The sequence below is a fragment of the Methylovulum psychrotolerans genome, from assembly GCF_002209385.1.
Taxonomy (GTDB): Bacteria; Pseudomonadota; Gammaproteobacteria; order Methylococcales; family Methylomonadaceae; genus Methylovulum; species Methylovulum psychrotolerans.
Map to the genome: position 1 here is coordinate 2,307,040 of NZ_CP022129.1, position 57,671 is coordinate 2,364,710.

Sequence of the window (57,671 nt, forward strand, 5' to 3'; positions counted from 1 at the left end):
ACTCTTTTTGGGATGGGGTGCGTAACATCAGTTAATAAGCGTAGCAATCTGCCGACATATCCAGTAAACTACAAAGTCCACGGGGGCGACATGGCTTCGACGTGGGTAGCGAAACCTAGAGTGCATGCCGAGGACTGTACACCTCGTAAAATCTACAGAAAAAAAGTATTCGCAAACGACGAAAACTACTCAATGGCAATCGCTGCGTAAAAACAGCTTCCATTCTTCTGACTGCCTGTGCTTATGCGGGTAGAGTCCGGTTCGCCGGACGCTCAGGAGTCATTTACATAAGCTCGCGCTGAAGTCTGTCCGGAATGGACGCGCAAAAACCTTACGGAATCGCTGATGGTTTTCTTGGCCCGACGGGTAGTCATCGGTTAAATCAAAAGTGCGGGATAAGCATGTAGACCTTGTGGCGGAGTACTTGCGGACGCGGGTTCAATTCCCGCCGCCTCCACCATAACACGTTGATTTATATATTATTTTATATAAATATTGTTCATTTGCAAAGCAAATTTGCGGTGAATTTGCGGTATATCAATTTAAAATGCCGCTAAAAACACAAAAACCCGCAAGCCATCGGCTTGGCGGGTTTTTTTTATTGTCCAATAAAGCAATCTTATGCTTAGTTTGTCCAGACAAGTATAATACCCGCAGACAAGACGCAAAAAGGGGCTAAATATGACAACCTTAGAACTCGACAACGAAACCAGCACCTTGCTGGCCGAAATGGCAAAGCAAGAACACACCACCCTGGCGCAACTGGCAAACAGGCTCTTGACCGAATGCCTTGAGGATTGGCAGGATGCACAAGCCGCCGACAAAGCTTATCAGCGTCATCTTGACAGTGGCGAGATAACCCATAACCTTGATGACATGGTGAAAGAATTTGGCTTAGACAGATCCGCAACTACAGTTCATCCCCTACCAACCGCAACCTTAGCCAACACAGCAGCAAAAGCCCCGCTATCCGCCCGTTGCGCCCTAGCCTGCAAATAATCTTCCGTTGCCAATGCGGATATTTTTTCCGCCACAACTGTGGCAATAAACTGGTTGATAGACACCCCTTCCTTTATGGCAACTGGAAAATTATATATCAGAGGGATTGGGCAGATACTTATGCCCGCAAAATCTCCGTCTTACCACTGGCGCACTTTCTGCGGCACTACCAACCGGTCTGTCCAGTTTTTTCCGCAAAACATGGAAGGGGGGCGGGTGTCGCCGCGTGGCAGATCAGCCTGGTTTAGGTGAATGTCCGACAACTCCACAGGTTTTCTTGCCACAACAATCTGCTTATCCGGCTTGATATGTTGTAGGCCTATCAGTGTTTCGGTGCCATTATCCATTGTCCAAACCACCTGAGCTTTGCCTTTAAGCTTGGCATGGGGAAATTTAAACGTCACAGCCATGCCTTCTTCGAAACCAAAGGCAATAGGCAAGCGGATCATCAAGCCATCAACCGACATGTTGACCGTCATAAAATCCAAACAATAACCGTCTAAAAACAACTGCCCAGGAATGGCTATTTCGGCACGATAATTTTTACGGTTAAAACAAGGCTCGTCTGATGAATGGTTCAGGTCTTGAAACGCCATCGCAAAAGCTACTTGACCTTGTTGATTAACCGCTACCCGGACTATTTTGCCAACACCGGATAATTGCAACGGGGACAAGAAAAAATCAAGCCGTTTAGATAAGGACAAACTTTTCAAGGTTTGCTGATGATCATCGTTAAAGCGTAAAACCTCAGGGGTTAATATAGCCAATGCCCCTGATATGGAAAGGTTTTTAACGGTAATCTCACGCATTTTGCCGCCAAAATAGACCCAACCCTCTATGTTGGTAGTTTTACGGTAGGCGCGTTGTTTTAGCTTGGTATCCATACATCCTCATATATTTTAATGCTTCTTAAATAATTTCTTTTGTTTTTGCTGATTTAACGGTTTTCCACCCATTCATAATAGTGAGCGAAATAACGCTACAGGTACACTCTCTACTGCAAAAATCAGCACTGGCAATAAGGCAACGCATAGTATTGATTTATAAATAAAAATAAAACTTCTCGGCTTCGCCATCAACATTAAAATAGTGTAGCAATTTAAAAAAAACAATTCTATGAACTATTACCATTTTCATAAAAAATATGAAAAATAATCCGTTCACCCCAAGGCAACAACGGCATAGTAGATTTTTTGGCGAATTGCTTTTGGATTAGGGGCGTTCCCCTGATAATGCTGGTTGACTTGCTATTTGCCAGATGTAGGTAAGTGGAGTGCTTGATTTAGCCGAGAGGAACAAACAAAAAGGGGCTTGCAGTCAGCCTGCCAGCCTAAAGGATTACCGCCACCATAAGAGATTGGCCATGCCCGCAAACAGCCAGGATAAAAAACGGGCGTAAGGCCGTCCGTAGGCATACCCCTTTTAGGTGCTGTCTACTTTGATGGGTTTTATGAAAAACTTGAACATCGGACAATAGTGCTTATGCACAATAAGCAAAGCGGGGTAATTTGCTATCGCGCATTCCGGGCAAGGTTGGCCGGGCTGCACGATAGCTTGCATAGTGGAAGCAGTGATAATAACAAAATAACAACAATTTCAGATAGTTATTCTACGGCCTTTCATCCGCAATTTTGCCTGTATTGGCTAATAGTCCCTAAAATGCGCATCGCCCAAACCTAAGCAACCGACAGCTCAGGCATCTAACTGCCCCTCAACCCAGCCGAAAACCCCCTGCAAAGCCCCTGCCAAGGCCGCTGGGTTATTGCCGCCTGCCATCGCCATATCAGGCCGTCCGCCGCCTTTGCCGCCGACTTGGGTAGCGACAAAGTTAACTAAATCCCCGGCTTTAATCTGCGCCATTTTGTCTTTCGTAACCCCCGCCGCCAAGCTGACCTTGTCGCCTTCGACCACCGCCAACACCACTGCTGCACTGCCGAGTTTGTTCTTCAGTTGGTCAACCATATCGCGTAGGGATTTAGAATCGACGTTATCCAGTTTGACCGCCAAGACTTTCATGCCTGCGACATCGACCGCTTGGTTGCCCAATTCATCCCCTGCGGAGCTGGCGAGTTTGGCGTTGAGGCGTTCCAGTTGTTTTTCCAGATTACGGGCTTTTTCCAGCAATTGTTCGACTTTTTCCGCCGCTTTATCCGGCGCACTTTTCAGCAGTCCGGCAATGCTGTTCAACACTTGTTCGCGCTCGGCCAACCACGCCAAACAACCCGCACCCGTGACGGCTTCGATACGGCGGACTCCGGCGGCTACGCCGGTTTCGCTGATGATTTTAAAACAGCCGATATCCCCTGCCCGTTCAACGTGAGTACCGCCGCACAGTTCGGTAGAGAAATCGCCGATTTTTAACACCCGTACTTCTGCGCCGTATTTTTCGCCAAATAAGGCCATTGCCCCCGCTTTTACCGCCTCATCTTTCGCCATGACTTGCGCGGTGACGGGTTGGTTAAGGCGGATTTGCGCGTTAACCAATTGCTCCAGGGTGGCGATTTGTTCAGGCGTGACCGGCTCAAAATGTGAGAAGTCGAAACGCAGCCGCTCAGGATTCACCAACGAGCCTTTTTGCGCGACATGGTCGCCCAAGGTTTGCCGCAACGCCGCGTGCAGCAAATGCGTGGCCGAGTGGTTCAGTTCGGTGGCTTGGCGCTGTTCGGCACTGACTTTGGCGGCGCATAACTGGCCGACGGTCAACGTACCTGACACGACTTTGCCTTTATGCAGGAATAAGGTGCCGCCTTGTTTTTGGGTATCGGCAACCGCAAACACCGCATCCCCTACCAACAATTGCCCGCAATCGCCGACTTGACCGCCGGACTCGGCATAGAATGGGGTTTTATCCAACACCACCACACCTTCAACCCCTGCGCCTAAGCTTTCGACTGGCTGGCCTTGTTGGTACAGGGCGACGATATGCACTTCGTCATCAAGCTGCCCATAGCCCGTAAATTCGGTTTGGCTATCGAGCTTAATGTCTTGGTCATAATCGGCACCAAAGCTGCTGGCGGAGCGGGCGCGGTCGCGCTGTGCCGCCATGGCGGTGTCAAAGCCGTCATAATCGACTGTCAGTTGATGCTCGCGGGCAAAGTCGGCGGTCAGATCGACCGGGAAGCCGTAAGTGTCATAGAGTTGGAACACGGTATCACCAGGAATAACTGTACCGTCCAGTTTAGCGACACAGGCTTCGAGAATTTTCATGCCCTGCCCTAAGGTTTCGGCAAAACGCTCTTCTTCTTTTTTCAACACCCGCTCAACTTGGGCTTGGGCATTTTGCAATTCGGGATAAGCCGCGCCCATTTCTGCTACCAAGGGTGCAACCAGTTTGTAGAAGAACACATCCAAAATGCCTAAGCGGTAGCCGTGGCGGATGGCGCGGCGGATAATACGGCGCAACACATAACCCCGGCCTTCGTTAGACGGCATCACACCATCGGTAATCAAGAACGCGCAAGAGCGGATATGGTCGGCAATCACGCGCAAAGAGCTGTTCGCCAAATCATCGGTTTTCGCCAACGCGGCGGCGGCGTTGAGCAATTTTTGGAACAGGTCGATTTCGTAATTGCTATGTACGCCTTGCAACACGGCGGCGATACGCTCCAAGCCCATGCCCGTGTCAACCGACGGTTTCGGTAACGGGGTCAATGTGCCGTCCGCCGAGCGGTCATACTGCATGAACACCAAGTTCCAGATTTCGATATAACGGTCACCATCTTCATCAGGGCTACCCGGAGGGCCACCAGCAATATGCTCGCCGTGGTCGTAAAAGATTTCCGTACATGGGCCGCAAGGGCCAACATCGCCCATAGACCAGAAATTGTCTTTCGTGGCGATGCGGGAGAAGCGCTCAGGATTAATGCCGACATCTTCCAGCCAAATCGCTTCGGCTTCGTGGTCTTCGGCGTACACCGTCACCCACAGCTTTTCGGTGGGGATAGCCATTGCTTTGGTCAAAAATTCCCACGCATAATGAATGGCTTCTTTTTTGAAATAATCACCAAAACTGAAATTGCCGAGCATTTCAAAAAACGTGTGATGCCGTGCGGTATAGCCGACGTTTTCCAAGTCGTTATGCTTGCCGCCTGCGCGTACACAGCGTTGGCTGGTTGCGGCGGTGCTAAAGTCGCGGTGTTCGCGGCCTAAAAACACGTCTTTAAACTGCACCATACCCGCATTAGTAAATAATAGGGTCGGGTCGTTGCCGGGCACTAAGGAGCTGGATGGCTCGATGGTATGGCCACGTTGACGGAAAAACTCCAGAAAGGCGGCGCGTAATTCTGCGCTAGTCATTTTGTTCATGATAGTAGATAGGGTTGTGAGACTAATTCTTAACTGATATTACGCAGTCATTTTCGATACTGGAAAATGTAGCGATGAGTCGCTGTCGCGACGGTTTTTTTTAATCGGGTTCTCGCACCCGAAGGCGAGATACTTTCTTTTGCTCCGCCAAAAGAAAGTATCCAAAGAAAAGGCGGCCCGATTGCCGCTTCTTCCTGCGCTTCTCGGTTTTGTCGGGGGTCGGTAAAATGGGCTTCCTGCCCATTTACCGACGCGCGGCATCCTTGCCGCGCCCCTTTGGGCTGATCCCGACAAACCCTGCGATGCTCGGCGCGGCAAACGGGGGTAAAGCACGTTACTGCGTAACGTCAGTTTTTAAAGAAAACGGATTGCCAAGTGCTTCGGTAAGGCGTTGACCAAGTCAGCGGGAAAGCCCCGCTGGATCAGAAAACGGCTACGTTTCGCCCATTCCTGGCGGCTTAACGGTTGATCGCCGGAAAATTTTTTATGGTACACCTGCACCAAGGTGTCCAGCCAACTGTCCTCATCCGGTTGCAGTGCGTCCGCCTCCATAGCAACGCCTTTTTGCTGTAAGGCATAACGCACCGCCAAAGGGCCGTAACCTTTTTGGATACGCGCCCTGGCATAACTTTCGGCGTAGCGGGCATCATCTTGCCAGCCTTGCTCGGCCAATTCGGCCAGTATCGGCACAATGTCGTTTTTAGGAAAGCCTTTCAGCAGACATTTGTTGCCCAGTTCTTGGCGGCTGTGCTCGCGTTGCGCCAGTAAACGCAAGCAATACGCGCGGATGGCTTTCGCCGTGTCCAGTTCAGCCGCCATTACGGTTATTCTTCGTCAATAAAAGGTTCTTCTTCGGTCTCTACTGAATTATCGGGCGGCAGTATCTTAGAAAACGCTTCCGCGCGGATTTTTTGTTCAATATCCAAGGCTTTTTCAGGATGTTCTTTGAGGAACTGGCGGGCGTTTTCTTTGCCTTGGCCAATTTTCTCGCTGCCATAACTGTACCAAGAGCCGGACTTTTGGACAAAACCGTATTTAACGCCTAAATCTACCAGTTCGCCGACAAAAGAAATGCCTTCGCCGTACAAAATATCGAATTCGGCTTCTTTAAAAGGCGGGGCGACTTTGTTCTTGACGACCTTGACGCGGGTTTCGTTGCCGACAAACTCCTCGCCTTTTTTAATCGAGCCGATGCGGCGGATATCCAAACGCACCGACGCATAAAATTTCAGGGCATTGCCGCCGGTGGTGGTTTCCGGGCTACCGAACATCACACCGATTTTCATGCGGATTTGGTTAATGAAGATGACTAAGGTATTGGAGCGTTTAATATTCGCCGTCAGCTTTCTTAAGGCTTGCGACATCAGCCGCGCCTGTAAGCCCATGTGCGAGTCGCCCATATCGCCTTCAATTTCCGCTTTCGGGGTCAGGGCCGCAACCGAGTCAATCACCACCACATCCACCGCGCCGGAACGCACCAACATATCGGTAATTTCTAAAGCCTGCTCACCTGTATCCGGTTGCGAAACCAACAGCTCGCTGACATTGACACCGATTTTTTCCGCATAGCTGGGATCCAGCGCGTGTTCGGCATCGACAAACGCTGCCGTACCGCCCAGTTTTTGCATTTCGGCAATAACTTGTAGGGTCAGCGTGGTTTTACCGGACGATTCCGGCCCATAAATTTCAACTACGCGGCCGCGTGGCAGACCACCGCAACCCAAAGCAATATCCAGCCCTAAAGACCCAGTAGAGACCACATCTATGTCACGCGCTGCCGCGACATCACCCATGCGCATCACCGAACCTTTGCCGAATTGCTTTTCAATTTGCATCAGTGCCGCGCCAAGCGCTTTCTTTTTGTTCTCATCCATTATTCATGCCCTTATGTGCGTTGACCCCGCCAAAAACGGGGATTGTGAAAGCTTAGCAGAAAGAAATACCGCAAAATCAAAGCCCTTTATTATTACATAGGCGCATGGCTTCGGGTAGTGTTGATTTGTGCCAAAAGACCGGATGGCTGGCCTGTGCGGCGTTGGGGACATTTCTTAAATGCCGATAATCGGGTACTATAAAAGCCAAGCTCCCACCTGTTGCCGACAAGATGCCCAAGCTATGCCTACAGTCACCCAATTAGGACAACTAGACCCAAACCTAAGCTACAGCTATGCCGACTACCTAAGCTGGCAAATAACTGAAACCGTTGAGCTGATTAAAGGCAAAATTATGCCGATGTCACCCGCACCGACCTTGCAGCACCAACGGATTTCGGCGGATATTACCGGCCTGTTATACAACTTCTTTCGGCACAAGTCCTGCCAGTTTTTTGCCGCCCCGTTTGATGTCAGGCTTTATGAACGCAACCAATCGCTATTAGCCAACCAAGACATCCATACCGTCGTCCAATCCGATTTGTGCGTCGTCTGCAATACGGCCCTATTAGACGCACAAGGCTGTAACGGCGCACCGGATTGGATTATTGAAATTTTGTCGAAAAGCACCGCCAAACGCGATATGCAGATAAAATATGAGCTCTACCAAGAAAATGGCGTAGCGGAATACTGGTTAGTTTATCCCCATGAACAGGTTATCCAGCAATTTGTCTTAGACACAGGCCAGTACCGCTTGCACGGCCTCTACACCGACGATGACATTGCCACGCCGCTGTTATTTCTTGATTTGGCGATTAGCTTAACAGACGTGTTTGCATAGCGGCAATAATCTTTAGATACCCCAAACAATCGGACAGACCTCCCATGACCCACTACCCTATCGCCATTTTTGGTGAAGTGCTGTTTGACCAATTCCCTGACGGACCAGCCATCCTCGGCGGCGCACCGTTTAACGTTGCGTGGCATTTACAGGCCTTCGGCCAACGCCCCGGCTTTATCAGCCGCGTCGGCGACGATGCCTTAGGGGTAAGCATCCGCACCGCCATGCAAGACTGGGGCATGGCGGACGCTAACCTGCAAACCGACCCCGAACACCCTACCGGAACCGTGCAAGTCACCTTCCCTAACGGCGAACCCGCTTACCAGATTCTCGACCAGCAGGCTTATGATTATATAGCGGAACCCACCGCCATCACCGCGCCCCTGCTCTATCATGGCACTTTAGCTTTACGCTACGCCACTTCGGCGCAAGCCTTGCAAGCGTTGGCGGCGCGTTTAGACTGCACCGTGTTTATTGATGTTAATTTACGCGCCCCGTGGTGGCAAGCAGAGCAGGTCAAAACCTGGCTGGCGGCAGCCGATTGGGTCAAGCTGAATGAAGACGAACTATACCAACTGACCCGCCAACAAGCCACCCTTAAAGAAACCTTACAGGCTTTTTTGCAGGAATTGCAACTGACCGCGCTGATTGTCACACGCGGTAGCCTAGGCGCGGTGGCGTTAACCGCTGGCGGTGAATTTATTGAAGTCGTCCCCAGCAGCCAAGCGGCCATTACCGACACTGTCGGCGCAGGCGACGCGTTTGCCAGTGTGTTGTTATTAGGCCTGCAAAAAGCTTGGCCGCTGGCGTTGGCGATGACCAGGGCGCAAGAATTCGCCTCGGCTTTAGTTATGCACAAAGGCGCGACGGTACAGGATAAGGGGTTTTATCAGCGGTTTATAGCGGGCTGGGGGTTGTAAAGGCCAATACCCTACCTTAAAAAAGTGCGCGGATAATAGTTAATAACACTTATAGTCCATAATGATTAAGCCTTAAAGTTTTCGGTGTTATTATATCGGCCTAGCCATCAACCAGCCGATGCCCGCTTTAGGAAACGTTACAATGCCCCAACATAACCACAATGATGTCGCCACATCAGCAGCGGCAAAACCAGTGCCTTACTGCAACTTCGCGACGAATTGCAGCCCGTAACATCCAATAGGGATATTATGCCTGTCTGGTTTGAGGCTTGGCGTTACCAAAACGAAGCTTTGCCAACCAACAGCTTAGCGAATTGCTAGAAGAAGCGATTGACAAAGCTCTGGGAAAAAAGGCCGGAAATTAGTGATTTTCATTGACGATCTGGATCGCTGTATGTCGGAGACTGCCTTAAAATTATTAGAAGGCATTAAGTTGAGCTGCACAACCGTCACAGACCTGTCACCGCTGGCCGGGTTAACCCAGTTGGCCGAACTTAACTTGGAAGGCACAGCCGTCACCGCTGGCTGAATTAAGTCAGCTACACATTACTCACAATTAAGCAACTCAATCCAGCAACCCCACCAAAGCCCCCCTAAGCTCCCCCAGCCGCCCAGCCAACTGCTCCGGCGTATAAGCCACAGCGGCAAACTTCCCCCACACGGGCGCGGGCCAAGCCTTATCGGTTTGGTAGCGGACAATATGGTGGATATGCAGTTGTGGCACCATATTGCCAATGGCGGCAATGTTCATCTTATCGGCCTGATATAAACCCGCCAACTGCTGAGCCAAATAACACGATTCTTCGGTAAACTGCTGGCGCTGTTCTGGGCTTAGCTCGTAAAGCTCGCGTAGCCCCGGCACTTGCGGCACGAGGATACACCAAGGATATTGGCTATCATTCATTAACAATAACTGGCACAGCGGGAAAGCGCCGACCAGGATACAGTCTTCCTGTAGGCGCGGATGCAATTGGAAAGCGTCGGTCATGGTCGGGATCTAGGGTTACAGTTGTTTAAAGATCGCCGCCGCTTTGGCGATGGTGCTGTCGATGTCGGCATCGGTATGGGCAATAGAGACAAAGCCAGCTTCAAACGCCGACGGGGCCAGATACACGCCCTCCGCCAACATGGCATGGAAAAAGCGTTTAAAGCGTTCCTGATCGCAGCGCATCACTTCGGCGAAGCGGGTGATGTTGGCGGTTTCGCTAAAAAACAGCCCGAACATGCCGCCGATGTTATGGGTACTCAAAGGAATGCCCGCTTGTTGCGCCGCCGCTTTTAAGCCCGTCACCAAACGCTCGGTTTTCGCGCTGAGAGTGTCGTAAAAACCCGATTGGCTAATCAGCTCTAAAGTTTTCAAACCCGCCGCCATCGCCACCGGATTACCCGACAAAGTACCCGCCTGATACACCGGCCCTAACGGGGCCAGTTTTTCCATAATCTTCCGGCAACCGCCAAATGCCCCCACAGGCATCCCGCCGCCGATAACTTTGCCCAAGGTAGTCAAATCTGGGGTGATACCATAAAGGCCTTGCGCCCCTTGCAAGCCGACCCGGAACCCGGTCATCACTTCATCAAAAATCAACACGCTGCCGTGTTCGTCGCAGACTTGCCGTAAAGTTTCCAAAAAGCCAGGCACGGGTGGGATGCAGTTCATATTACCCGCCACCGGCTCGACGATAATGGCGGCAATTTGCCCGCCGCATTCGGCGAACAATTGCGCTACTGCCGCGCTGTCGTTATAGGTCAGGGTAATGGTGTGTTCCGCCAGCGCGGCGGGTACGCCGGGCGAACTGGGTACACCAAACGTCAACGCGCCCGATCCGGCTTTAACTAGCAAGGAATCGGAATGGCCGTGGTAGCAACCTTCAAACTTAACAATCTTATCGCGTCCGGTATAGCCCCGCGCCAACCGTATCGCGCTCATGGTCGCTTCGGTACCCGAACTGACCATGCGCACCAAATCCATAGACGGCAACAAGCGGCAGACGGTTTGCGCCATAAGGGTCTCCAGCTCAGTGGGCGCACCAAAGCTTAAGCCTTTTGCAGCGGTGGCCTGTACCGCCGCGATGACCTCAGGATGGGCATGGCCTAAAATCATCGGCCCCCATGAGCCGACATAGTCAATATAGGCCTTGCCATCGGCATCATAAATAAACGCGCCGCTGGCATGGTCAACAAACACAGGCGTGCCGCCCACCCCGCTAAACGAACGCACAGGGGAATTTACGCCACCAGGGATAACTTGCTTAGCATCGGAAAATAATAAAGTCGCATCAGTCATAATCAATAACCAGGAAAAAAGAAGGGCTGAAAAAAAGGGGTTACCCGATGATCAAGTTTTTAATATTAAAATCAACAGTTCAGATTTTAGGCGAGCCAGAAAAACCCATAAACCCGCCAATAGTGCGATTGCCTGCCACTTATGATGTAGGGGTATGTCATTGTACTTCACCGGACAATAAAAAACCCGCTAAGCCTTACGGCTTGCGGGTTTCGGTACTTCTTTGCACCCCGGCGGATGCTTGTTTGGCGGAGAAAGAGGGATTCGAACCCTCGATACGTTACCGTATACACACTTTCCAGGCGTGCGCCTTCGACCGCTCGGCCATCTCTCCTGATACTTTCTGTAGAGCTACAGATAGCCCGATAGGATAAGGCAAATCGGGCTGTTTTGCAAGCGGTTTTGGTATTTTTACGCTTCGTTGGCGGCTTCCAGATCGTTCCAGCGTTGGTAGGTCTGCTCCAATTGGGTTTCCAGTTTCTTTAAGTCATCCAACGTTTTATTGACTTTATCCGGCGCGTTTTTATAAAAGCCGGGGTCGCCGATTTGTTGGGTTAAGGCGGCTTGCTGGGTTTCCAGTTGGTCTATCAGCTCCGGCAGTTGCTTAAGCTCTTGTTGTTCTTTATAGCTGAGCTTTTTCTTTTTCGCACCGCTGCTGGGTTCCGGTGTTGGTGCTGCTTGGGCGGACGGATTTTTTTTCGCGGGTGCGGGGCTGGCGGGTTTGCTTTGGCAATAGTCTAGCCAGTCGGTATAGCCACCGATAAATTCCTGCACTTTACTGGAGCCGTCCAGCACGAAGACGCTGGTGACGACGTTATCGAGGAAAGCACGGTCATGGCTGACCAGCAATAAGGTGCCTTCGTAGTTAATCAGTTTTTCTTCCAGCAATTCTAGGGTTTCTAAGTCCAAATCGTTGGTCGGTTCGTCCATGACGATGAGGTTGGCGGGCTTGGTGAACAGCCGTGCCAATAATAGGCGGTTTTTTTCGCCCCCTGACAAGCTTTTGACGGGCGAGCGGGCACGCGCGGGGGCGAACAGGAAATCGCCCAGGTAGGACATGACGTGGCGTTTATTGCCTGCTATTTCGACGTAGTCGCTGCCATTGGCGACGGTTTCGGCGACGGTGGCTTCGGGGTCGAGTTGGTCGCGCAATTGATCGAAGTAGGCAATTTCTAGCCGTGTGCCCTGCTCTATGCTGCCCGTGCTGGGTTCCAATTGTTTGAGCAGCAGTTTTAATAACGTGGACTTGCCCGCGCCGTTTGCGCCGATCAGGCCGATTTTGTCGCCGCGCTGAATCAGGGCGGAAAAGTTGTTAATGAGCATTTTTTCGCCATAGCCAAAACAAATGTCTTTAACTTCGATGACTTTTTTGCCTGAGGCATCGGCTTTTTCCATTGCTAAGCGGGCGGTGCCTTGGGTATTGCGGCGTTCGGCGCGTTCGGCGCGTAATTTTTCCAGGGCGCGGACGCGGCCTTCGTTGCGGGTGCGCCGCGCTTTTACGCCTTGGCGTATCCACACTTCTTCATCGGCGAGTTTTTTGTCAAATTCGGCGTTTTGGTTGGCCTCGTCTTCCAAGGCGGCGGCTTTGCGGCGCAGATAGTCGTCGTAAGTGCCTTGCCAAGACACGAGGTTGCCGCGATCCAGGTCGACAATACGGGTGGCCAGACGTTGCAGAAAGGAACGGTCATGGGTGACGAACAAGACCGCGCCTTGAAAGGCGAGGATTTGTTCTTCCAGCCAAGTGATGCTTTCAAAGTCGAGGTGGTTGGTCGGCTCGTCCAGCAGCAGGACTTCGGGGTCTATGACTAAGGCACGGGCCAGGGCGACCCGGCGTTTCCAGCCGCCGGACAGGCTGTTAACGTCTTTTTCGCCGGGTAAGCCGAGTTTGCTAAGGGTGGTTTCGACCCGTTGTTGAAAGTGCCAACCATTATGGGCTTCGAGCTTGTGCTGCAAATCGCCCAGTTCATCCAGAGCCTTAGGGTCTTCGTAGTCCATCGTCATGGACAGGGCATGGTAGCGGGTCAGCCAATGCCCCAGTTCGCCCAGGCCGTCGGCCACGGCATCGTAAATGGTCGCGCCGTCCGGCAGTTCCGGGGCTTGTTCCAGCCATGCCAGACGCAGTTCGGGTTGCCGCCAGATGTCGCCGTGGTCGGCGTAGATGTTGCCCGCAATAATCTTCATTAAGGTCGATTTGCCTTCACCGTTGCGTCCGAGCAAGCCGACACGCTCCCCTGCATCCAGTTGAAAATCGGCGTTTTTGAGTAAGGCGTGGGTACCAAATGCGATGGAGGTGTTGGTTAAACGTAATAAAGGCATGAATGAATGTCTACAGAAGCTAAGAGAGAGGATAAAGCCGTCTATTATATAGAGTCAGCGGCTTTGGGCGCGGTTTTTTAGTGCCGTTGTTTTGTTAGAGGCCGTACAGGCGGTTATCGCTTGATTTTTGGATGGGTGCAGCCTATGCAGATGTTACCTAGGCCTTTCAGGTTTCTTGCGCCCTTGCGGGGATGAAAATCTGAAAGGCCTAAGCCCATTACTGTTAAACCCTTCTAAGTGCTTTCTTTTAAAGGCTCGTCTTCTTCATAACCGTAAACTTGCGCGGTGAAGAATTTTTTAAACTGCGGCATAAAGCTGGCGGTAATGGGGATGGAGTAAAAGCAGTAAATCGCCCCCGCTTCGCCGGTGTCCACGCCAAACAGCCATTGCGGTACATACAGGGTAAAAATCGCCATGACGAAATGGTAAGTGGCGATACGCTGATTGTTTTTCCAGACAAAGCCGCTCAGCGCTAAAGCGAACAATGAGCCGTACATAATCACTTCACCATAAGCGCTGGCAATCCTATAGGCAATATGGTATTTGCCCATTTGCATACAGGCGATGATATTGCCTATAAACGTGCCGGGCTCATTGGTAAGCTGTAAGGTGGTCGGCAGCGTACTACAGACCAAAAAAATGGCGCTCAGCCCTCCCCCTAATAGGGCGGCTTTTTTTAGCGCAGTAGGGTCGGATGAGTAGGTCGCCAAGGCGGGCATGATGGCAAAGGCTTGTAAACAGATATGGTAAGTCGACAGCTCGCTTAAGAATAAATTCGAGCCATAGCCGCACTGGTCAGCGACCGGATAGGCAAAATATTGGATCAGTTCCATTAAGGAGAAGTGGAAGATGGCATACGCCCTAGCGGAGCGTACCCACAAAGGTTCTTGTTTATCGAAAAAGGTTACGGCGGAGGCGGCAAAACCGACCACACCTAGGCCGAGCGACATATTTGCACTGAAACACATAAGTAAACCTATACTTTTAAGGTTGATGAAAAAAGGGGTAACCTCAAGTCGTATGACTAACCGTAGAGTATAATCGGGGCAATTGTGAGTTGTCGATAGCTAATAGCACCTAATTTACAAGGTTATTGGTTACTGCCCTTTAGATTATGGGTTTTTTATTGCGGATAGAGTGGGATAGATGGCGCTGAATGCCCCCATAAGCTGGCTTAGCTTTGACTGCGGGCGGCGATAGCATAGATCGCCGCCCGCAGTTTTGGGCATTTTGCCCTACTAACGAGGGCGGATAAGCTTCTAGGTTAGTTGGCGCTTATCGGTCAGGCGTGTCCAAAATACGGTTAATCATGGGGGTTTGTTGCGAGACCCTATCATCTAAGGTTAAGTCAAGCATGGTTTTAAGTTCGGCAAAACGTTTTTCAGCTTCTTTTAGTTGCTCTGTTGCTTTCGGCAAGTCACCCTCTTTTACGGCTCCCCGGGCTTTTTTCAAAGAATCATTGGCACGGTTCCGGTTCCGGTCAACTTTATCGTTGGCATTGATTTCTTTGCTTAACTTTAAAGCTTCTTTGATATTTTCGATAATCGCATCAGCCCCGGCATTATCATTGATGGATTTCAACGCTTGTGTAATTTCCCCCATAGTCGCGTCAATCCCTTCGACAGGAGTCATTCTGTTGTACATGCAGGCCATGCCTAAACACACATCGGCGTTCGCCGAAAACGATCCTAAAGAAAGAGCCAATGTAGCCGCTAGCGCAGTGCTTGTTAATAATTTCATTAATAAACCTCGTTTGTTGTTATTATTCTTTTGGGTCTGCAACTGCTTAGATATAAAGCGCATTTAATTAGCCACATGACGATGCGGACTTTAGCATAATTTTTATGAAGATTAAACGAATTAACGCGGTTTTTGCCATTCAAAACATCAAAAACCGTATTATTAATAGGGATTTAAGTGTGCCAAGCGTGTTGTCGCTCCCTTATCCGATAGCTGGATGGGGTCGGGTAAGTGCTATGGCGTTGGCGTTTCTCAAGCCGGAAATACGGTAGTGGGTACGGTAGGGCGGGACAGGCAATAGGCTAGTGGTGTTGGTTGCTGCTGCTGGCAAAGTGCCTAAGGAGAAGAGGAAGTTGCGACATATCGTCAAACGGCACTCCGCTTCGGCAGGGTAAAGCGTCACCGTTGGGCATATATTGGAATGCAGCCATTCCTGCCGCCTCGGCTGCTTCAATCCCCACATCGCTATCCTCTACAACCACGCATTGGCTGGGCATAAAGCCCATCGCGTTTGCTGCGTGTTGGAACAAGCCCGGTTCGGGCTTCCAAGAGCCTACTTCATAGGAACTGAAGATGTTGTCCCCAAAGTAAGGTGCGAGGCCGCTAATTTGCAGTGCCTGACGGATTTTTAAAAGCGGCCCGCTTGAAGCAATGCACTTAGGAAAGCTGATGTGTTCGAGCATTTCAAGCACACCCGGCATAGGTTTCAGCTCATGTGAAAACAGTTCCGCGACACGCTGGCGATAACGGGCTTCAAACGCGCTTGGCAGCGTCTGGCAAAGCCGATGCTCAATATCTGTAAGAATTAAGGCTAATTTTTTGCCGCGATACCGCGCCGTCAATGACGCAACCGTATCATTTAGCTGTGGCAGCAGATCAAGAAAGGCTTGATTGCAAATTCCCTCGCTGTCAATCAGTGTGCCGTCCAAATCAAAAATCACACAGATAGTGGTCATGGCTTTATTGGGTTTTGGAAGCTGATAATGCCGTCTTATTTAAAGGCTTTTGGGCAGGCTAAGGATTTTTTCAATGGGAATGCGATTTTTTTGTACACTGATAGCAGTGTATATGATAAAACGATTTTTAGTTTGGATTTGCAACAGGGCTGTTGCATAAGATAAAGGTGGGTGGGTAAAGCATGGGTTATAAACTTAACTATTATTCTTAACCATAAAGATTAATAGCTTACATAATTAAATGGCGGAGAGGCAGGGATTCGAACCCTGGGAGGGGATCAACCCTCAACGGTTTTCAAGACCGCCGCATTCGGCCGCTCTGCCACCTCTCCAACAGCCGTACATGATATACAGTACAGGTTGTCTTGTCAAGCTTTGGTTTTATTTATTGCCGGATAATCCGACAAAGGCTTATCAAAAAACGGGTGCGGACACCCGTTTTTGCTTCGGATGACCTTGCAGATTTTTAGTCGTGGTAAGCGGATTCGCCATGCTCGGACACGTCAAGACCGATCCGTTCGACTTCTTCGCTGACGCGCAGGCCAATAACCATATCGACCAACTTGTAGGCGACAAAAGACACGGCACCTGACCAGACGATGGCTACGCCGACACCCCAAGCTTGGTTGATTAACTGGGTCATGATGCTGTAGTCAGGGGCGACAGCATTAGTGACATAATCCCAAACGCCAGTACCGCCTAACGCAGGGCTGGCGACCACCGCCGTACCCAACGCACCGATGATACCGCCGACACCGTGAACGCCAAAAGCGTCTAAGGAATCGTCATAGCCGAATATGTTTTTCATGCTGGAGACCGACCAGAAGCAGACCGCGCCAACAAACAGGCCTAAGAAAATGGAACCCATAGGGCCTGCCCAGCCGCAAGCGGGAGTGATGGCAACTAAGCCGGCGATAGCGCCTGACGCGCCGCCTAACATGCTGGGTTTGCCGCGCATCAGCCATTCTGCCGCAACCCAAGACAAGGTCGCCGCTGCGGTGGCTAATAAGGTGTTAATAAAAACCAATGCAGCAAGGCCGTTAGCTTCCAAGTTTGAGCCGACGTTAAAGCCAAACCAACCCACCCATAACAAGGAGGCACCGACCATGGTGAAGGTAACGCTGTGTGGGGCGAGGGATTCTTTTTTATAGCCCAAGCGTTTGCCGACCATAATACAGCCGACCAAGCCGGCAATCCCAGCGTTAATATGCACAACTGTGCCGCCTGCAAAATCCAAAGCGCCTTTTTGAAACAGGAAGCCGGCGGTTGCGCCTGCCGTTTCTGCCGCTGCCGCATCGGTATACGCGTCAGGGCCAGTCCAGTACCAAACCATGTGGGCGATGGGTAAGTAAGCGAAGGTAAACCACAACAGGATGAAGACCAAGATGGCTGAAAATTTGACCCGTTCGGCAAACGCACCGACAATCAAAGCAGGAGTGATGCCTGCAAACGTCAGCTGGAAGGCAACATAAGCAAATTCCGGGATGGCAACGCCTTTAGAGAAGGTTGCCGCCATAGAGTCGGGCGTAATGCCTGCCAAAAACATTTTGCTAAGGCCGCCGAAGAAAGCGTTACCTTCGGTAAAGGCGATACTGTAACCGTAAATGGCCCAAAGGATAGCCGTCATTGCAAAAATGACAAAAACCTGCATAAGGATTGACAGCATGTTTTTGGCACGCACCATACCGCCGTAGAACAGCGCAAGACCCGGCACGATCATGAGGATGACTAAGACGGTCGAAACCATAACCCAAGCGGTATCGCCTTTGTTGACGGTCGGAGGCGGGGGGGCATCGGCGAAACCGAATTGACTAAACCCTAACAAGGCGAATGCTAGCAGTGTAGTGATGAGTGATTTATGTTGTTTCATGTTTTCTCCTTAACTACAGTGCTTCATCGCCAGTTTCGCCGGTACGGATCCGAACAACCTGCTCTAAATTAGTTACAAATATTTTGCCGTCGCCAATTTTGCCGGTGTTGGCGGCTTTAGTGATCGCTTCAACAGCGGCATCGACCAAGGCTTCGCCCACAGCGACTTCAATTTTGGCTTTTGGTAAAAAATCAACAACATATTCTGCACCACGATACAGCTCAGTATGACCTTTTTGGCGACCAAAGCCTTTGACTTCGGTAACGGTGACACCCGAAACTCCTATGTCTGAAAGAGCCTCGCGGACATCATCCAGCTTAAATGGTTTAACAATAGCGGTTATTAGTTTCATTTCATCCTCTTTGCGTATAGTAACGATTCAGAATTAGCTAAAGCATGGAGTGTGCCAATTGTTCAGGGTAATCAATAGGCTTGTTATCTGGCTACCTTCTTTGATACCTTGCCAATAGCGCACTAAAATAGAGCGGTTTGTAGGATTAAGGTGCAAAAAGGGGCGGACGGGTATTTAATTTCGAGTCGATACCATGTATCATTCCCTGCCAGAGGGGCTTGCCGCCCCTCTCCCCAATGCTGTTAGCCCAGCCCCATTCCGCCAAAGCGGCTTTATCGCAGAATTTGCCGAAGGCGAATTAAAATCTGCCAGCGGATCTGCCATCCGCTGGCGGATTAGGCCAACAGGATTGTTACCACCCTACCCTATTAAAAAAATCATATTATGGAAAAATATATGGCTCACCACACCTTCTCCGCCTGTCGGCATCTGTTACCCTTACTAGGGCTTATCCTGTGTCTGTCGGGCTTTTCTTCGGTAAGTTTTGCCATGCCGCAGGTGGCGCAGCCGCCGGAGATAAAGGACTGTCGGTATCTTCAGGACGTTGTCGGCAATTCGGGTTATGGTAAAAATAATGGCTGGCAGAAGCTGGCTAAATACGCGGTATTTAGCCAAGCCGAGCGGATAGCGGCAACCCATCTGGTGTGGGTGCGCTTTGATGTGGTGGGCGCTTTTAACGGGGTTGCAGTGGCAAAAGCTTACCGCTGCGGATCTTAAATCAAGGGGTGGCGGCTAATAAGGCCCGCTAATTGGCGGGCCTTATGCCAAAGCGGCGTGGTTAGAACGTTACTGTCACGTCGGTAGAGAAGGTGATTTGATCAGTAACATTGTTGCCGGGGGTGGTGGCGAAGCTGTTGCCACGGATAACAAACGGCGAGTAGCCATGTGAATCGCCAACGATGTCATAACGGACGTTTGGACGCAATCTCAGCCATTCTTTAGGCTTCCAAGTAACACCAGCAGTAAATTCATAATAAGTGGCTGGGGCGCAGCTTGACAGATATTGTCCGGCGGCGGCATAGCTGACGCCTTGGTTATCGGTAGCGGCGCCAATTCTGCCGGGCGAGCACACTCTCAGGCCATTTTGGTCGCGGAACCATTCGGCACGGATACCGGCGACCACTTTGTCGCTGATGTCATAGTACAGATGGGAGTTAACGCCATACCATTCGGCATCCACTGAGTTGGGTGTGCTTGTGGCATAGTTATAGGTATTGTCGGCAAAGCCGTGGTCATGTTGCAAAACCAAATGGGTTTTTTCGTTAATGTTATGCTTTAAGACTATGCTATACAATGCCCAAGTGGCTTTGCTGGTTTCGGACGTGTCGCCATAAGTACCCGCGATGTTCAAAGAAGTCGCTTTGTCATCGGTGGTGTAGGTGGCGCCCATAATGCCGGACCAATTGCCCAACTGGCGATCCCAGCCGCCATCCCAGCCGCCTGTTGCACTGCCGGTCAACAGGCCGCCCATCAGCGCCCAGTTGCTGTCGACGTTGTAATTGCCCAAGATGCCGGTGTGCGTGAAAGGCTCGCCGTATTGCATGGTGTAAGCATGGGTGTAGAAGAAATTATCAGGTGCAGGAACGGTTTCATAACCAATCGGCGTGTAAAAGTGACCTACTTTCAGGTTTAAACCCGTTCCGACTGGCACATAACTTTCTAGGTATGCTTGTGGCAAGGCGATATCATAGAAGCGGTTGCTGTTGCTGCCCAGCATGCTCAAGTCCCAGTCGCTACGTTGCAACGCCGCAGCGCTGTTAACATCAAAGGACGGTACGCCATAAGCTTGGGTAAAGATGGAGTCGGTGCCGTACATAAAGTCGAAGCGGCCGCCTAGGTCAAATTTGCTGCCTTCAGTCGCTACAGCGCGTTGTAGGTACACGTTCAATTGGTTGACTTGGAACTCGGCAGCACGGTCGCCGAACGTTACCGGGCCATTAAAGTTATTTTGGGGTTCGTTGCCGTTGTAGGTGACGCCGGCATTCGCCCAAGCGCCGACGACGAAACCGGAGTGGTCTAACGCGCTTTCAATTTCCTTATAGGCGCCACTAGCGTTTGCGTCTGTCATGCTGGCTGTTGATAATATGCCGCTGATCGCCGCAAACAATATCTGATTTTTGCGTTTTAAAATAATTTTCATTTTTGAAGCCCCCTTAAAATAAGGTCTGAATAATAAGATTTGTTGTTTTTTGGCAACAGTTTCAGTATTTCAGAAAAACACTGAATAAAGTTTAGCAAGGGTTATGCCATATATAAATTTACTTTAAAAACAAATTGTTAATGTATTTTTAATTGTGATGGATTACCTATAATGCACTGTAATGGTGCATTATGATTATTTAACGCCTTTTTTGTGCGCAATTAAGTTGCAGTACAGCCACAATAGCAACAACTGTAGCTTTCTGTTAACTTATTTGCTATCGGCAGTGATTTTTTATACATTTCAATAAAATGCCTAAATCAAGAGGGGGATGCCAACAAAAATGCGTCCCTAAACGCTCTCCCGCACAGTGCATTTTTTATTGGCTAAGCCAGCAAAAAAAATGTTATCGTTATGAGTGTTCAGCAGTAAAAATGCTGGCTTCATTATAATAACCATAAATAGGAGACAACGATGTCTGTAGAAAATGTACTTAAGATGATTCAAGAAAACGACGTGAAATTCGTCGATTTCCGGTTTTGTGATACCCGCGGTAAAGAACAGCATGTTACCTTCCCTGCTCATACGATTGATGAAGATACCTTTGAAGAAGGCAATATGTTTGACGGCTCTTCTATCGCGGGCTGGAAGCACATCAACGAATCCGACATGATTCTGATGCCTGATCCGTCAACCGCTGTTATGGACCCTTTTTATGACGACAACACGCTGATTATCCGTTGCGATATTATCGAGCCTAAAAACATGCAAGGTTATGAGCGTGACCCCCGTTCATTAGCCAAACGCGCCGAAGCTTATTTGAAATCAACCGGCATTGCCGACACGGCATTCTTTGGCCCAGAAAACGAATTCTTTATTTTTGACGATATTCGCTGGGGCACTGACATGAGCGGCTCTTTTTATAAGATAGATTCGCAAGAAGCGGGTTGGAACTCAGAAAAAGTCTATGAAGACGGCAACATCGGCCACCGCCCAGGCGTTAAAGGCGGTTACTTCCCCGTTCCGCCAGTCGATTCGTTCCAAGACATGCGCTCTGCCATGTGCTTGACTTTAGAGCAATTCGGCATGATGACCGAAGTCCACCACCACGAAGTGGCGACAGCTGGCCAATGCGAAATCGGCGTTAGATTCAATACCTTAGTTAAAAAGGCCGACGAAGTGTTGGGCCTGAAATATGTGGTCGCCAATATCGCCCACGCTTACGGCAAAACCGCTACTTTCATGCCTAAGCCTATGGTCGGCGACAACGGCAGCGGTATGCACGTCCACCAATCTTTGGCTAAAGACGGCGTTAACCTGTTCTCAGGCGATTTGTACGGTGGCCTGTCCGAAACGGCCCTGTATTACATCGGCGGCATCATTAAGCACGCTAAAGCCTTAAACGCGTTCACCAATGCCTCAACCAACAGCTACAAGCGTCTGGTTCCTGGCTTTGAAGCCCCTGTTATGCTGGCTTATTCAGCGCGTAACCGTTCCGCCTCTATCCGCATCCCTTTCGTCAGCAACCCTAGAGGCCGCCGTATCGAAGTGCGCTTCCCTGACTCCACCGCCAACCCTTATTTGGCGTTCGCTGCAATGTTGATGGCCGGCTTGGACGGCATCCAAAACAAGATCCACCCAGGCGAAGCGATGGACAAAGACTTGTACGACTTGCCGCCTGAAGAAGAAAAAGCTATCCCACAAGTATGCCACGCTTTCGACCAAGCATTGGACGCGCTGGACAAAGACCGTGAGTTCTTGACTCGTGGCGGCGTTTTCACGGATGACGTAATCGATGGTTATATCGAACTGAAAATGCAGGAAGTGACTCGTTTGCGCATGAGCACACACCCTGTCGAGTTTGACATGTACTACAGCCTGTAACGTTTGCGCCTGTTCCATACAGGCTCACGCTTTATACAATGACCCCGCAAGCCCTTTGGCTTAGCGGGGTTTTTTATGCCATGATTACCCTTGTGCTAAAGCATTAAATCCGCTATTTTTGCCCCCCTGCCCCATCCGTTTCCTGTAGAATTATCGGCAATATCAAAAAATAGGGGGTAAAAATGGCGCTGACCGATACGGAAATCAGAAAATTAAAAGCGATCGGCAAGGACTACCAAAAAGCCGATGCTAAGGGGCTGGTGCTAGTGATACGGGCAGCGGGGGGGAAGTTTTGGCGCGGTGAATTACGGCTTAACGGTAAAAAATTCCGGTACGGATACGGCAATTACCCAGAAATGACCTTGGACAATGCGCGTAAGATTCATGCGGTGGCCAGGCAGCTTGTCGAATTTGGCAAGCACCCGGCAACGCTGCTCGACCATCCGCAAGCCAAACGGATGGTCATTGACGGCTGCGGCATTAAAGAACTGGAAATTCAGGCCATCGCCCACCAAAAAGCCGAAGCCATCCAAGCCATGATGACTTTTGGCGAAGCCGCTGGCAAGTATAAAGCGGAGTGGGTGGATAAAAAGTGGAAAGCCCCTGATAAAGGCTGGGCGCCGGTCAGATTGCACTTATTGCCAAAACTAGCAGATACCCCGCTGGAATTAATCGATGTGGCCTTGCTGAGAGAGTTAATTTATGACTTGAGAGAGCATAAAGGCGTGGTGACCGCCCTTTCCTGCCATGGTTGGGCGAACCGGATATTCGGCTATGCCGTTGAGCATGACTATTGCACGCACAACCCGGCAGTATTGATTAAGGCCGCTAGAGTCGGCAACCGCACCAAGCGCACCCGCTGGCTATCGACACCGGAAATCAGGCGTTACCTAACCGGACTGTACCAAGCGGATTGTTATCGGGGCTACAAACTGGCTCTGCACCTGCTCTTAATGTTGACGTTACGCAAAAGCGAATTATGCGGCGCGGCGTGGTGTGAAATAGATTTCGACAAAGGCGAAATGCTGATACCCGCAGCGCGTATGAAAACGAAAAAAGACCACTTGGTCATGCTGCCTGCTCAGGCGGCAGAAATGCTGCAAGAACTGCAACGCCTTGGCGGCGGCAGCCCATGGGTTCTGCCCATGCCCACCAACCCAAACCGAGCCATGCACAGCAATAATCTTGACGGCGCTCATAACGCGGCCTTGGCAGCGGGTGAGATTGCCGATTACAACATCCACGACCATCGCCACACCGCATCGACACATCTTAGGGAGCAAGGCCACTCCCCCGAAGTGGTGGAAACGGCCTTAAGCCACGCCATCCCCGGCATGGCAGGTACCTATTCTCATGCCCAATATAAAAACCAGCGGCTAGAGATGCTGCAATCATGGGCCAATTTTCTTGATACTGTGATGACCGAGCGGACGGTGATACAGGCGACCTTTAGAAAAGCCTTGTGATCACCGCAAACACTGCTTTCGGGTAAGTTTCTGCGCAAAATGACCGCCCCGCACAAAAGCCCCTCATTTAGCCCCCTGTTTTCATTTATTGCCCCTATAGGCCTTGATAAAAATAGTGCCATGTACTATCTACCCTAGTACATGGCACTATGTCGTGCCAAGATCCCGATAGCATCCCTTTCGCTCGGATTTTTTGGAGGGGGACTGTAAAAACCGATACCCCACAGCACAGCACAGCACAGCACAGCACAGAAAATGTGGTGGTGGACGGAGGGCTCGTTTTCCCTGCCCCATTAAGCCAAGCAACATCCATTTAGTTATTATTGCCGTATTTTCTTAAAAATGCCCCGAATGGGGGCGTTTTTTATTTATCACTTTTTATAATCCTATCCGCACTATTTTAGCCAAGCTAAAACGCACCACTATGGCGCATTTTTTGCCTCATAGGTTATACTTGTGCGGCTAAAAGCCTTCTGATTCGCCTAAGGTGCAACTGCAATAACCCTTACACGCACCGTAGACAATTGGTCTAATAATTGCTATACCCTAGCGTAACTTAAAATGGACTTACCCACATCATGTATAAACGCATTCTTGACCACCTTAACACCGCCATTTTGCTATTTAATAGGGATTTAGTCCTTACCTATATCAATACGGCTGGGGAAATTTTGCTGGCGGACAGCTTCCATCACTTGGTCGATCAAAATGCTGGCGATTTGTTTAAGTCGTCTGACTCAGCTTTGCTGTTAAATCTAAAACAATGCTTGACCATGGGCGAGCCCTTGGTTGAGCGGTCATTAACGCTCAACCGGATGAGCCAGAATATCACCGTTAACCTCAGCGCCACGCCGCTGTTAAATAAAGATGAAATTATCGAAATTCTGCTTGAGCTTCAGCAAGTGGATTCACATTTGCGCATTTCTAAAGAAGAGCGCCTGCTGACCCAGCAAAATACCGCCAGATTATTGGTCAGGGGCTTGGCGCATGAAATCAAAAACCCTTTGGGCGGTTTGCGGGGGGCTGCGCAATTGTTGGACTTGGAATTGCACGACCCTGAACTGAAAGAATACACGCAAATTATCATTGCCGAATCTGACCGCCTCCAAGGTCTGATGGATAAAATGCTTGGCCCTAATAAGCTCCCCAATAAAAAATCCCTGAATATCCATGAAGTATTGGAGCGCGTCAGGCAATTGGTGCAGGTCGAATCCAGCGGCAATCTCATGGTAAAACATGATTACGACCCAAGTATTCCAAATATACTCGGTGATAAGGATTTGCTGATCCAAGCAATTTTAAATATCACCCGTAATGCAGTCCAAGCCACCGAAGGCAAAGGGCATATTATTATCAAAACCCGTATCCATAGGCACATGACGATAGGCCGCAAACATTACAAGCTGGCGGCAAAAGTGGACATTATTGACGACGGCCCAGGCATAGATGCGGATATGCTGAACCAAATTTTTTATCCCATGGTAACAGGCCGGGCCGAAGGCACGGGTTTGGGGCTGTCAATTGCCCAATCCCTGATTAACCAGCATAACGGCATTATTGAATGCAACAGCGAACCTGGCAATACCGTATTTTCAATCTATTTACCCGTGGAGACCGGCAATGAATAACTCCGAAACCGTCTGGATTGTTGATGACGATAAATCTATCCGTTGGGTGGTGGAAAAGGCTTTACAAAAAGCCGCCATCAACACCCGCAGCTTTTCGGGCGCGAAAGAGTTGCTGGTTGCCTTAGAGCATGATATCCCCGACGCGTTAATTACCGACATCAGAATGCCGGGCATGGATGGATTGGAGTTATTGAAAAGAATTCAAGACAACCATCCTAAGCTGCCCGTCATTGTCATGACGGCGCATTCTGACTTGGAAAGTGCGGTGTCGGCTTTTCATGGCGGGGCTTTTGAATATCTGCCGAAGCCTTTTGACATTAAAGAAGTGGTGGATTTGGCGCACCGTGCCTGTATCCACGGGCGGCAACAGCATTCTGTTACCGAGGAACATGCCACGCTGGAAGCGACACCGGAGATTATTGGCGCGGCCCCGGCGATGCAGGAGGTGTTTCGGGCCATTGGCCGCTTGGCAAAGTCCCATATCACCGTGCTGATTAACGGCGAATCCGGCACGGGCAAGGAATTGGTCGCCAAGGCTTTGCATCGGCACAGCCCACGCGCCAAAAATCCGTTCATTGCCCTGAATATGGCGGCGATTCCTAAAGATTTGATGGAATCGGAATTATTCGGCCACGAAAAAGGCGCGTTTACTGGCGCGGCGGCGCGGCGGGCCGGGCGTTTTGAGCAAGCCAACGGCGGCACTTTATTCCTTGACGAAATAGGCGACATGCCCGCCGAGTTGCAGACCCGTTTGTTAAGGGTCTTGGCCGATGGCGAATTTTATCCGGTCGGCGGCCATGCTTCGGTAAAAGTCGATGTGCGTATCATTGCCGCCACCCACCAAAATCTGGAGGTGCTGGTACAGCAAGGCCGTTTCCGTGAAGATTTGTTCCATCGCCTGAATGTCATCCGCATCCACATCCCGCCCTTACGCGACCGTAAGCAGGACATCCCGTTATTATTACGGCATTTTTTAAACCAAGCCGGACAAGAGCTAAATACCGAGATAAAGACGTTAAAAGCCGAAGCGGAAGGTTTTTTAAGCACGTTGGAATGGCCGGGTAACGTCAGGCAATTAGAGAACATTTGCCGTTGGCTAACCGTGATGGCATCAGGGCGGGAAATCCATCTGCATGATCTGCCCCCGGAATTGCTTAATACCCCGGCGGAAAAAATCACCGCCGGTTCCGATTGGGAATCGTTACTGAGGGTTTGGGTCGACCAGCAATTGTTTAATAAAGAAAACGAAGTCGCCAAACAGACGATCCCGACGGTGGAAGCCATCTTAATTAAGTCGGCACTGAACTTTACCCATGGCAAACGCCACGAAGCGGCCATTTTACTGGGTTACGGGCGCAACACCCTGACGCGTAAGATAAAGGAATTGGGGATAGAGGATTAGTGCTTAGCGGGTTGGCAGGATACTGCTGACCCGCCAGTCCATGCCATCCCTAAGCCCCGTTTATCGTTAACCAGCCACAAAAGCCCTTTCTCTAGGCGCATCGACCGACCATAATTTTTCCAATTGGTAAAACTCACGGGTTTGGGCGGTCATGGCGTGGACAATCACATCACCCAAATCCAATAAAATCCAATCGGAACCCAAATCACCTTCCATACCCAGCGGCGTTAAGCCCTGTTCTTTCACGGTCGAGGCGACATGCTCGCACATGGATTTTAAGTGGCGGTCGGAGGTGCCGGTCACTAATACCATATAATCGGTAAAACTGGTCTTTTCTTTGACATCTATCGTCGTGATGTGTTGACCTTTGCGGTCATCCAAAACGGTTTGGACGATTTTCAATAATTCTTCTGTTTGCATTCAATTTCCTGACGTTAAAAGTGTGCGCCCGAAGCTTATTCGGGCACTTGATAAAGTTGGTGTTGCCTGATGTAGGCGATAACCGCATCAGGCAATAAAAAACTGGGGTCTTGCTGTCTGGCGATACAGTTTCTGATGGCTGTCGCAGAAATGTCCAAGGCGGTGACGGCCTGAAAAAACAGCTTTCCCGCTAAGACACCGCATAAGTCTTGGCTATTGCGCGTACAGCGACCCCGTAAGAACCCCTCTACGCGCTTGGCCGTACTGCCGGGTCTGGTCATCACGACAATATGCGCGTAATCGAACAACTGTTGCCAACGGTGCCAGCCGCCCAGATGGTTAAAGGCATCGTTGCCGATAAACAGCAGCAAAGGCTGATCGGGAAAATCGCCGCGCAACGAGGCCAATGTATCGACCATAAAGGAAGGCTGTGGGCGTTGTAACTCACGGCGGTCACAGATTAAGCCAGTATGGCCGACCAACGCCAAGTCCAGCATGTCAGCACGCCTTTCGGGGCTGACTTGCGGCGCTTGCCGGTGCGGCGGCTGGGCGTTGGGTATTAGCCGCACTTGCGCCAAACCGAATAAGTCCCTGACTTCGATGGCACAGCGCAAGTGCGCATAATGGATGGGATTAAACGTCCCGCCTAACACACCTATCATTATTGCCGGATATGCCCGTCACCTAACACGATGAACTTTAATGAGGTTAAGCCTTTTAGGCCGACAGGGCCGCGGGCGTGCAACTTGTCGGTGCTGATGCCGATTTCCGCGCCCAAGCCGTATTCAAAGCCATCGGCAAAACGGGTGGAGGCATTAACCATAACTGAGCTGGAATCGACTTCACGCAGAAAACGCCGCGCTAAGGTATAGTTTTCGGTGACGATGGCTTCGGTATGCTGCGAACTGTAGTGGCTGATATGCTCCATCGCTTGGTCTATGCCATCGACAATACGGATAGACAAAATCGGCGCGAGGTATTCGGTATGCCAGTCCTGTTCGGTGGCGCGGCTACATTCGGGAATTAGTGAGCAGGTTTTTAGGCAGCCCCGCAATTCGACCCCTTTTGCCAAAAAAATGTCCGCCAATAACGGTAACACCCGATGGGCGATGCTTTCGGCGACCAACAGGGTCTCCATGGCATTGCACACGCCATAACGGTGGGTTTTGGCATTATCGGCAATCGCCACCGCCTTAGCAATATCGGCTTGGTCGTCGATATAAACATGGCAAATGCCGTCCAAATGCTTAATGACCGGAATGGTCGCTTCTTGGCTGATACGCTCAATCAGGTTTTTGCCCCCGCGCGGCACAATAATGTCGACATAGGCGTTCATGGTGATCAGTTCGCCGACGGCGGCCCGGTCGGCGGTGGCGACAATCTGCACGGCGGTGTCGGGCAATTCTGCCGCTTGTAAGCCTTGGCTAATGCAGGCGGCAATCGCTTGGTTGGAATGCAGGGATTCGGAACCGCCGCGCAAGATGCAGGCGTTACCGGATTTTAGGCACAACGCCGCCGCATCCACCGTCACATTCGGACGGGATTCGTAAATGATACCGATAACGCCTAAAGGCACGCGCATTTGCCCGACTTGGATGCCGCTGGGACGGTAACTTAAATCGGTGATTTCGCCGACCGGATCCGGTAGGGCGGCAACTTGCTTTAAGCCTTCGATCATCGCATCAATGGCTTTGGGCGTTAAGGCCAGCCTATCCAGCGCGGCGGCGGGCAGGCCATTGGCCAAGCCTGCCGCCAAATCTTTTTGGTTTTCGCTCGCCAAGACACTGCGGCTGTGGTCAATCGCGTCGGCGATAGCCAGTAAGGCGCGGTTTTTTTGGCCTGATTCGGTGCGGCTGAGTACCCGCCCTGCGTGCTTGGCATTACTGCCCAGCGTTTGCATATAGTCTTTAATGTCCATTTTTCACCAACAGGTTGGAGGTTAACGGATGATTATAACGGCTAATGCTTAGCATTAACAGCCTCTCTATCGGTTAAGTCACTGATTTTGCATTTTTAATGTGACGAAGGCTTAAATGGCGGCAAACGGTAGAGGTTATTTACTAATGTTACGCAGTCACTTTTGCGATATTGAAAAATGTAGCGATGAGTCGCTATCGCGATGGTTTTTTTAATCGGGTTCTCGCACCCGAAGGCGAGATACTTTCTTTTGCTCCGCCAAAAGAAAGTATCCAAAGAAAAGGCGGCCCGATTGCCGCTTGATCCTGCGCTTCTCGGTTTTGTCGGGGGTCGGCAGAAGGGGCTCCTGCCCCTCTGCCGACGCGCGGCATCCTTGCCGCGCCCCTTTATGCCCTATGGGTATTCGGGCTGATCCCGACAAAACCTGCGATGCTCGGCGCGGCAAACGGGGGTAAAGCACGTTACTTCGTAACGTCAGTTATTTATCAATCCCTGTTTATTTGTAATAGAATAAAAGGGTTTTGCTGGATGCCGGACTGTTTGGCAGGCCTTAAAGACGCTAAAATGGGTAGCCGGGCTTTTCGGGTTGACACAACCGGACAAGCCTAGGGCAAAACGAATTTTATACCCGTTTAAGAAAAGGATAGTACCGTTATTGCAGCCCACACCCTTTGGAGGTTGTGTGAACTGGCGGTATGTACATAATAATAAATAAAGAGGTTAAGTTTTATGTGTTGGAGTGGAGAAGCGTCAGGCGTTTTGGCCGCCGCAGGTCTGAGTACCGCTGTCTATGTTGCTATGAAGGGCGAATCCAAAGAGTTATGGATTCCGCTGACTTATTTCGCCCTAATGGAATTGTTACAGGCATTTACCTATGTCTATATTGATTTGTGTGACAATCCGAATAATCAGATACTCACCTTGTTTGGCTATCTGCACGTCGCCTTCCAGCCGTTTTTTGTCAATATGGTGGCGATGTATTTTATTCCCGAAGCGGTAAAGCTGAAAATACGCACCGCTGTGTACACAATTTGTGCCGTAGGCTCTTTGGCGATGCTGGTAAAAATGTACCCGTTCGTCTGGGCGGGGACATGCAATGTCGGCATTGAAGGCTTTTGCGGCCCGGAAGTGTGTTCTACCCACGGTGCATGGCATATCGCCTGGCACATGCCGTTAAATGGCCTGTTATCCGATCCGATTACCTGGTTGTTTGATTTTCGATGGGGCTTACATGCCCTCACCTATATCCTTGTCGCTTTCTGTTTGCCGGTCATTTACGGCTCTTGGCGGTTCGTCGCGTTCCATTATGTGATTGGCCCTTGGATATCCGATGTCACCACCAATGACCCGAATGAGTATGCGGCGGTGTGGTGTCTGTTTTCAATCGCCTTGTGCGTATCGGTCATTAAAACGCCGATTCGGAAACATCTGCATGTAAAAAGCTGGCCGTTTTATAACAAAGCCGCCAGCGACAGCATAGAAACAGGTGTACCATCTGTCCTCAAGCCATTAGACTGATTAAGCATCAGGCGGTTTTTTTCATTGATAAGCCGCCATTAATCTTTTATGCTCAGGGCTGAAGGTTTGACTATTTTCATAAACCTTTGGCCTTGGTTAAACATAACTCACAGGAGACTGTATGAAGATCGGTATACCTAAAGAAATTCACCGGGGCGAGAAGCGGGTCGCTACGACCCCGGAAGCCGCCGCCCAGATTATCCAGCTTGGCTTTAGCGTCATGATAGAAAGTGGGGCGGGGCTAGCCGCCAACATTTCCGATGAAGCTTATCAAGCGGCAGGTGTGGCCGTGGTTGACCAGAAAACCTTATGGCAGGATGCCGATATTGTCATGAAAGTCCGTGCCCCTGAACGCCGTCCGCGCTTAGGAATAGATGAACTGACGGCCTTGCATGAAGGCCAGACGCTGATCAGCTTTATCTGGCCTGCCCAAAACGCCGAGTTGATGCAAACCTTAGCGGATAAAAACGCCACTGTGCTGGCAATGGACAGCGTACCGCGCATGTCCCGCGCCCAAAAAATGGACGCGCTCAGCTCTATGGCCAATATTGCCGGCTACCGGGCGATTATCGAAGCCGCCCAGCATTTTGGCCGCTTTTTTACCGGGCAAATTACCGCAGCGGGTAAAGTCCCCCCCGCTAAGGTCTTAGTTATTGGTGCCGGGGTCGCCGGTTTGGCGGCAATCGGTACGGCGAAAAGCATGGGGGCGATTGTTAGGGCCTTTGATACCCGTCCCGAAGTGAAAGAGCAAATCGAAAGCATGGATGCGGAATTTTTAATGCTCGATTTTAAGGAAGAAGGCGCGGGGGTTGGCGGTTATGCCAAAACCATGTCACCGGAATTTATCGCCGCCGAAATGGCCTTATTTGCCGAACAGGCCAAAGAAGTCGATATTATCGTCACTACGGCGTTGATCCCCGGTAAACCCGCCCCTAAACTGATTACCGCCGAGATGGTGCAATCCATGAGAGCGGGTAGCGTCATTGTCGATTTGGCGGCAGAACAGGGCGGCAACTGCGAATTGACCGAGAAAGACAAAGTGACGGTAGCCCATGATGTTACTATTATTGGCTACACCAATTTGCCCAGCCGCTTAGCCAACCAATCCAGCCAACTGTACGCCACCAATTTGCGGCACTTATTGACCGAGCTGTGCCCGGGCAAGAATGGCGTTATTAACGTCAATATGGAGGATGAGGTCATCCGGGGTGCAACCGTCATTAAAGAAGGTAAAATCACTTGGCCACCGCCCCCCCCGACTCTCTCCGTCGCGGCGGCAAAACCTGCGGCGGTAGCCGAAGCGGTTATTAAAGCCCCGCCCGCTCCACCTTCTGTGCTGAAGCAACTGTTACCGTTACTCATCGGCGGCTTGGCCTTGTTCGGTATCGGGGCGGTCGCGCCCGAATCGTTCATGACCCATTTTACGGTGTTTGTTTTGGCCTGTTTTGTCGGCTATCAAGTTATCTGGAATGTTTCGCCCTCCCTACATACGCCTTTAATGAGCGTCACCAATGCCATCAGCGGCATTATCGTCATTGGCGCGATTGTCCAAGTATCGTCACCCGCAGTCGGCTTACTGGCGGGTTTGGCGATCTTGATTGCCTCCATCAACATCGGTGGGGGCTTTTTGGTCACGCGCCGCATGTTAGACATGTTCAGAAAATAAGCGGAGAAGCGAAATGTCCCATAGTTTAGTTACAATGTCTTACATTATTGCCGCCATTCTGTTCATTCTGAGCTTAAGCGGTTTAAGCAACCAAGAAACCGCCCGACGCGGCAATTATTACGGCATGGCAGGTATGGCGATTGCCATTATCGCCACCGCCTTAAGCGGGGCGGTGAGCATTTCGGCTTATCCTATCTTAATCATTGCGATATTAATCGGCGGCACAATCGGCTCTATGTTGGCCGCTAAAGTCGCCATGACACAAATGCCTGAGCTGGTCGCCATCATGCACAGCTTAGTCGGCATGGCGGCGGTACTGGTCGGTTTCGCCAACTTTATGGACAGCGCCAGCGGCTTGGAAGGGGTTGAAAAAACCATCCATGAAATCGAAATTTATATCGGCATCCTCATTGGTGCCGTCACCTTTTCGGGTTCAGTGATCGCCTTTTGCAAGCTGAGCGAAAAAATCAGCGGCAAACCGCTGTTACTGCCTGGCCGCCACTGGTTTAACCTGCTGTTGTTGGTTGCCGTGTTCATACTCGGCGCCCAATTCCTGGGACAAACCGAAGAGGGCGGCGGCAGCTTGCCGATGCAGTTCCTTAACCATAACGGCGCGTTGCCCTTGTTGATCATGACCGTCATTGCCTTGGTTTTTGGGGTACACATGGTTATGGCAATAGGCGGGGCCGATATGCCAGTGGTCGTGTCCATGCTCAACAGCTATTCCGGCTGGGCGGCGGCGGCGACCGGCTTTATGTTAAGCAATGATTTGCTGATCGTCACTGGCGCGCTAGTCGGCAGCAGCGGGGCAATCCTGAGCTATATCATGTGCCATGCCATGAACCGTAACTTCCTCAGCGTTATCGCGGGTGGCTTTGGTACCGCCTCAGGCGGTGCAGCGGCGGTGATCGAAGGCGACGTGCAGCCGATTGATGCCGACGAAACCGCACAACTGTTGCTGGATGCTAAAAATATCATGATCATCCCCGGTTACGGCATGGCCGTCGCCCAAGCCCAGCACACCGTCTACGAAATCACCAAACTGTTGCGTGAGAAAGGCAAAAAAGTCCGCTTCGGTATCCATCCGGTCGCCGGACGTATGCCCGGCCACATGAACGTACTCTTGGCAGAAGCCAAAGTACCTTATGACATCGTGTTTGAAATGGAAGAGATTAACGACGATTTTGCCAATGTCGATGTCTCCATCGTCATCGGTGCCAACGACATCGTTAACCCCTCGGCCCTAGACGACCCAAACAGCCCGATAGCCGGAATGCCCGTATTGGAATGCTGGAAAGGCAAAACCACCATCGTCCTCAAACGCAGCATGGCCTCCGGTTATGCCGGCGTAGGCAACCCGCTGTTTGTCTTAGAAAACACCCGCATGTTGTTTGGCGATGCCAATGCGACCATGCAGGCGGTTTTGAAGGCGTTGAGGGGTTAAACCACACCTCCCTGGCGGCATAGGCCGTCAGGGTTCCTTGCCCATGCCATTGGGTGGGAGCCTTTCCCCGCTACGAAGCCCTTTATCAAAACGGTATATCTGCTAGTTATTGCTTTAGCGATAATCCTTGCGCAACACATCTAAGCGAGCAGACGATGAATAGTAACCCTTATAAAATACTGCTGGTTAACCCACCCCATACAGCGATAGGCAGCCGTATCCCCAAAGAGCAGTTGCCGCCCCTGGGTTTACTGAGTGTTGGCGGGCCACTGCTAGATGCGGGCTTTAATGTCACATTGTTAGATGCCGAATTCGGCCCGCTGCCATTAGCGGCGATTACCGGACAGATTAAAGCCGTGCAACCGGATTTGCTGCTGATGGGGCATTCGGGTTCCACGTCAGCACATGAGACCATCATGCAGATTGCGGCCTTGGCTAAAGCCGCCCTGCCCGCCATCCAAATAATTTACGGTGGCGTGTTTCCGACTTACCATTGGCAAGATGTGCTGGACGGTAACCCGCAAATCGATTACATCGTGCGCGGCGAAGGTGAACGCACAACCGTTTTATTAGTTCAGGCATTACTGGCAAAAACCGATCTGGAAACCGTGAAAGGCATTGCCTTTAGGAAAGCGGGTAAAACTGTCGGCACGCCGCCTGCGGAAATGCTCAAAGATTTGGATGCGTTCCGTGTGGGCTGGGAGCTGATTGACCATAGCCGCTATTCGTATTGGGGCCACCGACGGGCGGTGGTAGTGCAATTTTCGCGGGGTTGCCCTTATTTATGCAGTTATTGCGGCCAGCGCGGCTTTTGGACACAATGGCGGCATCGGGATCCGGTAAAATTCGCCAAAGAACTGGCCAGACTGCATCGGGAACAGGGTGTTCAGCTGATTAACTTTGCTGATGAGTTGCCGACCGGCTCGAAAAAAGCATGGCGGACTTTTCTTGAGGCGTTGATTGCCGAAGATGTCAACTTAACGCTGGTAGGCTCGACCCGCGCGGGCGATATTGTCAGGGACGCGGACATTTTACATTTATACAAAAAAGCTGGGGTCATCCGTTTTTTGCTGGGCATTGAAGGCTATGATGCAGAAACCTTGCAAACCATCAAAAAAGGCACGACTATAACCGAGGACAAGGAGGCTATCCGCTTGCTCCGTCAGCACGGCATCATTTCTATGGCGACTTACGTTATCGGTTTCGAAGAAGAGACCGACCGCAATTATTGGCGCTCATTACAATTTTTGTTGGCCTACGATCCTGACCAAATCCAATTGGTTTATGTGACCCCGCACCGTTGGACACCCTATTTTCCCACGGTCGCCAGCCGAAAAGTCATCCAAACCGATACGCGTAAATGGGATTACAAGCACCAAGTCTTAGCCACCACACAAGTGCCGGCATGGCGGGTGTTTTTATGGGCAAAAACGATTGAACTGGTCATGCAGGCCCGTCCTAAAGCTATCTTGCGGCTTATTTTTGGTTATGATGCAGAATTCCGCCATGCCATGCGCTGGTATACCCGCATGGGCAGACGGGTATGGTTACATGAAATTAAAGCCTTTCTGTGCCGGATTAAGCCCTTAGCAGACGGGCCAACCTTAGAGGAATTCTGGGGGACATCGCTGCATAAGCAAGAACAAGCGTTGGCTAAGGGACATAAAAAAGTGGCTGCCCAAACCAATATCTCCCTTTAGCTTACAGTTTCTGCAAAGCTACCGACAATTCCGAGCAAAACTGCCCCAATACTTGGCTGAGCGCGTGTACGCTAGCCGGATACGAGGTGTCGATCAACGCATGGCTAATTTTACTACGGCCATTATCAATGATTTTGTGGTTACTTTCATCCATAATTGCCCACGTCGCTTCAAAATTAACCGCAATGCCCGGACGGGTATCAAAGCGGGTGATGTCCACCAGCACCCGATAATTGACCGTGCCGTAAGCGCTCCACGGATAGGGCCTAATAAAATTTTCCGGTTGTAATTGGGTCAGGTTTTGGGTCAGCACATCTAAGACATTATCTTTTAGCGGGGCGGCCCATTGATGGAATTCCGCCACGTCAATTCCGTTCATCAGAGTGCGGGTGACTATTTGTTTACGGTCTAATAGGGGCGGCAGGGTAATGGGGCCGACACCGATCAGGCGTTTTTTCATATCCTTAACGGTGGGTGCGGCAGGTTGGCTAACCGCTTCCAAGACATAAAAATGCGTCGCCGGGGTCGAAGCGCACCCGGCCAGTAGCATAGCCAATAACGCTAGAGATTTTTTTATCATGATCAATCGGCCTTTTTCCCGCGAATTAAGGTGTCTGGATGTTGTTGCAAATAGTCGGCTAACTGTTTGACCGAACTGGCGGTTTGGGAAAACTCTTGCAATAGCCTATCTAATTCATAATGGGTTGTAGAGCCCGGCTCCAATGAATTTAATAACTGGTGCGCGGCAGCGATAGTCTTATCGGCATTGACCAATGTCTCTTTAACACCGGACAACGTATCTTTAGCGCCGACCAAGGTATCGGTGGCCGCTTTTGACGTCGTTTGCAAGGTCTGCATCGTTTTCGTCGTTTCTTCGGTCAATTCTTCCAAAGGCAATTTAGCGATTTTATCCATAATGGTTTGGGCAGAATGGGTAAATTGGTCTAAAGAACTGGGTATGGTCGGAAACTCAGGATAGATACTGGAATTGTTGCTGGTCAGGCTAATTTTATTTTTGGGGTGAAAATCCAAATCAATCAGCAGTTGTCCGGTTAATAAACTGCCGGTTTGCAATTGGGCGCGTAAGCCTTTTTTAACCAATTCTTCCATAATGTCTTTATGGCTGATGTCCGGCAAATTATTGACCGTCTCAATACGGTTAGGTTGCAGCTCTACAGTAACCGGAATGCGGATTTCGGCAGTTTTTTCATCCAGTTCCAGTTTGATATGGGACACTTTGCCGATAGGGATACCGCGCAACTGTACGGGCGCACCTTCGGTCAGGCCGCGCACGGAACCGTTAAAGTACATGACGTATTTTAGGGTGTCGCCGGAAAAGACTTCTTCGGACTGCTCATAATTGTCGTATAGAGTAAATTCGCTGTTCTCCGGTTGCACATCGCCGGCCTTATCATAAACAGACGTGCGGAAAGCAATGCCGCCGCTCAATAAGGAAATCAGCGGGCCCGTGCGGACTTTAAAGCCGTCGGCACTGGCGGACAAATCCACGCCGCTATCCATCCAAAAGCGGGTGTTTTTTCTGACAAACTGATCGTAAGGTTTATTGATGAACACTTTTAGCTTAATGGCATCGGCGGCAGTGGACAATTCATGACTAAGCACTTCACCGACACTGATGCCATGAAAACTGATCGGCGTCCCCGCATGTAAGGAACCCAGGTTATTGGTTTCCAAAACAAATTGCCGCCCTTCGGCATTGGTTTTCAGTAATGGCGGGGCAACTAGGCCGACAAAGTGTGTTTGGTCGCCGCCATCGCCGGGCTTCACTTCAATATAAGGCCCTGATAACAATGTACCCAAACCCGACACGCCCCCTAAGCCGACTTGCGGCCTGACCACCCAAAAACTGGTCTGTTCTTTCAGATAACGCTCCGCCTCACTGTGCATTTGGGCGCTCACTTGGATAGTTTGCAGATCGTCGCTGATGGTAATATCGGTCACTTTGCCGACTTCGACATTCAGGAATTTGATTTTGGTTTTGTCCACTTCCAAGCCGTCGGCATTAGGAAAGCTGATGGTGATTGTCGGGCCTTTGGCGGCGACCGATTTATAAATCAGCCAACCGCTGATAAGCAGGGCAATCAGCGGTAACAACCACACCAAAGGGAAACGGAGTTTTTTATCAATGACAGGCTCTTCGGCCTGATACGCATCGGGGTCAATAAAATCGTTCATAGCTTATGCTGCTTATCCCAGATCAGACGCGGGTCAAAGCTTTTTGCCGCCAGCATGGTCAACACCACTACCGCCGCAAAAGCCGTTGCCGCCGAACCTGCGATCACTTGTGAAACGCCGCCGCTTAAATCGACCACGGCAACCAGAATGGAAATCATAAAAATATCTAACATAGACCAACGCCCAACAAACACAATCAGGCGATAAATGCGCATCCATAAATGTGGCCGGGCTTGCCAACGTAGTTGGACATTGAGCAGTAATAAGCTCAGCCCGATTAATTTTAACAGCGGTACGACGATGCTGGCTATGAAAACCAGCACCGCAATAGGTGCCATGTCTTTTTCCACCAAGGCGATAATGCCACCGATAATGGTGTGCCGTTCGGTCATACCGAGTTGGGTGACGGTCATAATCGGGAAAATGTTGGCGGGGATGTACAGCACATAGCTACTGAGCAATAAGGCCCAGGTTTGTTGCAGGCTATGTGGCCTGCGGACATGCAACGGCTCCCCGCAGAGCGGGCATAAACGGGCGTGGCGGCGGTTGAGCAGTTTGCACAGATGGCCGCAAATAGGGCAACGTAGCAAATGTTGGGCTAAGGCGGTTTGCTCAGGGGTTTTCATGGGTTTTCATGGGTTTTTTTGTCTAAGTCGGCGATGCTTTGCCAAAACAAATAACTGTCTAAGCTGGTTGCTAACATGACATTGACCAGCAACAAGGCGATAAAAGCATATAGGCCAAAACCAAACTGCACATCGGCGGTGTCCGAAAGTTTAACGCAAGCGACGATAATGCCCAGCATATACACTTCCAGCATCGCCCATTCCTCCAAATGTTGCCACCAGCGCAACCAATGTGCGAGATGGGGATGCGGGCGTTTCAGGTAAAGGTGCAGGCTGACCAGAAAGGCCAAGGTAATGTTCAGCAACGGTACAAAGATGCTTGCCAGAAACACTAATAGGGCCACCAACCATAGACCTTCGGCAAATAGTCCGACCGTACCCGCCCAGAGGGTGCTTTCGTTGCTGTTGCCCATAAAACGGATGCCGATCAGCGGCAAAAGATTGGCGGGGAGCACCAAAATCAAACCGGCGACGGATAGGGCCAAAACTCGCTCAATACTTTGGGGGCGCGGCCTATGCAGTAAATAACCGCAACGCGGACAATCGACTTTTGTCCCGATGGCCGACTGCACAGGCTTTAGCAGCAAATCACATTCAGGGCAGACATCTAGCGGCTTGCTCATAGGGGGGTGACGGTACATCTGATATTGGGTTTTAATAAGAGGGGCCGTGTTAGCGCACACAGCCCGTCTTGCTTACCACTTCATCCAACGTAAGCGGTTGGCATTGGTGACAACGGTCAATGACGACATAGCCATTGCCGCCCCTGCAATCATAGGATTTAACAGAATGCCGAAAACAGGATACAACAATCCGGCGGCGACGGGAATACTGAGGACATTGTAAAAAAACGCCCCCACTAAGTTTTGCCGGATGTTGGCGACGGTGGCTTTCGATAAGGCGATGGTTTCCGGCACTTTCAACAAGGAGCCTTGTAAGATCACCACATCGGCGCTTTCTATCGCGACATCGGTACCTGTACCTATCGCTAAGCCGACATCGGCCTGTGCTAAGGCGGGCGCATCGTTAATCCCATCCCCAACCATGCCGACAATTTCGCCGCGCTCTTGCAAGGCCTTAATTAAAGCCGCCTTATCCTGCGGCAACACTTGCGCATTGACTTCGGCAATGCCCGCCTGTTTGGCAATGGCATGGGCGGTGATCTGGTTATCGCCAGTCACCATAATAATGCGGATACCCAAGCTTTTCAATTGCGTGACCGCAGCTTGGGAGTCTTTTTTCAGCGCGTCGGCGACGGCGATCATGCCGACAATCTTATCATCTACCGCCAATAACATCGGGGTTTGCCCTAATGCCGACAATTTTTCCAATTTGTTATTATAGCGGGTAAATTTAACGCCTTCCTTATCCATTAACGCCTTATTGCCGAACAACAGGCGTTGGCCTTCACAGATTGCGCTGACACCTAAACCTGTAATGGCGGCAAAATCGCTGACGGTTTTAAGGGGCAACTGTTTTTGTTTGGCAGCAGCCAAGATGCTTGCCGCTAAAGGATGCTCGGAAGCCGCTTCAATACTCGCCGCCAATTGCAGCACGGCGTTTGCGTCCAAGTCGGCCATCGGTTCAATCACGGCGACGGTCGGCTTGCCTTCCGTCACTGTGCCGGTCTTATCGACCACCAGACAGGTCAGTTTGCCCGCCATTTGCAATGCGTCGCCGTTACGGATCAAGATGCCCGCTTGCGCCGCCCGCCCGACCGCCACCATGACCGAAATCGGTGTCGCCAAACCTAAGGCGCAAGGACAAGCAATGACCAACACCGTCATTGAGGTGACAAACGCATAGCCTAATGACGGGGCTGGCCCGAACGACCACCAGACCAGAAAAGTCAGCACAGCGATACCGATAACGACCGGCACGAAAACACCGGATATTTTATCCGCCAAACGGGCAATATCGGGTTTGCTGTTTTGCGCTTGGCGGACGCTTTTAATGATTTGCGCTAAAGCCGTGTCTCGGCCTATGTGGGTGGCGGTAAACAAAAAGCTACCGGATTGGTTAACCGTGCCGGCCACCACTTTAGAGGCGACGGCTTTTTCCACAGGTAGTGGCTCGCCCGTCAACATAGATTCGTCAACCGTCGAGTGGCCTGAGAGCAACAGCCCGTCCACGGGGATTTTCTCACCTGGCCGAACCCGTACCGTTTCGCCCAAACCGACCAGCTCTATGGCAATGTCAATTTCCGCGCCGTCCCGCAGCACTCGTGCGGTGCGCGGCTGCAAACCGATTAACTGGCGGATTGCCCCAGAGGTTTTGCCTCTAGCGCGGGTTTCCAAGGCCGTACCCAAATTAATGAAGGCTAAAATAACCACCGCCGCTTCAAAATAGGCGTACTTTGCCAGTGACGGCAACACCGCATGGTAATCAATGACCACACAGGAATACAGCCAAGCCGACCCCGTACCTAAGGCAATCAGGGTGTCCATATTGGCTTGCCCCAACTGCAAAGACTTAACCGCCCCGCTATAAAAATGCCAACCGGAATAGGCCATAATGCCTAAGCTGATTAAGGCCAGTTCCGGCCACAACCATAAGCCCGCCGATGAGCCTATGGCGGGTAACCATTGCCAATGGTCGCCCAACATTAATAACAGCCCAAAACCGCCCGCCACCATGGCTTTGTTCAGCAACTGCCGATAACGGACAGCCTCTTGCTGCTCTTGGGCGCTCAAGTCTTCAAGCCCCTCCATCACGGCGGCATCGTAACCCGCCTGCCTGACCGCTTCAGTCAATAACCCAGCATCCGCTGAACCGCTGACCGAAGCCGAATGGTCAGCAAAATTAACGCTGACCGCCGTAACGCCAGGCACTACCGCTAAAGCGCCTTCCACGGCACTGACACAGCCCGCACAACGCATACCCGCAATAGACAGGCGCATAGCATCGTTATGTTCTTCAGTATTCATGGGTCACCTAATGCCGGACTTAAAGGGAGACAACGGTATAACCCGCATTGGTAATGGCATCTTTAATCGCGGCAAGCGTGGTTTTTTCAGCATTAAAATCAACTTGCACTTGTTGCTCTTGGCTGGAAGCCTTAATGTAGACCACGCCATCAATATCATTCAGCTTATGGGTCACATTGGCTTCACAGCCGCCACATTTCATGCCAGTTACTTTTAATATGACCGATTCACGCATGATTTCTTTCTCCAATGATGATTTATTGTTATTTTTATGGACAATTGCCAACTGTAAGCTATAAAGTTCTTAGCATGGCCTATATTACGCCCTTTATCCGCTAAACTAAATTGAACAGCGGCGTTTATTCTTGATACGATAGCAACCCTCCCCAACCATAGCAATAACTATGCAATTACAAACCATCACCCACCAGACTATCGCGCTAGCCGGAGTCGCCCAAGCCGCCGCTTTGGTGCAGCAGCTAGCCACCACCGGAACCGCCGATGCCACCGCTATGGAGGCGAGTATAGGCAGTGTGTTAAAAATAGATACCGATACGGTGCTTGACGTTTATGGTAGCTTGGCGGGGCTTCATTTGGGGCTAGTGCAACTACAACAGCAAATGACCAACTATAAAATCGCCAATGCCGAACAGGCGCGTTATTCCGCGTCATTAGTGTTTTTGGAAAACCAATTGTCCAAACAACCCAAATCGCTCAGAATTATCACGACAGGCGTTGAAAAAGCCCAGATACAAGCCGGCCATTTCGGTTTGCTGCATGAAAATGTCATTGCCAACCTTGCCGATATTTACAGCAACACTATCAGCAAATTGCAACCCAGAATCATGGTCAACGGCGATAGCCATTATTTGACCAATACCCATACTGCCGATAAAATCCGCGCGTGCTTGTTGGCGGGCATCCGCTCCGTTATCTTATGGCGGCAATGCGGCGGTACCCGTTGGAAATTTTTGTTTTACCGGAAAAAAATCCAAGCCGAATTAGAGAAATTGTTAACTCAGGTATAAGCCCCATGACCTTATTGATAGAGGCCGAACATCTTTACCGTTATTACGGCAAACAGTGTGCTGTTAAAGATGTGAGTTTTACCCTTAAACGCGGCGAAGTGCTGGGCTTTTTAGGCCCTAACGGTGCGGGCAAGACCACGACCATGCAAATGCTCTGCGGCTTACTGACCCCCAGTTCCGGCAGCATTAAAATCAATGGTGTTGATTTGTCGGCAAATGCAAAAACCGCCAAACAAAGCCTGGGTTATTTGCCCGATACCCCGCCACTCTACAAAGACCTGACTGTACAGGAATATTTACACTATTGCGGACAACTGCACGGCCTCAGCAAAACCGCGTTATTGCCCGCCATTAGCCAAGCCCAAGAACGCTGCGGCCTTCTGGAAGTCAAACGGCGGCTGATCGGGCAATTGTCTAAAGGTTTCCAACAGCGCTTAGGCATCGCCCAAGCCATTTTGCATAACCCTGACGTGATTATTCTCGACGAGCCTACCGTCGGTTTAGACCCCTTACAAATCCGCGAAATCCGCGCCTTAATCCGTGAGTTGGGGCAAAGCCACGGGGTTATCCTCTCGACACATATCCTCAGTGAAGTACAGGACTCCTGTACCCATGTGCAAATCATCCACCAAGGGCAACTTATCCTGCATGAAAGCATTGCCGGACTGGCACAATTTATGGACACGGGCATTTTGCAAGTGGCCACCCGGCTTGCCCCCGATACCGACAGCTTAGCCACCATCCCTGGCGTACTGCGCATTGAAGCCTTAACCGCCACGCATTTGCACATCCATTATCGGCTCAGCGCCAACCCCAGCCAAGCCCTGACTGCGGCCATTATCGCCGCCGGGTGGGAATTACAGGAACTCACCCCCTTGAAAAAATCGATGGAAGATATTTTTATCAGCCTGACCGAGGATAAACGGCCATGATCTTGACCATCGCCACACGCGAATTTAAGACCCTGTTCATCTCCCCGATTGCGTGGAGCATTTTGGCGGTATTGCAGCTAATATTGGGCTATTTGTTCCTAAAACAAGTGGAGACTTTCATGGTGTTGCAGCCTAAATTGTCGGCCATCCCCAGCGGTCCCGGCCTGACCGATATTGTGGTGCCGCCGCTGTTCGGCAATGCCGCCATTATTTTGTTACTGGTCGTACCGCTGCTGACTATGCGCTTAGTTGCCGAAGAACGCCGCAACAAAACCTTGCCGCTGTTGTTGTCGGCGCCGCTTGCCAATAGTGAGATTATCATCGGCAAATTTTTAGGCTGTTTTGGGCTATTGGCGGTGGTGGTCTTATTAATCACTATTATGCCCTTATCGCTATTATTAGGCGGCGAATTGGATATGGGCAAACTGTTTTCCAATGTTTTGGCCTTACTGTTGCTGGTAGCTGCCCTGACCGCCGCCGGACTGTATTTATCCTGCCTCGCCCAGCACCCGATTGTTGCGGGTATCGGCAGCTTTGGCCTGCTATTGCTGTTATGGCTAGTTGACACGGGGACGCAGATGCGCGACACGCGCAGCGCTTGGCTGGACTATGTGTCTTTGTTACGGCATTTCCAAAACCTGCAAAGCGGTTTGCTTAGCTCTGTTGATGTCGGCTATTTTCTGCTGTTCATCGGCGGCTTCCTCTTGCTCAGTGTCCGCAGCTTGGCTAACCTTCGCTACCAAAAATGAACTTATTCCTAACCCGCTACCCGCGTTTAAAAAACCGTTTGTTAACTTTGGCGATACTGGGCTTATTGGCCTTAGCCGGTTGGTTAAGCACCTTGTATCCGCTACGTTGGGATATGACCGCCCATGCCGGCAACACCTTGTCGGTCGCCTCGCAAAAATTATTGGCGGCCATGCCGGACGACGTTAAAATTACGGCCTATCTGAAAAAAGGCCAGCCGGTACGCTTACAGATTGCCCAATTGCTGGAACGCTACAGCCGCCACAAAGCGAATTTTTCGCTCAGTTTTATCGATCCTGACAGCCAGCCGGAAAAAACCCGTGAATTGGAAATCGGCCCGGAAGGCATGGTGCTGGTCGAGTATCGCGGACATACGGAAAAACTGAAGTTTGTTGACGAATCGACCCTGAGCAATGCGTTGCTGCAACTGAGCCACGCCGAGCGGCGCTGGGTGAGCTTTTTGACCGGACACGGCGAACGCGCACCCGACGGTGTCGCTAATTTTGCCTGGGGGCAATTCGGCAAAGAATTGGCCTTGCGCAACATCACCGCCTTACCGCTGAATCTGGCGAATGTCACCACCATTCCCGACAATTCCGGTGCCTTAGTGATTGCCGACCCCAGTGTGCCGCTGTTGCCGGGCGAACTGGCGATGCTCCGTCAGTATATCGATAAGGGCGGCAATCTGTTGCTGCTGGCCGAACCGGGCAACCAGCATCTGGCGGCTTTGCAAAAAAACCTGGGCTTGCAGCAAGCGCCCACGGCGATTATCGACACCAGCACCCGTCTATATGGCATAGACGACCCTAGCTTTGTGATTGCCAGCGCTTACCCCGACCACCCGATCACCCGTGGCTTGCAATTGATTAGCGTTTATCCGGCGGCGGTGGCCTTAAGTGCCGATAAAAGCAGTTCCTTCCAGGCCAAGCCGTTGTTGGAAAGTGCCGGGCAAGTCTCGGCGACGGCCGCCAACCCTAGCCAAGTGTTTGCCTATACCCTGACGCGTAATGTTGATAAAAAACAGCAACGGATAGTGGCTATCGGCGACAGTGATTTTCTGGCTAACGCTTATCTGGGCAATGTCGGCAATTTGGATGTCGGGATGCGCATCATTAACTGGTTACTGCAAAATGACGAATTTATTGATATTCCCATCCAAACGGCGACCGACAAAAGCTTAAACTTGCCGTCTCTTGCCGTTGCCGTCATCGGCTTCGGTTTTCTGCTCGGCCTGCCGCTGGTCTTGGTGGTGACAGGCTTTGTCATTTGGTATCGGCGTAAAAGCCAGTAGAGAGCAATGGTGGAGCGCGGGCATCTTGCCCGCCCTTGCGGGCAAGATGCCCGCGCTCCACCATCCTACATTCTTTAGCGTTTGACTGACTTATTTCCTAGCCATGCCTTAACGCAGTCCGTTACGGCAACTTGCCTTTAGGCCCTATTAAAACAAATATCTGACCGCGTCCCGCTCTTCTTTCAATTCCGCTTCCGACACGCGCAAGCGTTGCAAGCTAAACTCGTTAATATCCAAGCCTTTAACAATGCTGACTTCGCCGTTAAGCACAGTGACCGGATACGAGAAGACCAGCCCGGCTTCTATGCCGTAGCAGCCGTCAGACAAAATCCCCATGCTGACCCAATCGCTGGTATCGGTGCCAAATATCCACGTCCGCATCTGGTCGATGGCGGCATTGGCGGCGGACGCGGCGCTGGACTGCCCTCTGGCTGTCAGCACTTCCGTGCCGCGTTGCTGGACGGTGGGGATAAAATCCTCAATAAACCATTTTTTCGGCACCAACGATAAGGCATCTTGGCCTTTGACTTTGGCATGGTGCAGATCCGGGTATTGGGTGCAGGAATGGTTGCCCCAGACGGTCATATTTTTAATGTCGGTGGCCAGCACCCCGCATTTTTCCGCCAGGTGGCTGATGGCGCGGTTATGATCTAAGCGGCTCATGCAGGAAAAGTTTTCCGGCTTTAAGCCAGGGGCGTTTTTAATGGCAATCAGCGCATTGGTATTGGCAGGGTTGCCCGTCACCAACACTTTGACACCCCGGCTGGCCACGGCATCTAAGGCCCTGCCCTGCACGGCAAAAATTTCCGCATTGACTTCCAGTAAATCTTTGCGCAGCATACCCGGCCCGCGCGGCCGCGCACCGACCAAAAACGCGTAATCGACATTTTTAAACGCCACCAGTGGGTCGTCTGTCACGACAATACGGTGCAATAAGGGACTGGCGCAATCTTGCAGTTCCATGACCACGCCTTTTAAGATGGGCATTGCCGGGGCAATTTCCAGCAAATGCAAGACAATGGGTTGATCCGGGCCTAACAGCAAACCTGCCGCCAAACGGAATAACAAAGAATAACTGATTTGTCCGGCGGCTCCGGTCACTGCGATATGGATAGGGGTTTTCATCTATGTTCCTGTGCTTTTATTGTTATCATTATTAACTGCTACCTTTCTGACCAAAACTAATCGCTACAATTCCTGCAATCGTATCACTCATAGCTGAATAAAATCACGCATTATCCATTTTAAATCCTAACTGGCTTCAGCCTAGCAGGGTTACAATATCGCGTATAATACCGAACCCCACCTTTTTTCACACAGACTTATCAGGTTAATCATGAAAAAGTTGTTATTTCAGTTCGATACCGATCTGCACCCGGCCGTTTTTGATACGGTGGTCGGCTATGACGGCGGTGCCGATCACGTTATCGGTTACGGCGGACTGACTCCAGAAACTGTCAAACCCTTGGTGGAAGGCGCCATTTTTACCCGCGCCCCCAAAGACAAAAAAAATACCGCCATTTTTATTGGCGGCAGCGATATGATTGCGGGGCAAACCTTATTGGTCGCCGTGCAAAGCCATTTTTTCCCTGGTTTTCAAGTGTCGGTCATGCTGGACAGCAATGGCAGCAACACCACGGCGGCGGCGGCGGTCGCCAAACTGGCGGTTAGCGGTACGTTGGCAGGCAAAAAAGCCGTAGTCTTAGCGGGTACTGGCCCGGTCGGGCAACGGGCGGCAGTCATGCTCGCCCAAGAAGGTGCCAGCGTGTCCTTAACGGCGCGGACCTTAGCGCGTGCCGAACAAGCCTGTGACACGATGCGGGCGCGGTTCGGGGTGGAGTTGACCCCTGTGGAAGCGTTCGGCCATGAAGACCGCGCCGCCGCCATTGCCGATGCCCAGATTGTGTTGGCGACCGGAGCGGCCGGGGTTGAATTGCTGAAACCCGAACATTGGCAGGATAACCCACACCTGGAAATGCTGGCTGATGCCAATGCCACACCGCCGTTAGGGATAGGCGGCATGGATATGATGGACAAAGGCATTATGCGGCACGGTAAAATTATGTGGGGAGCAATTGGCTTCGGGGCATTAAAGCTAGCCTTGCACCGCGCCTGTATCGCCCGATTATTTACTGATAACAAACAGGTGCTGGATGCCGAAAATATCTTCGCCTTAGCCAAAGAAATGGCTTAATAGCTGATGCCCTTAACCGCGCAATTAAGGCAACACGCCCAAGCTATTTTTCAGGCGGGTGTTGCCGCCGCCGATCCTTACCAAGCCGTTAAACGCTGTTTGACGGCTAACGGCACCTTGCTGGACATCCGTCTGAATGACGGCAACACGCACACCCGCCGCTGGACAAAAATCCATCTTATTGCCTTCGGCAAAGCGGCCTGTGCGATGGCAAGCGCCGCACACGACAGCATTCCCCCCTATTTGCTGGATGCTCACCCGATTGCCGTGACCAATTATGAAAACGTCACCGATTTGGCGGCCATTAAAGTTGTCGGGGCAAGCCACCCTTTGCCTGATGCCGAAGGCTTTTATGCCGCCCAGTGCATTGCCGAGATAGCCAGTGATGCCCAGCAAGGCGAACTGCTGTTAGTTTTAGTCAGTGGCGGCGGCTCCGCCTTAATCCCCTACCCTGTACCCGGCATCAGTCTGGCGGAAAAAGTCGCCACCACCGATGTGTTGCTGGCGAGCGGCGCGACCATTAATGAAATTAACTGTGTCCGCAAACATTTGTCGCAATTAAAAGGTGGTGGCTTGGCAAAACTGGCTTATCCCGCCGATGTCCATGCCTTGATTTTATCGGATGTGTTGGGTGACGACCTCAGCGCCATTGCCAGCGGCCCTACAGTCGCCGACCCGACGACGTATAGCGATGCGGTTGCCATTTTAAAAACCAGACAGGCTTGGGACAAAATCCCCGCCGCCGTGCAACAGCATTTGCACCAAGGGGTACAGGGTGCTATCGCCGAAACCCCCAAAGCGAATGGCACGATTTTTTCGCGTAACAACCAAACCTTAGTTGGCAGCAATGCCCTCAGCGTCAATGCCATGCTTCAGACGGCACGGCGACTAGGCTATCCTAGCCAGTTGTACAGCGGCCATTTATGCGGCGAAGCCCGCACAGTTGCCAAGGATTGGGTGACGTACGCCAAAACCCTACAGCAGCCTGTGGCGTTAGTGGCGGGCGGCGAAACCACCGTCACCTTACAAGGCAACGGGCGTGGCGGGCGTAACCAAGAAATGGCCTTAGCATTTGCCCTGGCCGCACAACAACAAGGTTTAGGTGGCCAATGGGCTTTCCTAAGCGGCGGCACTGATGGCCGCGACGGCCCGACCGACGCGGCCGGGGGCTTGGTTGACGCAGGCACAATAAGCCGTATGATAAGCCCAGACTCGGCAGCGGCCCACTTGGCAAATAACGATTCCTACCCAGCTTTACAACGCGCCGGCGACTTGTTGGTCACTGGCGCGACAGGCACTAATGTCGCCGACCTGCAAGTCCTATTACTGATACCCGCCGCTGTTTAGGAAGGTGCATGAAATAAAATCGAAAGTACAGCAACCCCCTCCCAGCCTCCCCCTTGTCAGGGGGAGGGGCTTTTTCCCTAATTTTTGCTTGTACGACGGGGAAGCCATAAGCTCCCTCCCCTGCCAAGGGGAGGGCTGGGGTGGGGTTTAACACGCTGAGGCGTAATAGAACGCCGACTTTATTTCATGTACGTTTCTTAGCGTTATGCCCCTTACCGAACAACCCACAATCAGGAGATACCATGTTTAATAAATCCATGTCCATCCAAGGCTTTGACGATGACTTATTTAACGCTATGGAAGAAGAGCGCCAGCGCCAAGAAGACCATATTGAGCTGATCGCTTCAGAAAACTATGCCAGCCCACGGGTGATGGAAGCGTTAGGGTCACAACTGACCAATAAATACGCCGAAGGTTATCCTGGCAAACGTTATTACGGCGGCTGCGAATTTGTCGATAAAGCCGAACAGCTCGCTATTGACCGCGCCAAGGCGTTATTTGGCGCAGACTATGCCAACGTTCAAGCCCATTCTGGCTCACAAGCCAATATGGCCGTATTTATGGCGATGATGCAGCCGGGCGATACCCTTCTCGGTTTAAGCCTAGCCAGTGGCGGCCATTTAACCCATGGGGCAAAACCGAATTTTTCCGGCAAACTCTACAACGCGGTGCAATATGGGCTTGATGCCGACACTGGCGAGATTGATTATGAGCAAGTCGAAGCTTTAGCCTTGGAGCATAAGCCGAAAGTATTGGTTGCGGGCTTTTCCGCCTATTCCAGAATTTGGGATTGGCAACGCTTCCGCGATATTGCCGATAAAGTCGGGGCTTATTTTGTCGTCGATATGGCACATGTCGCAGGTCTGGTCGCGGCGGGTTTATACCCCAACCCCGTGCCTTTTGCCGATGCCGTCACCAGCACCACGCACAAATCCTTACGCGGCCCACGCGGCGGCTTGATTGTTTGCCGTAGTAACCCGGATCTGGAGAAAAAAATCGACTCGAACATTTTCCCCGGCATCCAAGGCGGCCCCTCCATGCACGTCATCGCCGCCAAAGCCGTGGCCTTTAAGGAAGCGATGGAACCGGAATTTAAAGCCTACCAACAACAAGTCATCACCAATGCCCAAGCCATGGCGGCGGTGTTTATGGAACGCGGCTTTGATGTGGTGTCCGGCGGTACTGATAACCATCTGATGCTGGTGTCCTTGGTTTCTAAAGGCATTACCGGCAAAGCTGCCGATGCCGCTTTAGGCCGAGCCCATATCACCGTCAACAAAAATGCCGTACCCAATGACCCGCAATCGCCTTTCGTCACCAGCGGCATCCGCGTCGGCACCCCCGCCCCCACCACCCGTGGCTTTAAAGAAGCCGAAGTGACCGAAATTGCCCACATGATGTGTGATGTGATGGAAAACCTGGACGATGAAACGGTGATTGCCTCTGTACAGAGCCGGGTCGCCGAGCTTTGCGCTAGGTTTCCGGTTTATGGCTAATCAATGGTTGTGCCTAATGCAACCTATAGCACCTAAACCTATGACTTAAAGATCATTCATCACGAAGAGGACACGACGTTTTCAGTTAGCCTCTTCGTGTCCTTCGTGGCGGATTATGTTTAACCGTTTTCAGCTTGGTTAGGATTTAACAAACACTAAGTCCGCAATAAAATAGCTTAATCTATGCCCTACCCTACCGAAGCCTCTGCCACCCTAACCGTCTCCCAACTCAACCGTGCCGCCGGGCAATTGCTGAGTGAGCATTTTTGCTCGGTATGGGTGGCTGGGGAGATTTCTAATTTAAGCACGCCTTCTTCTGGGCATTGGTATTTTTCGTTAAAAGATGCCCAAGCGCAGGTGCGCTGTGCGATGTTTAAAAATTCCCAGCGCGGCGTAAAGGTCAGGCCGGAAAACGGTAAGCAGGTACGCGTAAAAGCGCAAGTCAGTTTGTATGAGCCGCGTGGCGATTATCAATTGATTGTCGAAAGTCTGGAGCCAGCCGGTGAAGGCGAACTCCAACAGGCGTTTGCCGCGCTTAAACGCAAATTGGCGGACGAAGGCTTGTTTGATGCCCGCCATAAACAGGCTTTACCTGCCTTACCCAGCACTGTTGGGGTGATAACATCGCCTAGCGGCGCGGCGGTCAGGGATATTCTGAGCGTGTTGAAGCGGCGCTTTCCGGCGGTGGCGGTGCTTATTTATCCCGTTTCGGTACAGGGCGACAATGCCCAATACGAGCTTGCCCAAGCCTTGGCGACCGCTAATGCCGACGGGCGCTGTGATGTGCTGATCGTCGGGCGCGGCGGCGGTTCTTTGGAAGATTTATGGGCGTTTAATGAAGAGCGGGTGGCGCGGGCGATTTTTGCCAGCCGTCTGCCGGTGATTTCGGCGGTCGGCCATGAGACTGATTTTACCATTGCCGATTTTGTCGCCGATCTCCGTGCGCCGACCCCTTCGGCCGCCGCCGAACACGTTGTGCCGGACGGGCAAGTCTGGTTGGCGCAGTTTGCCGATACCGAACAACGCTTGCAGCAACTGATGCGCCGCAAAATTGGCCAGCAGCAGCAACGCTTGGCTTGGCTGGCACAACGCCTGCAACAGCAACAGCCGGGGCAACGGCTGGCGCGTAATGCCCAGCGCTTGGATGAATTGGATATGCGCCTAAACCAAGTCATGGCGGCAACGTTGCGTGGGCATCGGCATTGGCTGGAAGCGAAACAAGCCCGGTTATGGCAACACCATCCGGCGGCAAAAATCCGCCAATTAGGCCAACGCCAGCAGTATTTGCAACAACGGTTGGCTCAGGCTATGGCGCATAAACTGACGGGCTTTAGGCAACGCTTGGCGGCGACCAGCCAAACCTTACATGCGGTCAGCCCGTTGGCAACCTTAAGCAGGGGCTACGCCCTGGTCAGTGCCGCCGAATCCGGCGAGATTATCCGCTCCAGCCAACAGCTTAAGGTCGGCGATAAACTGGCTGTGCGCTTAGGGCAAGGTAGGGTGTCCAGTGCAGTGCTATCGGTTGAGGAATGATGCGAGGCGGCCAATAGCGGATAAACCTGCATTTACCTCAAATAATAGGGCTTATTTACGCCAAAACTCCGGCACAAACAGGATGACGATGGAGAAAATCTGTACTCGCCCCAAAAGCATGGCGAAGGTGCAGACGCTGGTTTGGAAATCGCTGAGACTAGCGTAATTACCGGCAGGGCCGACTTGGTTAAGGCCGGGGCCGGCATTGTTAAAGCAGGAAATAATGGCGCTGAACGCGCTAATAAAATCCATGCCGCTAAATAATAAGGTGAACACCAGTATGACAATACTGATGAAATATAAGAAGATAAAACCCATCACCGAGGTGACGATGTTGTGGTTAATGACGGTATCACCGATCCGTAATGACCGTATCGCCGCCGGATGAATAAACTTGAACAACTCCATCCGCGCCTGTTTCATTAAAATAATAGTCCTGATCATTCTGATACCGCCACCCGTCGAACCGGATGATGCGGACAAACAGCTTAAAAACAACATCCACATCGGCACAAAGATAGGCCATTGGTTAAAATCTTGGGAAGCAAAGCCGCAATCGGTGGCGATGGTCACCAGATTAAATGTCGCATGGCGTAAGGCAGTCAGAAAATCAGGATAAGTGCCGCTACGCCATAAGACCGAAGCGGTTAGGACACAACTGCTCAGTACCAGCAATAAAAACGCTTTAGCCTCCATATCATAAATATACGGCTTGAAAGACCGCTTTCTTAGGGCGATAAAATGGGAGGCAAAATTAATGGCGGCAATCAACTGGAATACAGTTAGGACGATTTCAATCGGCAAGGAATTAAAATACCCGACACTGCTGTCATGGGTTGAAAATCCCCCTAAACTCATTGCTGCAAAAGCATGGCAAATGGCATCAAACCAATTCATGCCCGCCAGTTTTAAGGCCAGAATACAAACCAGCGAAATGCCCGCATACACCATCCATAAGGCTTTGGCAGTTTGGGCGATACGCGGCGGTAAATCCGATTCTTTAACCGAGCCCGGTGTTTCGGCGATATAAAGCTGCATCCCGCCTATGCCCAAAATCGGCAAAATGGCGACCGCGAAAATAATAATGCCCATGCCGGCAATCCAATTCAATTCATGCCGCCACAAGTTGATTGACATGGGCAAGTTATCAATGCCGCTCAAAACCGTCGCTCCCGTGGTGGTCAACCCTGAAACGACCTCAAAATACGCATCGACAAAACTGAGTTGCGGCATATAAAACAGCAGCGGCAGCGTACAAAAAACCGGGATTAACGACCACGTCATCGACACCAATAAAAAACCCGCTTGCCGCGACACTTTTTTGGGCGTTTTTAAGGTCGGAAGAAACATGGCCATGCCCGCTAATAACGTAATGGGCGCAGACATCAGAAAGGCATTGACGGCGGGATCGGCAGCAAACAATGCCGTTATTAAACAGGTTAGCATAAGACCGCTAAAGCCCATTGTCACTAAGCCGAAAATATGGATGATAGTAAAAATGACATTCATGGCAATGGTAGGATGAAATATGCCTAGCGGCTAATGGGGTGGGAGCTGTAGTAAGCTACGCGGTTAAATCGGCTGAAAGGTTTTTTCAATACTGGAGACCAGCTTTTTATCAATGGCGAACATGACTACATGGTCATTTTCTTCAAATAAGGTATCGTGATGGACGGGAATAACCTGTTGGTTGCGGATTAAAGCACCCAAAACAATGCCTTCAGGCAGGTTGATACTGTGGACAGGCCGCCCGACCACAGAATTAAGGCCTTTGCTCTTATGGGCAATCGCCTCGATGGCCTCGGCAGTACCGCCGCATAAGGAACTGACTTGCGCCACATCACCACGGCGGACATGCTTAAGGATACTGCCCAATGTTTCTTGATTGGGCAGCACGGCGACATCAATGCCCGTCCCCGGCAATAGCTTGCTGTAGGAAACATGGTTAAGTAAGCAAATGGCCTTACGCGCCCCTAAACTTTTTGCCAATGATGCGGAAATGATATTAACGCCATCATTGTTGGTAATGGCGCAAAACAAATCGGTGCTTTCAATGGATTCATCGATCAATAGTGTTTCATCGGCACAATCGCCGAGTAAGATGGTGGTGTTGTGCAGATCATCGGCTATTTTCTTAGCGCGGCGGCTGTCTTTTTCAATAATTTTGACCTGATGGTCTTTTTCCAAAGCCAATGCCAAGCGTTTGCCGATATGCCCGCCACCCGCAATAATAATGCGTTTTAAGGGGGCTTCCAATTTGTTCAGCTCTTTTAAAACCCGCCGCACTTCTTTACGCGGGGCGACAAAAAACACTTCATCGTCGGTTTCTATGGTGGCCTCGCCGTTAACGACCAACGGCTGCCCCTGCCGGAAAATGGCGGCGATACGGATTTTGCCGTTCGAGAATTTTTCTTTTAAGGCCTTAATTTTTTTACCCGTCAGAAAGCCGTCGGCAACCACTTTGACGGAGAACAGCCGCACTAAGCCGCCGGCAAAATCGGAAATATGCAAGACACCCGGAAATTCAATCAGATTGCGGATGGATTCCATAACGATCTGCTCAGGGCTGATGACAAAATCGACGGGGATGCCTTTGGGGCTAAACAAGTGGGGATGGGTCAGGTAATCGATGGCCCGGACACGGGCAATGGTTTTGGGGCGTTTATAGAGCGTGTTAATGATAAGGCAGGCGAGCATATTGGTTTCATCCCGGTCTGTGACCGCAATGACAATGTCGGCGATACCAACCCCCGCCTGTTCAAGGACGCTAGGATGGGCGGCGTTACCCGTGACCGTGGCAATATCGACCCGTTCTTTTAGGGCCTCTAACAGCTCCGGTTTAAAGTCGATGACAACAATATCGTTTTCTTCGCTTGCCAACGCTTCGGCAACCGAGGATCCTGTAACGCCTGCGCCTAAAATCACTATTTTCAATGTGCTTATCCCTTTTGTAAACCGTCAGATTTTGAGAATGCCGTCACAAAAATTTAATAATTATAGCGGTAATAGGGCTTTTTTTCAATTTCCATCTGAACTATCTGCGCTTATTTGAGTCTTTGCTAACCCTTCCCATTGCTTAAAACCTTGCAGGACAGCAGATTGGGTTTGCTATAGCCCTAAGAAAGTACAGCGTCTTCTTCACTTAAGGGAGGGTGTTTTCTTAATGCACTCATAGCGCCCGCTCCTGCCTACACTAAATAAGCTCCAGCCAAGCCGATAAAAACCGCCATGCCAAACCAGTTATTGTTTAAGAACGCTTGGAAACATTGGGCTTTTTGGCGCTGAAAAATCAGCTTTTGCTGGTAGGCCGACAGGCCTGCGGCAACCAGCACCCCCAGATAATACGGCCAAGCCAGGTGCTGCCACTGCCCTACAGTCAGTAACAGGCCGATAATAATAACTTGTAACAGGCCGATAATCTGGCGGTCATAAGCGCCAAACAAAATGGCCGTCGATTTAACGCCAATTTTCAGGTCGTCGTCCTTATCGACCATGGCGTACATGGTGTCATAAACTAAGGCCCAGAGCATTACCGCCAAATATAACACCCAAGCCACTGCCGGAATCGTATTGGTTTGGGCGGCAAACGCCATAGGTACCGCCCAACCGAACGCCATGCCTAAATAGGCTTGGGGCAATTGGGTGTAGCGTTTCATAAACGGATAACTGGCGGCCAAAAACGCCCCCGCAAAAGACAGCAAAATGGTGTAGGTATTCATCAACAAGACCAGTGCGAACGCGGTCAGGCATAATACAGCGAACACCACCAAGGCTTCTTTGGGGCTGACCTTCCCGGCGGCAATAGGCCGTTGTTTGGTACGTTCCACATGCGGGTCAAAATCGCGGTCGGCATAGTCATTAATGACACAGCCCGCCGCCCGCATCAGCACGACCCCCAACGCAAAGACGCTAAAAACCAGTGTATCAGGTTTTCCGTCGCTGGCTACCCATAAGGCCCATAAGGTCGGCCATAATAAAATTAGGATGCCTATGGGGCGGTCAAAACGGGCCAGTACTGCGTATTGTTTGAGCCTTTCGATTATCATTGCCAAACCTGCTGATACTTTTTCAGCGTATGAGTTGAAGTAAAAATGCTATTATAGCCTTTGTTTCGCTAAGCGTGTGCTTGGCCTATCTGCCGCTCTTTCCGTTGCCGCAACCATCACCCATGCGCATAACCCTGTTCTGACCATTAAGAGGCTGTTCTATGACTACAAAAATCCTGATCCTCTATTTTTCCCGTCATGGCACGACAGCCACTATGGCTAACCATATCGCACGCGGGGTGGAGTCGGTACAGGGTGCAGAAGCCATATTGCGGACAGTACCGGATGTCTCGGCGGTTTGTGAAAAACTCGCCGACACCATCCCTGAACATGGTGCCTTGTATGCCACATTGGACGATTTGCACAACTGCGACGGTTTGGCACTCGGTAGCCCTACGCATTTCGGCAATATGGCCGCACCGCTGAAATATTTCCTTGATGGCACCACCGCGCTGTGGTTTACCGGGGCGTTGGTCGGCAAACCGGCCGGGGTATTCACCTCTACAGGCAGCCTGCACGGTGGCCAAGAAAGCACCTTATTAAGCATGATGTTGCCCTTATTGCATCATGGCATGTTACTGATGGGTCTGCCTTACACGGAGGCCGCCCTGCGCGAGACCGCTTCCGGCGGCACACCCTATGGCCCTAGCCATTTGGCTTCGGAAGGTGCGGGGCTGACCGACCACGAAAAAATCTTGTGCCAAGCCCTAGGCGCACGCTTGGCAAAAACCGCCCTGTCTTTAAAATCTGTTTAACATTGCCGCTACCTACCCCATGAAACTGAACGCCCAGTATTTTTACATTGCCGCCCTGATTGGCTTTTTTGGGCTGTTTGCCTTATTAATGCTTTGGCACACTGTTCTTGCCCCTTCCGGCCAACTCCCGGTAGCTTTAATGTTATTGCTGAGTGTCACGCCCTTACTGTTGCCCATGCGCGGCTTGTTAAACCGCCATCGGAAAAGCTGCACTTGGGCGGCCTATATTAGCTTGTTCTATTTCATCCACGGCACCATGGAAGCTTACAGCAATGCCGATGAGCGGCTGTACGCTTCTTTAGAAGCCTTACTGAGCTTTATGCTGTTTCTCGGCACTACCCTGTATTTGCGTTTTTCACCCCCTGCCCCCTGATTATGGCCGAACAACTCCCCGTTAATTTTGAATTTAGAGCCAATCAGACCTTTAACGATTTTTTTCCTGGCGGTAATCAAGAAATTATTGACCATCTGAAAAAATGCCTGGACGGTACCGGCGAACAGCAAGTGTTCATCTGGGGTGATAAGGGCTTAGGCAAAAGCCACTTATTGCAAGCCTGTTGCCATCAGGCACACCAATATAACCTGGATGCGTTTTATTTTTCCTTGCCTGCACAAGCCGCCCTGCCAGACCCGGCAATACTGGCGGATTTGGACGAATTTGATCTGGTTTGTGTCGATAATATCGGCCATATTGCCCATGACACGGCTTGGGAACAAGCTTTTTTCAATTTTTTCAACCGCCACCGTAGCTATGAGCATAAGCTGATACTCTCCGCTAATGCCGCGCCGCAAACGCTGGACATTCAACTCCCTGACTTAAAAACCCGCCTAAATTGGGGCCTGACGCTCAAGCTAAAGCCCCTGACCGAAAATGACAGCATCAATGCTTTGATATTTAAGGCCAACCAAATGGG

Annotated in this window: 49 protein-coding genes, 2 tRNA genes, 1 other RNA gene and 1 pseudogene (1 of these 53 running past the window's edge); 25 read left to right on the top strand and 28 right to left on the bottom strand. The window is 51.0% G+C overall.

Annotated elements, in window-relative coordinates; genetic code table 11:
- The first annotated feature begins 81 nt into the window (after positions 1–81).
- Positions 82–460, top strand: a transfer-messenger RNA (tmRNA) gene (gene ssrA / locus CEK71_RS10505).
- 221 nt (positions 461–681) lie between these two features.
- Positions 682–999: a DUF6290 family protein gene (locus CEK71_RS10510; protein ID WP_088619341.1), complete on the top strand. Its 318-nt coding sequence runs from the start codon at positions 682–684 to the stop codon at positions 997–999.
- A 140-nt stretch (positions 1,000–1,139) separates the two neighbouring features.
- Here CEK71_RS10510 and CEK71_RS10520 read toward each other — a convergent pair whose 3' ends face one another.
- From CEK71_RS10520 to recA, 4 genes are all read right to left on the bottom strand, one after another.
- On the bottom strand, positions 1,140–1,883 hold the full coding sequence (locus tag CEK71_RS10520; protein WP_088619343.1) for a PilZ domain-containing protein: 744 nt from the start codon (positions 1,881–1,883) through the stop codon (positions 1,140–1,142).
- An 808-nt stretch (positions 1,884–2,691) separates the two neighbouring features.
- Positions 2,692–5,304 (bottom strand): alanine--tRNA ligase, encoded by a 2,613-nt coding sequence (gene alaS, locus CEK71_RS10525; protein ID WP_198328554.1) that lies wholly within the window; start codon positions 5,302–5,304, stop codon positions 2,692–2,694.
- Between the two features lie 354 nt (positions 5,305–5,658).
- Positions 5,659–6,123, bottom strand: a complete 465-nt coding sequence (locus CEK71_RS10535) for a regulatory protein RecX (RefSeq protein ID WP_088619344.1) — start codon at positions 6,121–6,123, stop codon at positions 5,659–5,661.
- A 5-nt stretch (positions 6,124–6,128) separates the two neighbouring features.
- Entirely contained in the window at positions 6,129–7,178 is a 1,050-nt protein-coding gene (gene recA, locus CEK71_RS10540; protein WP_088619345.1) for a recombinase RecA, read from the bottom strand.
- Positions 7,179–7,419: 241 nt separating this feature from the next.
- Here recA and CEK71_RS10545 point away from each other — a divergent pair, with 241 nt between their 5' ends.
- From CEK71_RS10545 to CEK71_RS23160, 3 genes and pseudogenes are all read left to right on the top strand, one after another.
- On the top strand, positions 7,420–8,016 hold the full coding sequence (locus CEK71_RS10545) for a Uma2 family endonuclease (protein ID WP_088619346.1): 597 nt from the start codon (positions 7,420–7,422) through the stop codon (positions 8,014–8,016).
- Between the two features lie 44 nt (positions 8,017–8,060).
- Entirely contained in the window at positions 8,061–8,936 is an 876-nt protein-coding gene (locus CEK71_RS10550; protein WP_088619347.1) for a PfkB family carbohydrate kinase, read from the top strand.
- Positions 8,937–9,297: 361 nt separating this feature from the next.
- A pseudogene (locus CEK71_RS23160) lies at positions 9,298–9,465 on the top strand (P-loop NTPase fold protein); the annotation flags it as partial.
- Between the two features lie 36 nt (positions 9,466–9,501).
- On the opposite strand, the gene CEK71_RS10555 reads toward CEK71_RS23160, so the two are convergent.
- The 10 genes from CEK71_RS10555 to CEK71_RS10600 all read right to left on the bottom strand — a co-directional run bounded on the left by CEK71_RS10555 (position 9,502) and on the right by CEK71_RS10600 (position 18,454).
- Complete coding sequence (locus CEK71_RS10555) at positions 9,502–9,924, bottom strand: HIT domain-containing protein (protein WP_088619348.1); 423 nt, start codon at positions 9,922–9,924, stop codon at positions 9,502–9,504.
- A gap of 15 nt (positions 9,925–9,939) precedes the next feature.
- Positions 9,940–11,220, bottom strand: a complete 1,281-nt coding sequence (gene hemL, locus CEK71_RS10560; protein WP_088619349.1) for a glutamate-1-semialdehyde 2,1-aminomutase — start codon at positions 11,218–11,220, stop codon at positions 9,940–9,942.
- A 246-nt stretch (positions 11,221–11,466) separates the two neighbouring features.
- Positions 11,467–11,554 (bottom strand) — tRNA-Ser (locus CEK71_RS10565).
- A gap of 77 nt (positions 11,555–11,631) precedes the next feature.
- Positions 11,632–13,536: an ATP-binding cassette domain-containing protein gene (locus CEK71_RS10570; RefSeq protein WP_088619350.1), complete on the bottom strand. Its 1,905-nt coding sequence runs from the start codon at positions 13,534–13,536 to the stop codon at positions 11,632–11,634.
- 233 nt (positions 13,537–13,769) lie between these two features.
- Entirely contained in the window at positions 13,770–14,504 is a 735-nt protein-coding gene (locus CEK71_RS10575) for a DUF5765 domain-containing protein (protein WP_088619351.1), read from the bottom strand.
- 307 nt (positions 14,505–14,811) lie between these two features.
- Positions 14,812–15,339, bottom strand: coding sequence for a hypothetical protein (locus tag CEK71_RS10580; RefSeq protein WP_232463806.1), 528 nt, complete (start codon positions 15,337–15,339; stop codon positions 14,812–14,814).
- Positions 15,340–15,578: 239 nt separating this feature from the next.
- Positions 15,579–16,217, bottom strand: a complete 639-nt coding sequence (locus CEK71_RS10585; protein ID WP_232463807.1) for an HAD-IA family hydrolase — start codon at positions 16,215–16,217, stop codon at positions 15,579–15,581.
- Positions 16,218–16,474: 257 nt separating this feature from the next.
- A tRNA-Ser gene (locus CEK71_RS10590) sits at positions 16,475–16,564 on the bottom strand.
- 134 nt (positions 16,565–16,698) lie between these two features.
- Positions 16,699–18,102: an ammonium transporter gene (locus CEK71_RS10595; protein WP_088619353.1), complete on the bottom strand. Its 1,404-nt coding sequence runs from the start codon at positions 18,100–18,102 to the stop codon at positions 16,699–16,701.
- Positions 18,103–18,115: 13 nt separating this feature from the next.
- On the bottom strand, positions 18,116–18,454 hold the full coding sequence (locus CEK71_RS10600) for a P-II family nitrogen regulator (protein WP_088619354.1): 339 nt from the start codon (positions 18,452–18,454) through the stop codon (positions 18,116–18,118).
- 396 nt (positions 18,455–18,850) lie between these two features.
- On the opposite strand from CEK71_RS10600, the gene CEK71_RS10605 reads away from it, so the two are divergent.
- Positions 18,851–19,171 carry a hypothetical protein gene (locus CEK71_RS10605; RefSeq protein WP_157679139.1) on the top strand — a complete coding sequence of 107 codons (321 nt, stop codon included), beginning with the start codon at positions 18,851–18,853 and terminating at the stop codon, positions 19,169–19,171.
- Between the two features lie 61 nt (positions 19,172–19,232).
- Here the strand turns inward: CEK71_RS10605 and CEK71_RS10610 are convergent, their stop codons facing one another.
- Entirely contained in the window at positions 19,233–20,594 is a 1,362-nt protein-coding gene (locus tag CEK71_RS10610) for a porin (protein WP_088619356.1), read from the bottom strand.
- Positions 20,595–21,068: 474 nt separating this feature from the next.
- Between CEK71_RS10610 and glnA the strand changes: the two genes are divergently transcribed.
- The 4 genes from glnA to ntrC all read left to right on the top strand — a co-directional run bounded on the left by glnA (position 21,069) and on the right by ntrC (position 26,974).
- A complete protein-coding gene (gene glnA, locus CEK71_RS10615) occupies positions 21,069–22,478 on the top strand; it encodes a glutamate--ammonia ligase (RefSeq protein ID WP_088619357.1) in 1,410 nt (469 codons plus the stop codon).
- 182 nt (positions 22,479–22,660) lie between these two features.
- The gene (locus tag CEK71_RS10620; protein WP_088619358.1) at positions 22,661–23,944 is read left to right on the top strand and encodes a tyrosine-type recombinase/integrase; all 1,284 of its coding nucleotides are present in this window, start codon (positions 22,661–22,663) and stop codon (positions 23,942–23,944) included.
- Between the two features lie 578 nt (positions 23,945–24,522).
- The gene (glnL, locus tag CEK71_RS10625; protein WP_088619359.1) at positions 24,523–25,572 is read left to right on the top strand and encodes a nitrogen regulation protein NR(II); all 1,050 of its coding nucleotides are present in this window, start codon (positions 24,523–24,525) and stop codon (positions 25,570–25,572) included.
- On the top strand, positions 25,565–26,974 hold the full coding sequence (ntrC, locus tag CEK71_RS10630) for a nitrogen regulation protein NR(I) (protein WP_088619360.1): 1,410 nt from the start codon (positions 25,565–25,567) through the stop codon (positions 26,972–26,974). Before glnL ends, ntrC begins: the two co-directional genes overlap by 8 nt.
- A 66-nt stretch (positions 26,975–27,040) precedes the next feature.
- On the opposite strand, the gene rsfS is transcribed toward ntrC, so the two are convergent.
- The 3 genes from rsfS to CEK71_RS10645 are packed head-to-tail and all read right to left on the bottom strand — an operon-like array spanning position 27,041 to position 29,312.
- Positions 27,041–27,394 (bottom strand): ribosome silencing factor, encoded by a 354-nt coding sequence (gene rsfS, locus CEK71_RS10635; RefSeq protein ID WP_088619361.1) that lies wholly within the window; start codon positions 27,392–27,394, stop codon positions 27,041–27,043.
- A gap of 35 nt (positions 27,395–27,429) precedes the next feature.
- Positions 27,430–28,056 (bottom strand): nicotinate-nucleotide adenylyltransferase, encoded by a 627-nt coding sequence (gene nadD, locus CEK71_RS10640; protein ID WP_088619362.1) that lies wholly within the window; start codon positions 28,054–28,056, stop codon positions 27,430–27,432.
- The gene (locus CEK71_RS10645) at positions 28,056–29,312 is read right to left on the bottom strand and encodes a glutamate-5-semialdehyde dehydrogenase (protein WP_088619363.1); all 1,257 of its coding nucleotides are present in this window, start codon (positions 29,310–29,312) and stop codon (positions 28,056–28,058) included. The genes nadD and CEK71_RS10645 overlap by 1 nt, the downstream gene beginning before the upstream one ends.
- Before the next feature lie 728 nt (positions 29,313–30,040).
- On the opposite strand from CEK71_RS10645, the gene CEK71_RS10655 reads away from it, so the two are divergent.
- The 4 genes from CEK71_RS10655 to bchE all read left to right on the top strand — a co-directional run bounded on the left by CEK71_RS10655 (position 30,041) and on the right by bchE (position 35,639).
- The gene (locus CEK71_RS10655) at positions 30,041–30,829 is read left to right on the top strand and encodes a DUF5765 domain-containing protein (protein WP_088619364.1); all 789 of its coding nucleotides are present in this window, start codon (positions 30,041–30,043) and stop codon (positions 30,827–30,829) included.
- A 121-nt stretch (positions 30,830–30,950) separates the two neighbouring features.
- Positions 30,951–32,495: a Re/Si-specific NAD(P)(+) transhydrogenase subunit alpha gene (locus tag CEK71_RS10660; RefSeq protein WP_088619365.1), complete on the top strand. Its 1,545-nt coding sequence runs from the start codon at positions 30,951–30,953 to the stop codon at positions 32,493–32,495.
- Positions 32,496–32,508: 13 nt separating this feature from the next.
- Positions 32,509–33,939 carry a Re/Si-specific NAD(P)(+) transhydrogenase subunit beta gene (gene pntB / locus CEK71_RS10665; protein WP_088619366.1) on the top strand — a complete coding sequence of 477 codons (1,431 nt, stop codon included), beginning with the start codon at positions 32,509–32,511 and terminating at the stop codon, positions 33,937–33,939.
- A gap of 155 nt (positions 33,940–34,094) precedes the next feature.
- Positions 34,095–35,639 (top strand): magnesium-protoporphyrin IX monomethyl ester anaerobic oxidative cyclase, encoded by a 1,545-nt coding sequence (gene bchE, locus CEK71_RS10670; RefSeq protein ID WP_088619367.1) that lies wholly within the window; start codon positions 34,095–34,097, stop codon positions 35,637–35,639.
- Between the two features lies 1 nt (position 35,640).
- Here bchE and CEK71_RS10675 read toward each other — a convergent pair whose 3' ends face one another.
- From CEK71_RS10675 to CEK71_RS10700, 6 genes are all read right to left on the bottom strand, one after another.
- Positions 35,641–36,219 carry a PqiC family protein gene (locus CEK71_RS10675; RefSeq protein WP_088619368.1) on the bottom strand — a complete coding sequence of 193 codons (579 nt, stop codon included), beginning with the start codon at positions 36,217–36,219 and terminating at the stop codon, positions 35,641–35,643.
- A 2-nt stretch (positions 36,220–36,221) separates the two neighbouring features.
- Positions 36,222–37,835, bottom strand: a complete 1,614-nt coding sequence (locus CEK71_RS10680; protein ID WP_088619369.1) for a PqiB family protein — start codon at positions 37,833–37,835, stop codon at positions 36,222–36,224.
- Positions 37,832–38,461, bottom strand: coding sequence for a paraquat-inducible protein A (locus CEK71_RS10685; RefSeq protein WP_088619370.1), 630 nt, complete (start codon positions 38,459–38,461; stop codon positions 37,832–37,834). Before CEK71_RS10685 ends, CEK71_RS10680 begins: the two co-directional genes overlap by 4 nt.
- Complete coding sequence (locus CEK71_RS10690) at positions 38,458–39,084, bottom strand: paraquat-inducible protein A (RefSeq protein WP_088619371.1); 627 nt, start codon at positions 39,082–39,084, stop codon at positions 38,458–38,460. The genes CEK71_RS10685 and CEK71_RS10690 overlap by 4 nt, the downstream gene beginning before the upstream one ends.
- A gap of 72 nt (positions 39,085–39,156) precedes the next feature.
- Positions 39,157–41,388: a heavy metal translocating P-type ATPase gene (locus CEK71_RS10695; protein ID WP_088619372.1), complete on the bottom strand. Its 2,232-nt coding sequence runs from the start codon at positions 41,386–41,388 to the stop codon at positions 39,157–39,159.
- 19 nt (positions 41,389–41,407) lie between these two features.
- Positions 41,408–41,623, bottom strand: coding sequence for a heavy-metal-associated domain-containing protein (locus CEK71_RS10700; protein WP_088621579.1), 216 nt, complete (start codon positions 41,621–41,623; stop codon positions 41,408–41,410).
- Between the two features lie 169 nt (positions 41,624–41,792).
- Here CEK71_RS10700 and hflD point away from each other — a divergent pair, with 169 nt between their 5' ends.
- Genes hflD through CEK71_RS10720 form a run of 4 tightly spaced genes read left to right on the top strand, consistent with a single transcriptional unit; the run spans position 41,793 to position 45,386 of the window.
- Positions 41,793–42,416, top strand: a complete 624-nt coding sequence (hflD, locus tag CEK71_RS10705; protein ID WP_088619373.1) for a high frequency lysogenization protein HflD — start codon at positions 41,793–41,795, stop codon at positions 42,414–42,416.
- A gap of 5 nt (positions 42,417–42,421) precedes the next feature.
- Positions 42,422–43,348, top strand: coding sequence for an ABC transporter ATP-binding protein (locus CEK71_RS10710; protein WP_088619374.1), 927 nt, complete (start codon positions 42,422–42,424; stop codon positions 43,346–43,348).
- Positions 43,345–44,097 carry an ABC transporter permease gene (locus CEK71_RS10715; RefSeq protein ID WP_088619375.1) on the top strand — a complete coding sequence of 251 codons (753 nt, stop codon included), beginning with the start codon at positions 43,345–43,347 and terminating at the stop codon, positions 44,095–44,097. The genes CEK71_RS10710 and CEK71_RS10715 overlap by 4 nt, the downstream gene beginning before the upstream one ends.
- Positions 44,094–45,386 (top strand): GldG family protein, encoded by a 1,293-nt coding sequence (locus CEK71_RS10720; protein WP_088619376.1) that lies wholly within the window; start codon positions 44,094–44,096, stop codon positions 45,384–45,386. The genes CEK71_RS10715 and CEK71_RS10720 overlap by 4 nt, the downstream gene beginning before the upstream one ends.
- A gap of 147 nt (positions 45,387–45,533) precedes the next feature.
- On the opposite strand, the gene CEK71_RS10725 is transcribed toward CEK71_RS10720, so the two are convergent.
- Entirely contained in the window at positions 45,534–46,511 is a 978-nt protein-coding gene (locus tag CEK71_RS10725) for a malate dehydrogenase (protein ID WP_088619377.1), read from the bottom strand.
- Positions 46,512–46,722: 211 nt separating this feature from the next.
- Between CEK71_RS10725 and CEK71_RS10730 the strand changes: the two genes are divergently transcribed.
- From CEK71_RS10730 to xseA, 4 genes are all read left to right on the top strand, one after another.
- Entirely contained in the window at positions 46,723–47,580 is an 858-nt protein-coding gene (locus CEK71_RS10730) for an NADP-dependent methylenetetrahydromethanopterin/methylenetetrahydrofolate dehydrogenase (protein WP_088619378.1), read from the top strand.
- 6 nt (positions 47,581–47,586) lie between these two features.
- A complete protein-coding gene (locus CEK71_RS10735; RefSeq protein ID WP_088619379.1) occupies positions 47,587–48,927 on the top strand; it encodes a glycerate kinase type-2 family protein in 1,341 nt (446 codons plus the stop codon).
- A 242-nt stretch (positions 48,928–49,169) separates the two neighbouring features.
- The gene (glyA, locus tag CEK71_RS10740; RefSeq protein WP_088619380.1) at positions 49,170–50,423 is read left to right on the top strand and encodes a serine hydroxymethyltransferase; all 1,254 of its coding nucleotides are present in this window, start codon (positions 49,170–49,172) and stop codon (positions 50,421–50,423) included.
- Positions 50,424–50,606: 183 nt separating this feature from the next.
- Complete coding sequence (gene xseA, locus CEK71_RS10745) at positions 50,607–51,956, top strand: exodeoxyribonuclease VII large subunit (RefSeq protein ID WP_088619381.1); 1,350 nt, start codon at positions 50,607–50,609, stop codon at positions 51,954–51,956.
- A 51-nt stretch (positions 51,957–52,007) separates the two neighbouring features.
- Here the strand turns inward: xseA and CEK71_RS10750 are convergent, their stop codons facing one another.
- The 3 genes from CEK71_RS10750 to ubiA all read right to left on the bottom strand — a co-directional run bounded on the left by CEK71_RS10750 (position 52,008) and on the right by ubiA (position 56,002).
- The gene (locus tag CEK71_RS10750) at positions 52,008–53,465 is read right to left on the bottom strand and encodes a TrkH family potassium uptake protein (RefSeq protein WP_088619382.1); all 1,458 of its coding nucleotides are present in this window, start codon (positions 53,463–53,465) and stop codon (positions 52,008–52,010) included.
- Between the two features lie 63 nt (positions 53,466–53,528).
- Positions 53,529–54,890, bottom strand: a complete 1,362-nt coding sequence (trkA, locus tag CEK71_RS10755) for a Trk system potassium transporter TrkA (protein WP_088619383.1) — start codon at positions 54,888–54,890, stop codon at positions 53,529–53,531.
- A gap of 254 nt (positions 54,891–55,144) precedes the next feature.
- A complete protein-coding gene (ubiA, locus tag CEK71_RS10760; protein ID WP_088619384.1) occupies positions 55,145–56,002 on the bottom strand; it encodes a 4-hydroxybenzoate octaprenyltransferase in 858 nt (285 codons plus the stop codon).
- A 161-nt stretch (positions 56,003–56,163) separates the two neighbouring features.
- On the opposite strand from ubiA, the gene wrbA reads away from it, so the two are divergent.
- The 3 genes in view from wrbA to hda are tightly spaced (at most 19 nt apart) and all read left to right on the top strand, a layout consistent with a single transcriptional unit that may run on beyond the window.
- Entirely contained in the window at positions 56,164–56,757 is a 594-nt protein-coding gene (gene wrbA, locus CEK71_RS10765; RefSeq protein WP_088619385.1) for an NAD(P)H:quinone oxidoreductase, read from the top strand.
- A gap of 19 nt (positions 56,758–56,776) precedes the next feature.
- The gene (locus CEK71_RS10770) at positions 56,777–57,130 is read left to right on the top strand and encodes a DUF2069 domain-containing protein (protein ID WP_198328556.1); all 354 of its coding nucleotides are present in this window, start codon (positions 56,777–56,779) and stop codon (positions 57,128–57,130) included.
- A 2-nt stretch (positions 57,131–57,132) separates the two neighbouring features.
- Positions 57,133–57,671, top strand: the 5' portion of a protein-coding gene (gene hda, locus CEK71_RS10775; protein WP_088619386.1) for a DnaA regulatory inactivator Hda. 163 nt of this gene lie beyond the right edge of the window; the window shows 539 of its 702 coding nt (coding positions 1–539); it begins with the start codon at positions 57,133–57,135; its stop codon lies beyond the right edge, outside the window.

Bases quoted from the DNA above. Each gene is read 5' to 3' on its own strand.
- CEK71_RS10510 (WP_088619341.1), top strand. From the start codon at position 682: ATGACAACCTTAGAACTCGACAACGAAACCAGCACCTTGCTGGCCGAA.
- CEK71_RS10520 (WP_088619343.1), bottom strand. From the start codon at position 1,883: ATGGATACCAAGCTAAAACAACGCGCCTACCGTAAAACTACCAACATA.
- alaS (WP_198328554.1), bottom strand. From the start codon at position 5,304: ATGAACAAAATGACTAGCGCAGAATTACGCGCCGCCTTTCTGGAGTTT.
- CEK71_RS10535 (WP_088619344.1), bottom strand. From the start codon at position 6,123: ATGGCGGCTGAACTGGACACGGCGAAAGCCATCCGCGCGTATTGCTTG.
- recA (WP_088619345.1), bottom strand. From the start codon at position 7,178: ATGGATGAGAACAAAAAGAAAGCGCTTGGCGCGGCACTGATGCAAATT.
- CEK71_RS10545 (WP_088619346.1), top strand. From the start codon at position 7,420: ATGCCTACAGTCACCCAATTAGGACAACTAGACCCAAACCTAAGCTAC.
- CEK71_RS10550 (WP_088619347.1), top strand. From the start codon at position 8,061: ATGACCCACTACCCTATCGCCATTTTTGGTGAAGTGCTGTTTGACCAA.
- CEK71_RS10555 (WP_088619348.1), bottom strand. From the start codon at position 9,924: ATGACCGACGCTTTCCAATTGCATCCGCGCCTACAGGAAGACTGTATC.
- hemL (WP_088619349.1), bottom strand. From the start codon at position 11,220: ATGACTGATGCGACTTTATTATTTTCCGATGCTAAGCAAGTTATCCCT.
- CEK71_RS10570 (WP_088619350.1), bottom strand. From the start codon at position 13,536: ATGCCTTTATTACGTTTAACCAACACCTCCATCGCATTTGGTACCCAC.
- CEK71_RS10575 (WP_088619351.1), bottom strand. From the start codon at position 14,504: ATGTGTTTCAGTGCAAATATGTCGCTCGGCCTAGGTGTGGTCGGTTTT.
- CEK71_RS10580 (WP_232463806.1), bottom strand. From the start codon at position 15,339: ATGCGCTTTATATCTAAGCAGTTGCAGACCCAAAAGAATAATAACAAC.
- CEK71_RS10595 (WP_088619353.1), bottom strand. From the start codon at position 18,102: ATGAAACAACATAAATCACTCATCACTACACTGCTAGCATTCGCCTTG.
- CEK71_RS10600 (WP_088619354.1), bottom strand. From the start codon at position 18,454: ATGAAACTAATAACCGCTATTGTTAAACCATTTAAGCTGGATGATGTC.
- CEK71_RS10605 (WP_157679139.1), top strand. From the start codon at position 18,851: ATGGCTCACCACACCTTCTCCGCCTGTCGGCATCTGTTACCCTTACTA.
- CEK71_RS10610 (WP_088619356.1), bottom strand. From the start codon at position 20,594: ATGAAAATTATTTTAAAACGCAAAAATCAGATATTGTTTGCGGCGATC.
- glnA (WP_088619357.1), top strand. From the start codon at position 21,069: ATGTCTGTAGAAAATGTACTTAAGATGATTCAAGAAAACGACGTGAAA.
- CEK71_RS10620 (WP_088619358.1), top strand. From the start codon at position 22,661: ATGGCGCTGACCGATACGGAAATCAGAAAATTAAAAGCGATCGGCAAG.
- glnL (WP_088619359.1), top strand. From the start codon at position 24,523: ATGTATAAACGCATTCTTGACCACCTTAACACCGCCATTTTGCTATTT.
- ntrC (WP_088619360.1), top strand. From the start codon at position 25,565: ATGAATAACTCCGAAACCGTCTGGATTGTTGATGACGATAAATCTATC.
- rsfS (WP_088619361.1), bottom strand. From the start codon at position 27,394: ATGCAAACAGAAGAATTATTGAAAATCGTCCAAACCGTTTTGGATGAC.
- nadD (WP_088619362.1), bottom strand. From the start codon at position 28,056: ATGATAGGTGTGTTAGGCGGGACGTTTAATCCCATCCATTATGCGCAC.
- CEK71_RS10645 (WP_088619363.1), bottom strand. From the start codon at position 29,312: ATGGACATTAAAGACTATATGCAAACGCTGGGCAGTAATGCCAAGCAC.
- CEK71_RS10655 (WP_088619364.1), top strand. From the start codon at position 30,041: ATGTGTTGGAGTGGAGAAGCGTCAGGCGTTTTGGCCGCCGCAGGTCTG.
- CEK71_RS10660 (WP_088619365.1), top strand. From the start codon at position 30,951: ATGAAGATCGGTATACCTAAAGAAATTCACCGGGGCGAGAAGCGGGTC.
- pntB (WP_088619366.1), top strand. From the start codon at position 32,509: ATGTCCCATAGTTTAGTTACAATGTCTTACATTATTGCCGCCATTCTG.
- bchE (WP_088619367.1), top strand. From the start codon at position 34,095: ATGAATAGTAACCCTTATAAAATACTGCTGGTTAACCCACCCCATACA.
- CEK71_RS10675 (WP_088619368.1), bottom strand. From the start codon at position 36,219: ATGATAAAAAAATCTCTAGCGTTATTGGCTATGCTACTGGCCGGGTGC.
- CEK71_RS10680 (WP_088619369.1), bottom strand. From the start codon at position 37,835: ATGAACGATTTTATTGACCCCGATGCGTATCAGGCCGAAGAGCCTGTC.
- CEK71_RS10685 (WP_088619370.1), bottom strand. From the start codon at position 38,461: ATGAAAACCCCTGAGCAAACCGCCTTAGCCCAACATTTGCTACGTTGC.
- CEK71_RS10690 (WP_088619371.1), bottom strand. From the start codon at position 39,084: ATGAGCAAGCCGCTAGATGTCTGCCCTGAATGTGATTTGCTGCTAAAG.
- CEK71_RS10695 (WP_088619372.1), bottom strand. From the start codon at position 41,388: ATGAATACTGAAGAACATAACGATGCTATGCGCCTGTCTATTGCGGGT.
- CEK71_RS10700 (WP_088621579.1), bottom strand. From the start codon at position 41,623: ATGCGTGAATCGGTCATATTAAAAGTAACTGGCATGAAATGTGGCGGC.
- hflD (WP_088619373.1), top strand. From the start codon at position 41,793: ATGCAATTACAAACCATCACCCACCAGACTATCGCGCTAGCCGGAGTC.
- CEK71_RS10710 (WP_088619374.1), top strand. From the start codon at position 42,422: ATGACCTTATTGATAGAGGCCGAACATCTTTACCGTTATTACGGCAAA.
- CEK71_RS10715 (WP_088619375.1), top strand. From the start codon at position 43,345: ATGATCTTGACCATCGCCACACGCGAATTTAAGACCCTGTTCATCTCC.
- CEK71_RS10720 (WP_088619376.1), top strand. From the start codon at position 44,094: ATGAACTTATTCCTAACCCGCTACCCGCGTTTAAAAAACCGTTTGTTA.
- CEK71_RS10725 (WP_088619377.1), bottom strand. From the start codon at position 46,511: ATGAAAACCCCTATCCATATCGCAGTGACCGGAGCCGCCGGACAAATC.
- CEK71_RS10730 (WP_088619378.1), top strand. From the start codon at position 46,723: ATGAAAAAGTTGTTATTTCAGTTCGATACCGATCTGCACCCGGCCGTT.
- CEK71_RS10735 (WP_088619379.1), top strand. From the start codon at position 47,587: ATGCCCTTAACCGCGCAATTAAGGCAACACGCCCAAGCTATTTTTCAG.
- glyA (WP_088619380.1), top strand. From the start codon at position 49,170: ATGTTTAATAAATCCATGTCCATCCAAGGCTTTGACGATGACTTATTT.
- xseA (WP_088619381.1), top strand. From the start codon at position 50,607: ATGCCCTACCCTACCGAAGCCTCTGCCACCCTAACCGTCTCCCAACTC.
- CEK71_RS10750 (WP_088619382.1), bottom strand. From the start codon at position 53,465: ATGAATGTCATTTTTACTATCATCCATATTTTCGGCTTAGTGACAATG.
- ubiA (WP_088619384.1), bottom strand. From the start codon at position 56,002: ATGATAATCGAAAGGCTCAAACAATACGCAGTACTGGCCCGTTTTGAC.
- wrbA (WP_088619385.1), top strand. From the start codon at position 56,164: ATGACTACAAAAATCCTGATCCTCTATTTTTCCCGTCATGGCACGACA.
- CEK71_RS10770 (WP_198328556.1), top strand. From the start codon at position 56,777: ATGAAACTGAACGCCCAGTATTTTTACATTGCCGCCCTGATTGGCTTT.